The 57,671-nt window shown below is 41.2% G+C and carries 53 protein-coding genes, 1 tRNA gene, 6 pseudogenes and 1 riboswitch (2 of these 61 cut by a window edge); of the genes and pseudogenes, 21 read left to right on the forward strand and 39 right to left on the reverse strand.

All coding sequences use genetic code 11. The annotated features are described in order from the left end of the window. The 5 genes and pseudogenes from dacB (NSQ09_RS15725) to NSQ09_RS15740 form a co-directional block, all read right to left on the reverse strand. Positions 1-1,249, reverse strand: partial view of a D-alanyl-D-alanine carboxypeptidase/D-alanyl-D-alanine endopeptidase gene (dacB, locus tag NSQ09_RS15725; RefSeq protein ID WP_024573330.1) — the 5' portion only. The gene continues 227 nt to the left of window position 1, outside the view; the window shows 1,249 of its 1,476 coding nt (coding positions 1-1,249); the start codon lies at positions 1,247-1,249; its stop codon lies off the left edge, out of view. Positions 1,250-1,282: 33 nt separating this feature from the next. Next, a pseudogene (gene galM, locus NSQ09_RS23100) lies at positions 1,283-2,179 on the reverse strand (aldose 1-epimerase); the annotation flags it as partial. Beyond that, positions 2,180-3,004: pseudogene (gene dacB, locus NSQ09_RS23105) on the reverse strand (D-alanyl-D-alanine carboxypeptidase/D-alanyl-D-alanine endopeptidase); the annotation flags it as partial. It lies immediately after the preceding pseudogene. A gap of 33 nt (positions 3,005-3,037) precedes the next feature. Further along, positions 3,038-4,015 carry an aldose 1-epimerase gene (gene galM / locus NSQ09_RS15735; protein WP_144453445.1) on the reverse strand — a complete coding sequence of 326 codons (978 nt, stop codon included), beginning with the start codon at positions 4,013-4,015 and terminating at the stop codon, positions 3,038-3,040. A gap of 133 nt (positions 4,016-4,148) precedes the next feature. After that, on the reverse strand, positions 4,149-5,540 hold the full coding sequence (locus tag NSQ09_RS15740) for an MATE family efflux transporter (protein WP_341031951.1): 1,392 nt from the start codon (positions 5,538-5,540) through the stop codon (positions 4,149-4,151). A gap of 285 nt (positions 5,541-5,825) precedes the next feature. On the opposite strand from NSQ09_RS15740, the gene iseA reads away from it, so the two are divergent. Continuing rightward, on the forward strand, positions 5,826-6,371 hold the full coding sequence (iseA, locus tag NSQ09_RS15745) for a DL-endopeptidase inhibitor IseA (RefSeq protein ID WP_015714038.1): 546 nt from the start codon (positions 5,826-5,828) through the stop codon (positions 6,369-6,371). 93 nt (positions 6,372-6,464) lie between these two features. Here the strand turns inward: iseA and NSQ09_RS15750 are convergent. From NSQ09_RS15750 to NSQ09_RS15760, 3 genes are all read right to left on the reverse strand, one after another. Continuing rightward, positions 6,465-6,537, reverse strand: a tRNA-Arg gene (locus NSQ09_RS15750). A gap of 52 nt (positions 6,538-6,589) precedes the next feature. Then, positions 6,590-7,135, reverse strand: coding sequence for a site-specific integrase (locus NSQ09_RS15755; protein WP_003231473.1), 546 nt, complete (start codon positions 7,133-7,135; stop codon positions 6,590-6,592). Positions 7,136-7,451: 316 nt separating this feature from the next. Further along, positions 7,452-7,682 carry an excisionase family DNA-binding protein gene (locus tag NSQ09_RS15760; RefSeq protein WP_017697328.1) on the reverse strand — a complete coding sequence of 77 codons (231 nt, stop codon included), beginning with the start codon at positions 7,680-7,682 and terminating at the stop codon, positions 7,452-7,454. A gap of 184 nt (positions 7,683-7,866) precedes the next feature. On the opposite strand from NSQ09_RS15760, the gene ggt reads away from it, so the two are divergent. Further along, positions 7,867-9,630: a gamma-glutamyltransferase gene (gene ggt, locus NSQ09_RS15765; protein WP_014476980.1), complete on the forward strand. Its 1,764-nt coding sequence runs from the start codon at positions 7,867-7,869 to the stop codon at positions 9,628-9,630. A 162-nt stretch (positions 9,631-9,792) separates the two neighbouring features. Here ggt and yofA read toward each other — a convergent pair whose 3' ends face one another. Continuing rightward, positions 9,793-10,650, reverse strand: a complete 858-nt coding sequence (gene yofA, locus NSQ09_RS15770; protein WP_017697327.1) for a LysR family transcriptional regulator YofA — start codon at positions 10,648-10,650, stop codon at positions 9,793-9,795. Positions 10,651-10,778: 128 nt separating this feature from the next. Here yofA and NSQ09_RS15775 point away from each other — a divergent pair, with 128 nt between their 5' ends. Further along, entirely contained in the window at positions 10,779-11,768 is a 990-nt protein-coding gene (locus tag NSQ09_RS15775; protein WP_017697326.1) for a zinc-binding dehydrogenase, read from the forward strand. Between the two features lie 55 nt (positions 11,769-11,823). Here the strand turns inward: NSQ09_RS15775 and gltD are convergent, their stop codons facing one another. Continuing rightward, positions 11,824-13,305 carry a glutamate synthase small subunit gene (gene gltD, locus NSQ09_RS15780; RefSeq protein ID WP_014479972.1) on the reverse strand — a complete coding sequence of 494 codons (1,482 nt, stop codon included), beginning with the start codon at positions 13,303-13,305 and terminating at the stop codon, positions 11,824-11,826. A gap of 16 nt (positions 13,306-13,321) precedes the next feature. Next, entirely contained in the window at positions 13,322-17,884 is a 4,563-nt protein-coding gene (gene gltB, locus NSQ09_RS15785) for a glutamate synthase large subunit (RefSeq protein WP_341031958.1), read from the reverse strand. A 146-nt stretch (positions 17,885-18,030) separates the two neighbouring features. On the opposite strand from gltB, the gene gltC reads away from it, so the two are divergent. Continuing rightward, a complete protein-coding gene (gltC, locus tag NSQ09_RS15790; protein ID WP_004399246.1) occupies positions 18,031-18,933 on the forward strand; it encodes a glutamate biosynthesis transcriptional regulator GltC in 903 nt (300 codons plus the stop codon). Positions 18,934-18,983: 50 nt separating this feature from the next. Here the strand turns inward: gltC and proB are convergent, their stop codons facing one another. The 4 genes from proB to NSQ09_RS15810 form a co-directional block, all read right to left on the reverse strand. After that, positions 18,984-20,099 carry a glutamate 5-kinase gene (gene proB, locus NSQ09_RS15795; protein WP_024571767.1) on the reverse strand — a complete coding sequence of 372 codons (1,116 nt, stop codon included), beginning with the start codon at positions 20,097-20,099 and terminating at the stop codon, positions 18,984-18,986. Beyond that, positions 20,096-20,989 carry a pyrroline-5-carboxylate reductase gene (gene proC / locus NSQ09_RS15800; RefSeq protein WP_010886524.1) on the reverse strand — a complete coding sequence of 298 codons (894 nt, stop codon included), beginning with the start codon at positions 20,987-20,989 and terminating at the stop codon, positions 20,096-20,098. Before proC ends, proB begins: the two co-directional genes overlap by 4 nt. Before the next feature lie 147 nt (positions 20,990-21,136). After that, positions 21,137-21,505, reverse strand: coding sequence for a replication termination protein (gene rtp, locus NSQ09_RS15805; RefSeq protein WP_003220337.1), 369 nt, complete (start codon positions 21,503-21,505; stop codon positions 21,137-21,139). A gap of 298 nt (positions 21,506-21,803) precedes the next feature. Beyond that, complete coding sequence (locus NSQ09_RS15810; protein WP_004399223.1) at positions 21,804-22,520, reverse strand: 3-ketoacyl-ACP reductase; 717 nt, start codon at positions 22,518-22,520, stop codon at positions 21,804-21,806. A 150-nt stretch (positions 22,521-22,670) separates the two neighbouring features. On the opposite strand from NSQ09_RS15810, the gene NSQ09_RS15815 reads away from it, so the two are divergent. From NSQ09_RS15815 to NSQ09_RS15825, 3 genes are all read left to right on the forward strand, one after another. Continuing rightward, the gene (locus NSQ09_RS15815; protein WP_041335426.1) at positions 22,671-22,979 is read left to right on the forward strand and encodes a DUF948 domain-containing protein; all 309 of its coding nucleotides are present in this window, start codon (positions 22,671-22,673) and stop codon (positions 22,977-22,979) included. 66 nt (positions 22,980-23,045) lie between these two features. Continuing rightward, positions 23,046-23,816 (forward strand): hypothetical protein, encoded by a 771-nt coding sequence (locus tag NSQ09_RS15820; protein WP_129137668.1) that lies wholly within the window; start codon positions 23,046-23,048, stop codon positions 23,814-23,816. 43 nt (positions 23,817-23,859) lie between these two features. Beyond that, a complete protein-coding gene (locus NSQ09_RS15825) occupies positions 23,860-24,393 on the forward strand; it encodes a GNAT family N-acetyltransferase (protein ID WP_041337984.1) in 534 nt (177 codons plus the stop codon). A gap of 141 nt (positions 24,394-24,534) precedes the next feature. On the opposite strand, the gene NSQ09_RS15830 is transcribed toward NSQ09_RS15825, so the two are convergent. The 7 genes from NSQ09_RS15830 to NSQ09_RS15860 form a co-directional block, all read right to left on the reverse strand. Continuing rightward, positions 24,535-25,527 carry an ABC transporter permease gene (locus NSQ09_RS15830; RefSeq protein ID WP_024571764.1) on the reverse strand — a complete coding sequence of 331 codons (993 nt, stop codon included), beginning with the start codon at positions 25,525-25,527 and terminating at the stop codon, positions 24,535-24,537. Continuing rightward, positions 25,521-26,267 carry an ABC transporter permease gene (locus tag NSQ09_RS15835; RefSeq protein WP_041335433.1) on the reverse strand — a complete coding sequence of 249 codons (747 nt, stop codon included), beginning with the start codon at positions 26,265-26,267 and terminating at the stop codon, positions 25,521-25,523. Before NSQ09_RS15835 ends, NSQ09_RS15830 begins: the two co-directional genes overlap by 7 nt. 9 nt (positions 26,268-26,276) lie before the next feature. After that, entirely contained in the window at positions 26,277-27,215 is a 939-nt protein-coding gene (locus NSQ09_RS15840; RefSeq protein ID WP_041335436.1) for an ABC transporter ATP-binding protein, read from the reverse strand. 15 nt (positions 27,216-27,230) lie between these two features. After that, entirely contained in the window at positions 27,231-27,782 is a 552-nt protein-coding gene (locus tag NSQ09_RS15845; protein ID WP_024571762.1) for a MarR family winged helix-turn-helix transcriptional regulator, read from the reverse strand. Positions 27,783-28,187: 405 nt separating this feature from the next. After that, positions 28,188-29,432, reverse strand: coding sequence for an MFS transporter (locus NSQ09_RS15850; RefSeq protein ID WP_041335442.1), 1,245 nt, complete (start codon positions 29,430-29,432; stop codon positions 28,188-28,190). A gap of 97 nt (positions 29,433-29,529) precedes the next feature. Beyond that, a complete protein-coding gene (locus NSQ09_RS15855; protein WP_144453458.1) occupies positions 29,530-30,993 on the reverse strand; it encodes an FGGY-family carbohydrate kinase in 1,464 nt (487 codons plus the stop codon). A gap of 17 nt (positions 30,994-31,010) precedes the next feature. Next, positions 31,011-32,045 (reverse strand): 2-hydroxyacid dehydrogenase, encoded by a 1,035-nt coding sequence (locus NSQ09_RS15860; RefSeq protein ID WP_041337988.1) that lies wholly within the window; start codon positions 32,043-32,045, stop codon positions 31,011-31,013. An 83-nt stretch (positions 32,046-32,128) separates the two neighbouring features. After that, positions 32,129-32,220: riboswitch (SAM riboswitch) on the reverse strand. A gap of 147 nt (positions 32,221-32,367) precedes the next feature. On the opposite strand from NSQ09_RS15860, the gene NSQ09_RS15865 reads away from it, so the two are divergent. Both NSQ09_RS15865 and NSQ09_RS15870 read left to right on the forward strand, forming a co-directional pair. Further along, positions 32,368-34,410 (forward strand): molybdopterin oxidoreductase family protein, encoded by a 2,043-nt coding sequence (locus NSQ09_RS15865; RefSeq protein WP_144453460.1) that lies wholly within the window; start codon positions 32,368-32,370, stop codon positions 34,408-34,410. Positions 34,411-34,474: 64 nt separating this feature from the next. Further along, the gene (locus NSQ09_RS15870) at positions 34,475-34,768 is read left to right on the forward strand and encodes a hypothetical protein (RefSeq protein ID WP_015251960.1); all 294 of its coding nucleotides are present in this window, start codon (positions 34,475-34,477) and stop codon (positions 34,766-34,768) included. Positions 34,769-35,140: 372 nt separating this feature from the next. Here NSQ09_RS15870 and NSQ09_RS15875 read toward each other — a convergent pair whose 3' ends face one another. Further along, a complete protein-coding gene (locus NSQ09_RS15875; RefSeq protein ID WP_015714052.1) occupies positions 35,141-35,545 on the reverse strand; it encodes a UPF0715 family protein in 405 nt (134 codons plus the stop codon). An 88-nt stretch (positions 35,546-35,633) separates the two neighbouring features. Continuing rightward, positions 35,634-35,751 (reverse strand): annotated as a pseudogene (locus tag NSQ09_RS15880) (hypothetical protein); the annotation flags it as partial. A gap of 68 nt (positions 35,752-35,819) precedes the next feature. Here NSQ09_RS15880 and NSQ09_RS15885 point away from each other — a divergent pair. Continuing rightward, complete coding sequence (locus tag NSQ09_RS15885) at positions 35,820-35,942, forward strand: hypothetical protein (protein WP_014477000.1); 123 nt, start codon at positions 35,820-35,822, stop codon at positions 35,940-35,942. Positions 35,943-35,984: 42 nt separating this feature from the next. Beyond that, positions 35,985-36,278, forward strand: coding sequence for a YozQ family protein (locus NSQ09_RS15890; protein WP_014477001.1), 294 nt, complete (start codon positions 35,985-35,987; stop codon positions 36,276-36,278). Positions 36,279-36,393: 115 nt separating this feature from the next. Here the strand turns inward: NSQ09_RS15890 and NSQ09_RS15895 are convergent, their stop codons facing one another. Next, entirely contained in the window at positions 36,394-38,079 is a 1,686-nt protein-coding gene (locus NSQ09_RS15895; RefSeq protein ID WP_017697457.1) for a methyl-accepting chemotaxis protein, read from the reverse strand. 324 nt (positions 38,080-38,403) lie between these two features. Between NSQ09_RS15895 and hpaB the strand changes: the two genes are divergently transcribed. Then, positions 38,404-39,855: a 4-hydroxyphenylacetate 3-monooxygenase, oxygenase component gene (gene hpaB, locus NSQ09_RS15900; RefSeq protein ID WP_017697456.1), complete on the forward strand. Its 1,452-nt coding sequence runs from the start codon at positions 38,404-38,406 to the stop codon at positions 39,853-39,855. A 36-nt stretch (positions 39,856-39,891) separates the two neighbouring features. Here hpaB and exlX read toward each other — a convergent pair whose 3' ends face one another. Together exlX and NSQ09_RS15910 are read right to left on the reverse strand one after the other, a co-directional pair. After that, a complete protein-coding gene (exlX, locus tag NSQ09_RS15905) occupies positions 39,892-40,590 on the reverse strand; it encodes an expansin ExlX (protein WP_017697455.1) in 699 nt (232 codons plus the stop codon). Between the two features lie 269 nt (positions 40,591-40,859). Continuing rightward, the gene (locus tag NSQ09_RS15910) at positions 40,860-41,537 is read right to left on the reverse strand and encodes a YoaK family protein (protein ID WP_004399503.1); all 678 of its coding nucleotides are present in this window, start codon (positions 41,535-41,537) and stop codon (positions 40,860-40,862) included. Positions 41,538-41,709: 172 nt separating this feature from the next. Between NSQ09_RS15910 and NSQ09_RS15915 the strand changes: the two genes are divergently transcribed. Together NSQ09_RS15915 and NSQ09_RS15920 are read left to right on the forward strand one after the other, a co-directional pair. Continuing rightward, positions 41,710-42,747 carry a polysaccharide lyase family 1 protein gene (locus NSQ09_RS15915; protein ID WP_144453462.1) on the forward strand — a complete coding sequence of 346 codons (1,038 nt, stop codon included), beginning with the start codon at positions 41,710-41,712 and terminating at the stop codon, positions 42,745-42,747. Positions 42,748-43,003: 256 nt separating this feature from the next. Next, positions 43,004-43,687, forward strand: a complete 684-nt coding sequence (locus NSQ09_RS15920; protein WP_144453464.1) for an SOS response-associated peptidase — start codon at positions 43,004-43,006, stop codon at positions 43,685-43,687. A 335-nt stretch (positions 43,688-44,022) separates the two neighbouring features. On the opposite strand, the gene NSQ09_RS15925 is transcribed toward NSQ09_RS15920, so the two are convergent. The 5 genes from NSQ09_RS15925 to NSQ09_RS15945 form a co-directional block, all read right to left on the reverse strand. Further along, positions 44,023-44,328, reverse strand: a complete 306-nt coding sequence (locus NSQ09_RS15925) for a hypothetical protein (protein ID WP_021481409.1) — start codon at positions 44,326-44,328, stop codon at positions 44,023-44,025. Between the two features lie 215 nt (positions 44,329-44,543). Next, the gene (oxdD, locus tag NSQ09_RS15930; RefSeq protein WP_257986660.1) at positions 44,544-45,725 is read right to left on the reverse strand and encodes an oxalate decarboxylase; all 1,182 of its coding nucleotides are present in this window, start codon (positions 45,723-45,725) and stop codon (positions 44,544-44,546) included. A gap of 122 nt (positions 45,726-45,847) precedes the next feature. Beyond that, complete coding sequence (locus NSQ09_RS15935) at positions 45,848-46,336, reverse strand: YdhH/YoaO family protein (protein WP_257986661.1); 489 nt, start codon at positions 46,334-46,336, stop codon at positions 45,848-45,850. 24 nt (positions 46,337-46,360) lie between these two features. After that, complete coding sequence (locus NSQ09_RS15940) at positions 46,361-46,516, reverse strand: hypothetical protein (protein WP_257986662.1); 156 nt, start codon at positions 46,514-46,516, stop codon at positions 46,361-46,363. Positions 46,517-46,555: 39 nt separating this feature from the next. After that, positions 46,556-47,311 carry an N-acetyltransferase gene (locus NSQ09_RS15945; protein ID WP_257986663.1) on the reverse strand — a complete coding sequence of 252 codons (756 nt, stop codon included), beginning with the start codon at positions 47,309-47,311 and terminating at the stop codon, positions 46,556-46,558. 307 nt (positions 47,312-47,618) lie between these two features. Between NSQ09_RS15945 and NSQ09_RS15950 the strand changes: the two genes are divergently transcribed. Beyond that, positions 47,619-47,975 (forward strand): hypothetical protein, encoded by a 357-nt coding sequence (locus NSQ09_RS15950; RefSeq protein ID WP_080265378.1) that lies wholly within the window; start codon positions 47,619-47,621, stop codon positions 47,973-47,975. Here NSQ09_RS15950 and NSQ09_RS15955 read toward each other — a convergent pair. Next, positions 47,934-48,044, reverse strand: a pseudogene (locus NSQ09_RS15955) (hypothetical protein); the annotation flags it as partial. The gene NSQ09_RS15950 and the pseudogene NSQ09_RS15955 overlap by 42 nt on opposite strands. A gap of 98 nt (positions 48,045-48,142) precedes the next feature. On the opposite strand from NSQ09_RS15955, the gene NSQ09_RS15960 reads away from it, so the two are divergent. Further along, on the forward strand, positions 48,143-49,390 hold the full coding sequence (locus NSQ09_RS15960; RefSeq protein ID WP_031600262.1) for an IS256-like element ISBsu2 family transposase: 1,248 nt from the start codon (positions 48,143-48,145) through the stop codon (positions 49,388-49,390). 25 nt (positions 49,391-49,415) lie between these two features. On the opposite strand, the pseudogene NSQ09_RS15965 reads toward NSQ09_RS15960, so the two are convergent. The 3 genes and pseudogenes from NSQ09_RS15965 to NSQ09_RS15975 all read right to left on the reverse strand — a co-directional run. Then, positions 49,416-49,548: pseudogene (locus NSQ09_RS15965) on the reverse strand (hypothetical protein); the annotation flags it as partial. Between the two features lie 102 nt (positions 49,549-49,650). Beyond that, positions 49,651-50,147 (reverse strand): annotated as a pseudogene (locus NSQ09_RS15970) (hypothetical protein). A 99-nt stretch (positions 50,148-50,246) separates the two neighbouring features. After that, on the reverse strand, positions 50,247-51,158 hold the full coding sequence (locus NSQ09_RS15975) for a VanW family protein (RefSeq protein WP_095843744.1): 912 nt from the start codon (positions 51,156-51,158) through the stop codon (positions 50,247-50,249). 346 nt (positions 51,159-51,504) lie between these two features. Here NSQ09_RS15975 and NSQ09_RS15980 point away from each other — a divergent pair, with 346 nt between their 5' ends. The 3 genes from NSQ09_RS15980 (at position 51,505) to NSQ09_RS15990 (ending at position 53,151) form a co-directional block, all read left to right on the forward strand. Then, complete coding sequence (locus NSQ09_RS15980) at positions 51,505-51,987, forward strand: DUF2975 domain-containing protein (protein ID WP_341031997.1); 483 nt, start codon at positions 51,505-51,507, stop codon at positions 51,985-51,987. 9 nt (positions 51,988-51,996) lie between these two features. Then, positions 51,997-52,251 (forward strand): helix-turn-helix domain-containing protein, encoded by a 255-nt coding sequence (locus tag NSQ09_RS15985; protein WP_033883967.1) that lies wholly within the window; start codon positions 51,997-51,999, stop codon positions 52,249-52,251. A 105-nt stretch (positions 52,252-52,356) separates the two neighbouring features. Then, positions 52,357-53,151 carry a DUF817 domain-containing protein gene (locus NSQ09_RS15990; RefSeq protein WP_017697447.1) on the forward strand — a complete coding sequence of 265 codons (795 nt, stop codon included), beginning with the start codon at positions 52,357-52,359 and terminating at the stop codon, positions 53,149-53,151. A 108-nt stretch (positions 53,152-53,259) separates the two neighbouring features. Here NSQ09_RS15990 and NSQ09_RS15995 read toward each other — a convergent pair whose 3' ends face one another. After that, entirely contained in the window at positions 53,260-54,132 is an 873-nt protein-coding gene (locus tag NSQ09_RS15995) for a LysR family transcriptional regulator (RefSeq protein WP_021481419.1), read from the reverse strand. Positions 54,133-54,232: 100 nt separating this feature from the next. On the opposite strand from NSQ09_RS15995, the gene NSQ09_RS16000 reads away from it, so the two are divergent. Further along, entirely contained in the window at positions 54,233-55,111 is an 879-nt protein-coding gene (locus tag NSQ09_RS16000) for a DMT family transporter (protein ID WP_017697445.1), read from the forward strand. A 173-nt stretch (positions 55,112-55,284) separates the two neighbouring features. Here NSQ09_RS16000 and NSQ09_RS16005 read toward each other — a convergent pair whose 3' ends face one another. Together NSQ09_RS16005 and NSQ09_RS16010 are read right to left on the reverse strand one after the other, a co-directional pair. After that, a complete protein-coding gene (locus tag NSQ09_RS16005; protein WP_129133988.1) occupies positions 55,285-55,716 on the reverse strand; it encodes a hypothetical protein in 432 nt (143 codons plus the stop codon). Positions 55,717-55,977: 261 nt separating this feature from the next. After that, on the reverse strand, positions 55,978-56,610 hold the full coding sequence (locus NSQ09_RS16010) for a type 1 glutamine amidotransferase family protein (RefSeq protein WP_129133989.1): 633 nt from the start codon (positions 56,608-56,610) through the stop codon (positions 55,978-55,980). A 262-nt stretch (positions 56,611-56,872) separates the two neighbouring features. On the opposite strand from NSQ09_RS16010, the gene bla reads away from it, so the two are divergent. Next, positions 56,873-57,671, forward strand: the 5' portion of a protein-coding gene (gene bla / locus NSQ09_RS16015) for a class A beta-lactamase (RefSeq protein WP_122895459.1). The gene runs 122 nt beyond the window's last position; the window shows 799 of its 921 coding nt (coding positions 1-799); its start codon is at positions 56,873-56,875; the stop codon falls past the right edge of the window.

Consider the following 57,671-nt stretch of genomic DNA (forward strand, 5'->3'; position numbering starts at 1 on the left):
CAGGATTCCCCGCAACAGGTAAAGAATTTAGATAAGCCGAGAACCAACTCTGATCCTGAATGTCATATAACAGCTGTGAAAGTTGATCTGAGGATACAGCATCAATATGTGAGATTCCTGATCCGTCCCTTAAGACGAGTGATTTAGAATCAACACCAAATTCCGGAAGCGTACTGTTTAACACTTCGAGCCCCTTTTCCCAGCTCCCTTCTCCTTTTTTCACTTTCCCCATCTCTTTTACGAGCACTTCGGCATGTCCGTTATTACTTAATTTCATGAACGGCACAAAAAGTTTCGATAAAGGCATTGAGCGATGAGAGAGCAGCACATCTGAAGAACTAGGTGCTTCACCCGTCTTGATGTCCCCTTTCACAGTAATTCCTTGTTTTTTTAGTGACTGCTTAAATAAATCTAAGGCATATCCGGCAGGCTCCCAGACAGAAATCCATTCCTTTGTTTTGTTTGCGTCAACCGGTACGCTCCCTTCAATTGTAATCGTGTTTGTTCCATGCTCTCTTTCGATTGTGAGGTCTTTCTCTGAACCGGCAGCAGTCGTTTCAGCATCGTTCTTTATCGTTATATAATCGGTTTTCGGAGAGACAGACACGGCAGGCTCTTCCCCTTCTTTTTGATTTGGGGTGACTTCAACAATCACAGTGCCTGCATCATAGTCTTCGTTTGGAGACGCTGTTAGAGCGGAGATTGGCGCGCCATAATATGTGTATTCATCGCTCCAAGGCATATCAGGTGATAATCGCATGTCATCATGCCACGTATCATCACCGATCAGATTGCCTTTAATTACTTTTACGCCGGAATGTTTCAATTTCTCAGCCATTTTGTCAAAATCAGATGGTAAAAGTGTCGGATCGCCTTTCCCTTTCAAATAAAGGTTACCATTCAGCTTTTTCCCTTTCAGTGTTCCATCCGTCCGGACCTCGGTTGTAAAAGAATAGTTCTCGCCAAGGACAGAAAGTGCCGCGGCCGCTGTCAAAAGCTTTAGAGAAGAGGCAGGCCTCATTCGGGTGTCTCCTGAATGTTCATATAGAACAGCACCTGTTTCCGCAGAGCGAACGGTGATGCCGGCCATTGCGCCTTCGAGGGCAGGATGATCAGCTAAAATCTTATCGATCTGCCCGGAAAGTGCATCTTGTTTTTCAGCGGCAAGCGCAGCCTGATGCATATAAGGCACCGAAGCAACGACGAAAAGCAGTAAAACAGCAACATAAAGCTTTATGCTTTTTTTCATTAATTTCCCCGCCTCTCTGCGCTTCATCATTGGCTATTGATGATTCAGTTCAATGGTGATACTGCTTTTAGCTGTTGTTTCTTCTCCCGGCTCCAGCACTTGTAAACCAGTGAGTGACGAAGGTAAATCAAGATTCACTGCGTTTGTCACCCATGTGTAAGGTTCAGGGCATAAATACCCTTGTTTTCCGTCAGCATTGTATACAACCCAATGTTTAAACTGTTCATCTGCCTTATAAATAATGCTGATATGTGCATGCTGATGATAAATGACTGCCTGGTTTTCTCCGCCCCTCTTCTGATAAGAAGATAAAAAGACATCATCCAGCTGCTTGTGGCGCAAACCCATTCCTTCATGCAAAGCTTCTTTATTCGGTACATCCATCAGTTTCCCGGTCGGCAGCAGGCGTTCATCCAACTCCCATTGCTGATCTGCTGTCAGGGAGAATAACGAGCTTTCTGCCGGAAACACAAATGTAGTATGATAACCAATTCCCCAAGGAAACGCTTCCTTTCCTTTGTTCATGACCGTCGCATGTTTAAATAGAGTATTCCCTTTTACCGTGTATGTCATCCGAACGACGGCATGGTGAGGAAATTGCTTATACACATGGGGGAGCTCAGAAAGATCAATTTCTGTTTCAACAATCACTTCTTCATCAGTTTTCTTCGCGGTCACTACGTTCCACTTTTCATGGTAAAGAAACCCATGAAGATGGTTGTGTTTATCCTTCTCGTTGATATCAAAATGATACGTTCTGCCCCGGAAACTGAATGTACCGTCACTTATGCGGTTAGGCGGGAACAGGATTGGAATGCCATACAATGTTGGTGTGTCGTGAAAACTTTCTGCTGTTTCCGGTTCACGCAAAAGCTGGACTTTTGTTGTTTTGTCCACGAGAGAAATGACGTTGCTCCCCCACTCAGGGACGGCAGGCTCCCAGACAGAAATCCATTCCTTTGTTTTGTTTGCGTCAACCGGTACGCTCCCTTCAATTGTAATCGTGTTTGTTCCATGCTCTCTTTCGATTGTGAGGTCTTTCTCTGAACCGGCAGCAGTCGTTTCAGCATCGTTCTTTATCGTTATATAATCGGTTTTCGGAGAGACAGACACGGCAGGCTCTTCCCCTTCTTTTTGATTTGGGGTGACTTCAACAATCACAGTGCCTGCATCATAGTCTTCGTTTGGAGACGCTGTTAGAGCGGAGATTGGCGCGCCATAATATGTGTATTCATCGCTCCAAGGCATATCAGGTGATAATCGCATGTCATCATGCCACGTATCATCACCGATCAGATTGCCTTTAATTACTTTTACGCCGGAATGTTTCAATTTCTCAGCCATTTTGTCAAAATCAGATGGTAAAAGTGTCGGATCGCCTTTCCCTTTCAAATAAAGGTTACCATTCAGCTTTTTCCCTTTCAGTGTTCCATCCGTCCGGACCTCGGTTGTAAAAGAATAGTTCTCGCCAAGGACAGAAAGTGCCGCGGCCGCTGTCAAAAGCTTTAGAGAAGAGGCAGGCCTCATTCGGGTGTCTCCTGAATGTTCATATAGAACAGCACCTGTTTCCGCAGAGCGAACGGTGATGCCGGCCATTGCGCCTTCGAGGGCAGGATGATCAGCTAAAATCTTATCGATCTGCCCGGAAAGTGCATCTTGTTTTTCAGCGGCAAGCGCAGCCTGATGCATATAAGGCACCGAAGCAACGACGAAAAGCAGTAAAACAGCAACATAAAGCTTTATGCTTTTTTTCATTAATTTCCCCGCCTCTCTGCGCTTCATCATTGGCTATTGATGATTCAGTTCAATGGTGATACTGCTTTTAGCTGTTGTTTCTTCTCCCGGCTCCAGCACTTGTAAACCAGTGAGTGACGAAGGTAAATCAAGATTCACTGCGTTTGTCACCCATGTGTAAGGTTCAGGGCATAAATACCCTTGTTTTCCGTCAGCATTGTATACAACCCAATGTTTAAACTGTTCATCTGCCTTATAAATAATGCTGATATGTGCATGCTGATGATAAATGACTGCCTGGTTTTCTCCGCCCCTCTTCTGATAAGAAGATAAAAAGACATCATCCAGCTGCTTGTGGCGCAAACCCATTCCTTCATGCAAAGCTTCTTTATTCGGTACATCCATCAGTTTCCCGGTCGGCAGCAGGCGTTCATCCAACTCCCATTGCTGATCTGCTGTCAGGGAGAATAACGAGCTTTCTGCCGGAAACACAAATGTAGTATGATAACCAATTCCCCAAGGAAACGCTTCCTTTCCTTTGTTCATGACCGTCGCATGTTTAAATAGAGTATTCCCTTTTACCGTGTATGTCATCCGAACGACGGCATGGTGAGGAAATTGCTTATACACATGGGGGAGCTCAGAAAGATCAATTTCTGTTTCAACAATCACTTCTTCATCAGTTTTCTTCGCGGTCACTACGTTCCACTTTTCATGGTAAAGAAACCCATGAAGATGGTTGTGTTTATCCTTCTCGTTGATATCAAAATGATACGTTCTGCCCCGGAAACTGAATGTACCGTCACTTATGCGGTTAGGCGGGAACAGGATTGGAATGCCATACAATGTTGGTGTGTCGTGAAAACTTTCTGCTGTTTCCGGTTCACGCAAAAGCTGGACTTTTGTTGTTTTGTCCACGAGAGAAATGACGTTGCTCCCCCACTCAGGGACAACAATCATTTCTAGATATTCGTTGCCCGCTTTGATGGCCGGCGTTCCCAAATACGTGATTTTCTCAATAAAGTTTGCCATGTTTACTCAACCTCTCCTTGATTCATTGCTAGTATAAGAATTCAATGTACTGTACCATATTTCCTCCATTTTATATTTTCCCCTATCAAATAAAAAAACACCGTTCAAACTTATGAACGGTGTGATTCGAAGGCTATTGGATGAGACGTGTGATTTGTTTCTTTTTCCAGACGAATTGATAATACCCATAAATCAACAGCAAGCTGACGGCAAACGCAGCTGGATAACCGACCCAGACGCCGAGTATTTCAAGCTTTGTATAGTGAGAAAGGACGAAAGCGACAGGCACCTCTACTCCCCAGATTGCAAAAATACTGATGACGGTCGGCCATAAAACCGTTCCGCTTGCCCGCATCGTTGCAGAAATAATTTGGGCATTTCCAAACAGCAAATAGCTCCACAATGTAATCATCAAAAGACGGTGCGCAATGTAAAGCGTCTCTTGCTCGGTTAAAAATAACGATAAAATCTGATGTGAAAAAACATAGATCAGAATGATCAGTACGCCGCCAATGATATAATTCAGCCAAATCCCCACGCGAATGACCTGCTTTAAGCGGTCAAACTCGTTCGCTCCGATCGATTGCGCAGCGAAAATAGAAACCGCAATACCAAGGCTGACGGCCGGCATCTGTACATAGCTGGCCACCTGGTTGACCACTCCGTATGCAGCTGTTGCATTAGAGCCGTAATGATTGACGAATGAAATAACCGCTATCTCTGATAATGAGACAAGAATCATATTGATGCTTGCTGGGACCCCAAGACGCAGCAGGAGAACCAGCAGTTCCTTATCCATTTTCAAATAACGACGCACTGTTTTATCAAATTGCAGCGGGTGTTTTCGCTTTCGTAAATACACCATTAACACGAGAAAAGTCGCAATCGTGGAAATGACAGTTGCATATGCCGAGCCGTATATGCCCAGTTTCGGAAAACCAAACATGCCAAGGATTAAAACAGGCAAAAGCGCGATGTTGATGACCGTGCTCACAATCAGCGTATAAAACGGTGTCTTGGAATCTCCTGTTCCGCGCAAAAAGGTAGTATATGCAAAATATAAAAACATAAACGGCATAGCATAAAATAAAATACGTGCATAGTTAGCGCTGACATGAATGACATTTTCAGGCGTGCCCATTAAACGAAGGATATCCAGGGTGAAAATACTGCCGATGACGGCTAACACAACGCCTAATAAAAATGTAAACGTGAGCGTCGTCCCGACAACAGCCTTTAGCCGTTCCTCATTTTTCGCTCCGTAAGCTTGTCCGATCAGAATCGAACTTCCTGAACCGATCCCAATCGTAAATGAGATTAAAAGAAAAAATAACGGGAAAAAGGATGATACAGCTGCCACTGCATCAACACCGAGCCATCTGCCTACAGCCATCATCCCGACTAGCTGGCCGACTGATTGCAGCACATTGCTCAGCAGAAGCGGCACTAAAAAGAGTGACATCGACCGCCAAACTGATGGTTTGCTTTTCTTTAGAGTTACAAGAGGTTCTTGTGATGTTTCCATATTAAAGGACTCCTTTATTTGAAATCGTTTTTAAACATGCCCTCATTTTTTGACAAAAACAGGATATGTAACATGTTATTATTCATCACTGCACATATGAAACCCTTCCCGATTCTTCTAATTTTACACATCTTTTTAGCTTATGAAGAATAAACTAGCAAGTAATGGCGTATTTTTTGTGAGTAAAAGAATAAAAAATAATTTATGCAAAAGTATTGTAATCTATCCGTAATTATTGTAACATTTGTAACATAAGAGAAAGAGATTTTGAAGGAGAGAGCGATAATGAAAAAATGTCTTCTATTTCTAACAACCATTGCACTTATTCTGTCATTAAGCACAAATGCATTTGCGAAAAATACATCAGGCGATTTATCACAAAAACAAGCATTACAGTTGGCATTATCCGCTAGAGAACATTTTTGGAACACCATGAGCGGCCACAATCCGAAGGTGAAAAAAGCAGTTTGCCCATCAGGCACATTCGAGTATCAAAATCTTCAATATGTATACATGTGCAGTGATCTAGGCACTAAAGCAAAAGCGGTGAATTACTTAACTCCTATTTTTACAAAAACAGCAATCGAAAAAGGCTTTAAAGATTATCATTTCACTGTTTCAAAAGGAAAGCTTGCTGTTCCAATCGGTGACGGAGACAATCTTTTGAATTGGAAAAAATCAACTGCTAAACTGATCTCTAAAAAAGGCGGCACAATCACATACGAATTTACCGTCCCTACATTAGACGGATCCCCTTCTGCAAAACGGAAAGTGACATTCGTGAAAGAAAATAAAAAATGGAAAGTCAATCAATTTGACGCAGTTATATAAGAAAAACGCCCGGTATAAGCGGGCGTTTTTTATTTGGTTTGCATAAAGAAAGACAACAGGCGAAAAGTGCCTGTTGTCTTTTTGTGAATATAACGCTCTAGGAGAGATTCGAACTCCCGACCTGCAGTTTAGGAAACTGCTGCACTATCCGCTGTGCTACTAGAGCTTTTGGTATTTATATAGTAGCTCTGATGATCAATATTTTCAAGCGATTTGTATTAAAGCCCTCCAAAAACCTTATACGCGGCTCTTGTCGTATCTTCATCAATACCGATATAGCGCATTGTAATTGATGGTGATGAATGATTCAGTATTCTCTGCAGCTCGGCGATGTCTTTCGTTCGCTGATAAAAATGATAGCCAAACGTTTTCCGGAGTGTATGCGTCCCTATCTCCTCAAGTCCGCACGCCGCAGCGGCCTCTCTTAAAATTCTGTAGGCCTGAATGCGGGAAATCGGCTTCCTGGTCCGCACTGATTTAAAAAGATATTCGTTTTCCTTCATGTCTTTCGTATACTCGTATATTTCCTGTTTCAGCGATTCTAAAATAAGAATCTTTCTTTTCTTTTTCGTTTTGCTTTCAGTCGCCCATAAATGATCTTTATTTTGAACGTCCTTCACTTGCAGCGGCAGAATATCAGAAATGCGGAGCGCGCTGTTGATGCCGAAAATAAACAGAAAATAATCCCGCTTGTTTTTGTTAAGCAAATACTGTTTGACTTCTTGGATTTTCTCTAGACTGCGAATCGGCTGTACAATATGCATCAAAAAACTCCTTAAAAACCGTTATGTAACGTTTTGAGGTCTATGTTATTATTATAGCTGAAAAACGTTGAATGTCAAAGTGCGGCGGCATTTATGTAACATAATATACATAGTGTTACATAAGCTTTTAAAAAAGCTTCTTCCAACCTTCACCCTATAAAATAAACTTTAAAGCCTATTATAAAGCTTTTAACCTCTTGGATACTTATCCCCCTATTAATCATCAAAAAACCTCTTAAAACGAAATCTGACGCTCCTGATTTTCTGGAGCTTCCGCAAAAAACATACAAAAAAAGACACAATTTCAAATTGTGTCCTAATCCTCATCTTTTACATCAATATCTTCCGGGATCGGTTCATTTAATATTTCCTGCACCAGTGCTTTGTAATTTTCCAGCTGTTCGAGATGCGTTTTGAACTGCGCCTTATAAATCAAAAATTGCTCCCCGTCATGAACGGCTCTGATTTTCCCTTCGAGCACCAAGCTTTTAATATAATCCTCTGAAAGATTTGTATATTCTGCTGTTTCTTCAATCGTTAAATACATATAGGAGTCCCTTCTTAATCCGTATGCTGATTCTAATATAGCACATGGCTCATATCAATATAATCAATTTTGCACAGAAAAACGGCTTTATGTACTATATAATATACCATTTGTCACTTGTGAAAACGCTGTAATTTTTTTACGCTAAGATTGTAACAATACAGCTTCATATAGGAGGGAGAACATGAAAAGAACGTGGAACGTCTGTTTAACAGCTCTGCTTAGTGTTCTGTTAGTCGCTGGAAGTGTCCCTTTTCACGCGGAAGCTAAAAAACCGCCCAAAAGCTACGATGAGTACAAACAAGTAGATGTTGGAAAAGACGGCATGGTTGCGACCGCACATCCTCTTGCTTCTGAAATCGGTGCTGATGTGCTGAAAAAAGGAGGAAATGCTATTGACGCAGCGGTTGCCATTCAATTTGCACTCAATGTAACAGAGCCGATGATGTCAGGTATTGGCGGCGGCGGTTTTATGATGGTGTATGACGGAAAAACGAAGGATACAACGATAATCGACAGCCGTGAGCGTGCTCCAGCAGGCGCAACTCCTGATATGTTTCTGGACGAAAACGGCAAAGCAATTCCTTTCTCTGAACGTGTAACAAAAGGTACTGCCGTTGGTGTTCCAGGCACTCTGAAAGGGCTGGAAGAAGCCTTGGATAAATGGGGAACCCGTTCGATGAAGCAATTAATTACCCCTTCTATTAAACTCGCTGAAAAAGGCTTTCCGATTGATTCGGTGTTGGCAGAGGCCATTTCTGATTATCAGGAAAAGCTTTCACGGACTGCCGCAAAAGATGTATTTTTACCAAATGGCGAACCGCTTAAAGAAGGAGATACCCTTATTCAAAAGGATTTGGCTAAAACATTTAAGCTTATTCGCTCCAAAGGCACTGACGCTTTTTATAAAGGAAAATTCGCCAAGACGCTTTCTGACACTGTCCAGGATTTCGGCGGATCAATGACAGAAAAAGATTTAGAAAATTACGACATTACAATTGATGAACCGATTTGGGGAGACTATCAAGGCTATCAAATCGCTACTACTCCTCCTCCAAGCTCCGGCGGTATTTTCTTATTGCAAATGCTAAAAATCCTTGATGATTTTAACCTTTCACAATACGATGTCCGCTCATGGGAAAAATATCAGCTGCTTGCTGAAACGATGCATTTGTCATATGCCGACCGTGCGTCTTACGCAGGTGATCCCGAATTTGTAAATGTTCCTCTCAAAGGCCTGCTTCACCCCGATTATATCAAAGAACGCCAGCAATTAATCAACCTAGATCAAGTGAATAAAAAACCGAAAGCCGGTGACCCTTGGAAATACCAAGAAGGATCAGCAAACTATAAACAAGTTGAACAGCCGAAAGACAAAGTAGAAGGCCAAACAACCCACTTTACAGTTGCTGATCGATGGGGAAATGTTGTTTCTTACACAACAACAATCGAACAGCTATTCGGAACGGGTATTATGGTCCCTGATTACGGTGTTATTTTAAACAATGAATTAACGGATTTTGATGCGATACCAGGCGGAGCTAACGAAGTACAGCCAAACAAACGGCCTTTAAGCAGCATGACCCCGACGATTTTATTTAAGGATGACAAGCCTGTCCTCACTGTTGGATCTCCTGGCGGGGCTACAATTATTTCATCCGTTTTGCAAACCATTCTCTACCACATTGAATATGGTATGGAATTAAAAGCAGCTGTTGAAGAGCCGAGAATTTATACAAACAGCATGAGCTCTTACCGTTACGAAGACGGAGTTCCTAAAGATGTCCTCAGCAAGCTAAACGGTATGGGCCACAAATTTGGCACAAGTCCGGTGGATATTGGAAACGTGCAAAGCATATCGATCGACCATGAAAACGGCACCTTTAAAGGTGTAGCTGATTCAAGCAGAAACGGCGCGGCGATCGGCATTAATTTAAAACGTAAATAAATTAAAAAACTGTACTCGCTTCAAATGAGTACAGTTTTTTCATGCAGATCTTTAATAACAACGGGCATTGGTAATGCTCTGTATCCCTGATTGCAATCCAAAATGACAGAAGGATGACTGCTTCTTTGACAAAATCTTTATTCTGCTAATGCACGTCTATCTTCATCTTTTCATTTCGTTTATCTCATCAAGAAATGTCTGAAACGCACTCGTAATAAAAAAGTCTTTCCTGTATATAAAGACGATCTCTAAGTCTTGATATGCTGGTGGCAATTGATGAATCCATACATTTGTACGATGCTCGGAGCAGTCAACAGCGGACTTTGGGAGCAGCGCCGTACCCATCCCAGCGGAAACACCTTTTATAATAGCCTCCAATGTGCCAAACTCTATGATTTTTTGATTGTGTATGCCTGCTTCCTCTAGTAATCTTTTGACCCTGTCACGATGAGAACAGCCAGCCCCAAAAAAGAGCATCGGCTGCTGAAGCATGTCTTCTGCCGTCCCTTCTCGTGATGAAATCAAAACTAATTCATCATGGGAGACATGGAGTTGTCTAACTGCAGCGTGTTCAACCGGCCCATATACAAAAGCGCCATCAACTTTATGATCAAGAACCTGTTGAATCAAATGATGCGTATCAGCTGTGTTCACTGATAAATCCACTTCAGGAAAACGCCTGAGGAAGGATGCTGCATGCTCAGGCAGATGCGTTACCGTCGTCGTTTCCAGTGATCCGATCCGCAAAGGCCCTTTTGGTTGCCTGCTCATTCGGGTCGATTTTTCAGCTTGGTCTAACAGCGATAATACTTGATCTGCATATTGTAAAAGATTTTCTCCTGCAGCAGTCAGCTTCATTCCCCGATTCGTTCGATGAAAAAGCCTGATATTCAAATCTTCCTCAAGGTTATGCACTCTGGCTGTCACATTCGACTGAACATAATTCAGCATTTGGGCTGCTTTCGTTATGCTTCCTTCGCGAGCAACAGCCTGAAAAATTTTTAAATCTCCGCTTTCCACGCGCTCTCACCTGCTTGCTATGATGAAAAGTGATATTGGCTTTCATATTTGTTCATTTTACTCGAAGAAAACCGCTATGTAAAATAAGTAAAGATATGAAAATACAATTCAATGAGGAGGCAGACAGCATGAAAGCTGTAATTCACAACGGAAAAGCCGGTCTTCTGGGGTTATCAGTTCAGGACGTTCCATCAACAAAGCCTGGATACGGAGAGGTAAAGGTTAAATTAAAATCTGCAGGCCTGAATCATCGTGACTTGTTTCTTATGAAAAACAAATCTGAACAAGATCCTCACATGATACTGGGTTCTGACGGCGCGGGTATCATCGAAGAGATTGGTGAAGGCGTGAAAAATGTTACTGTTCAGACAGAAGTAGTCATTTTCCCGACATTGAACTGGGATTTGACAGAAAATGTTCCACCTGTACCTGAGATTCTGGGAGGTCCTTCGGACGGAACACTTGCTGAATATGTGATCATTCCTTCACAAAATGCAATCAAAAAACCTGCTTATTTATCTTGGGAAGAAGCGGGCGTTCTACCTTTATCCGCTTTAACCGCATATCGGGCTCTGTTTACAAAGGGGCAATTAAAAAAAGGCGAGCATCTATTGATACCCGGCATCGGCAGCGGTGTGGCAACCTACGCTTTATTGATGGCTAAAGCGATTGGGGCAACAGTAAGCGTGACCTCCCGCAGTGAGGAGAAAAGAAAAAGGGCGCTGCAATTAGGTGCTGATTACGCATTTGACAGCTACAACAATTGGGATGAGCAGTTGCAGGGAAAAAAGATAGATGTTGTTCTTGACAGCATAGGACCTGCCCTCTTTTCGGAATACTTCCGCCATGTAAAACCAAATGGCCGTATTGTCAGCTTTGGGGCAAGCTCAGGAAATAATCTCAGTTTTCCGGTGCGTTCTTTATTCTTTCCTCAGGTCAATGTTTTGGGAACCTCGATGGGAAGCGGTGAGGAATTTCAAGCTATGCTCGCTTTCATTGACAAACATAAGCTGCGGCCTGTAATTGACCGGATATATCCTTTAGAAAAAGCATGTGAAGCATATAAAAGAATGCAGGAAGGCAGACAGTTTGGAAACATCGGGATCGTAATGGAATAAAAAAAGAAACCGGCTGGCAGCCAGACCGGTTTCTCTTATATGATAATCCCCTTTTTTACGGAAGAACTGAACTCCCCATCAAATATCGATCCACTTCACGCGCCACTTCACGGCCTTCATTAATCGCCCATACGATTAAGCTTTGCCCTCTTCTTGCATCCCCTGCGGCGAATACACCATCGATATTTGTTTGATAATCCCCATATGCTGCACTGATTTTGTTATTTACTGAATCAACACCGAACTGTTTCAACAGCGGCTGTTCTGTGCCTTCAAAGCCGATAGCGATAAAGACAAGCTGAGCAGGCCATACTTTTTCAGTTCCAGGCAGCTCGCGGAACTCGTATTTTCCATGCTCATTTTTCACTTTTTCCATTTGGATGGTATGAAGCTCTTTCAGCTTTCCGTTTTTATCCGCAACCATTTTTGTCGTTTGAATGGAGTATTCTCTCGGATCTCTTCCGAATTTTGCTTCTGCTTCCTCGTATGCATATTCAAGCGTAAAGACGTGTGGCTGTTCAGGCCACATATTGTCATTCGTGCGGGCTGGCGGAAGTTTCGGGTGTTTGCCGAATTGGTGCACGCTTTTGGCTTTTTGACGCAGAGCGGTAGCCACACAGTCAGCTCCTGTATCTCCGCCTCCGATTACGATGACATCTTTCCCTTTGGCATCAATGAATTGCTTGTCTTTAAAATTAGAATCTAAATAGCTTTTTGTTGCAAGTGTGAGGTAGTCCATTGCGTAATGGACTCCTTTTGAGTCGCGTCCTTCAATTAAGAGGTCCCGCTGTTTTTGAGCGCCTGTGCATAAGATCACAGCATCAAATTGCTCCTTTAGCTCATCAGCTGTAATGTCAACACCGATTTCTGTGTTCGTGACAAAATCAATTCCCTCTTGCGTCAGCAATTTAATTCGGCGTTCTACAATGCCCTTCTCAAGCTTCATGTTTGGAATGCCGTATGTTAAAAGGCCGCCCGCTCTGTCTGAGCGCTCAAAAACAGTGACAGAATGCCCCGCTTGATTCAGCTGGTCAGCACTCGCCAGTCCGGCTGGGCCCGACCCGACGATGGCGACTTTTTTGCCTGTTCGTTTTTTTGGAATTCTAGGTTGAATCCAGCCATTCTCAAATCCTTTATCGATAATGGTCCGCTCGATGTTTTTAATTGATACGGCCGGGTCTGAAATCGCTAAAGTGCATGATCCTTCACAAGGAGCGGGACATACCCGCCCTGTGAATTCAGGAAAGTTGTTTGTTTTCAACAGGCGTTCCAATGCTTCCTTCCATCTGCCCCGGTAGACAAGATCATTCCATTCAGGAATTAAGTTGTAAATCGGACAGCCGGATGTAAATCCGTTAATGTCCGCACCGATCTGGCAAAACGGTGTACCGCAATCCATGCACCGCGCCCCCTGCCGTTTCGATGCTTCTTCTGAAAAAGGAGCAGAATATTCTTTCCAATCCTTTAAGCGAGTGAGAGGGTCCCGCTCCGCAGGTTTTTCTCGTTTGATCTCCATAAATCCAGTTGGTTTCCCCATGTTCCTCTCCCCTTCCTTACTGTACTACCGCTTGTTTTTGTCCCGATGCTGCTGTATTCTGCTTTGGCTTCGTGTTGGCCTCAAAAGCGAACATGATGGCTTCTTCATCTGATAAACCTGCAGCTTTTTGCTCTTCGATGCTTGCGAGCATTTGTTTATAGTTTTTCGGAATGACTTTGACGAATTTTTTCACACTGTCTTCCCATTGATCAAGCAAATCTTCTGCTTTTTGGCTGTTTGTATATGCAGTATGTCTTTCAAGCATTGCTTTGATTTGCTGGATTTCTTTCTCGTCCTCTAATGATTCAAATAAAATCATCTCAAGGTTGCATTTGCGTTTAAACGCTTTGACATCTTCGGCCAGTACATAAGCGATTCCGCCGGACATACCTGCCGCAAAGTTTTTGCCTACATCACCGAGAACGACAACGCTGCCGCCAGTCATGTATTCACAGCCGTGGTCGCCAATACCTTCTACAACTACGTTCACACCGCTGTTTCGAACGGCAAAGCGTTCACCAGCACGTCCGTTAATATATGCTTCTCCGCTTGTCGCACCGTAAAAAGCCACGTTGCCGATAATGACATTGTCATCCGAAGCAGAGTTGAATCCTTCTGGTGACTTGACGATGATTTTTCCGCCAGAAAGCCCTTTTCCGACGTAATCATTTGAGTCTCCGTCCAAATAAAGCGTCATCCCTTTAGGAACGAAAGCTCCAAAGCTTTGGCCGGCTGATCCGGTAAAGTGCAGCTTGATTGTATCTTCAGGAAGACCTTCTTCTCCGTAACGCTTTGAGATTTCACTGCCGGTTATCGTTCCGGCTACACGGTTTGTATTATTGATTTCAATCGAAATATCAGCTTCTTTTCCAGATTCGATGGCTTCTTGTACGGCCGGGAGAATCGCTGTAATATCAAGTGATTGATCAATTTTATGATTTTGCGGCGATTGGAATGTCCGCACCCCTTCAGGCTGATAAAGAAGGGTAGACAAATCAAGCTGGCTTGCTTTCCAGTGCTCCTTTGCCCGTTCACTTACATGAAGTACATCAGTGCGGCCGATCATTTCATCAAATGTCTTGAAGCCTAACGCAGCCATGTACTCACGAACCTCTTCAGCAATGAACAGCATATAGTTCACAATATGGTCAGGATCCCCCATGAACTTTTTGCGAAGCTCTGGGTTTTGTGTCGCTACACCGACAGGGCATGTATCCAAATGGCAGGCACGCATCATGACACAGCCGAGTACAACTAACGGAGCCGTTGCGAAACCAAATTCTTCGGCGCCGAGCAAGGCAGCCATCACAACGTCGCGGCCCGTCATGAGCTTTCCGTCTGTTTCTAATACAACACGGTCACGAAGTCCGTTCAGCATTAGTGTTTGATGTGCTTCTGCAAGGCCAAGCTCCCACGGAAGCCCTGTATGTTTAATACTGGTTTTCGGAGAAGCGCCTGTACCTCCGTCATAGCCGCTGATCACAATGACATCTGCAGTCGCTTTGGCAACACCTGCAGCGATTGTTCCTACACCTGCTTTTGACACCAGCTTTACGCTGATTCTTGCGTCACGGTTGGCATTTTTCAAATCGTGGATCAGCTGGGCTAAATCCTCAATCGAATAAATGTCATGGTGTGGCGGAGGTGAGATTAATCCGACACCTGGCGTTGACCCGCGGACATCGGCAACCCATGGATATACCTTGTTGCCAGGAAGCTGCCCGCCTTCACCCGGCTTAGCACCTTGAGCCATTTTAATCTGCAGCTCATCAGCATTGACGAGGTAATGGCTTTTGACACCAAACCGTCCGGATGCAATTTGTTTGATCGCACTTCTTCTATCATCGCCGTTCTCATCTGGAACAAAGCGTTTGGGATCTTCTCCGCCTTCACCGCTGTTGCTTTTTCCTCCAAGACGGTTCATTGCGATTGCTAAAGCTTCGTGCGCTTCCTTACTCAAGGACCCGAATGACATCGCACCCGTTTTAAAACGTTTGACAATCGATTCAGCGGATTCAACCTCCTCCAACTTCAAAGGCTTGCGGTTTCCGTCAAATGCGAACAAGTTCCGCAAAAATCCGATGCGTTCTTCATCAGCCGCTTTTGTATACTGTTTAAACAGATTGTAATCATTTCTGCGGCACGCCCATTGCAAAGTATGAATCGTTTTCGGATTAAACGCATGATGCTCTCCGCCATTTCTCCATTGGAAGTCACTTCCCGGTTCAAGCGTTTTGCTGTAATCATCCTGATACGCTTCCCGGTGGCGGCGCTGTGCCTCTTCTGCAATTGTTTGTAAATCGATGCCGCCTAGCTGTGATGCAGTACCTGTGAAATAGCGGTCGATCACATCGCGGCTGATTCCTACCGCCTCAAAGATTTGTGCGCCTCTGTAGCTTTGCACAGTTGAAATTCCCATCTTGGACATCACTTTTACGACGCCCTCAGTAATGCTTTTTCCATATTTGCTAACCGCTTCTTCATAGCTGATATCCAAACGGCCTTCATCAATTTCCTGCTTGTAGGTCGCATAAGCGAGATAAGGGTTAATCGCATCTGCGCCATAACCGATTAACGCTGCAAAGTGATGCACTTCACGCGCTTCTCCTGATTCCACAATAATGCTGACCTTCGTACGCAGCCCTTTGCGGATTAAGTGCTGGTGCAGTGCGCTTACTGCCAGAAGCGGCGGAATTGGTGTCAGTCGTTCGTTCATCTTTTTGTCTGATAAAATTAACAAACTTACGCCTTGGCTGATGGCTTTCTCTGCCTGTGTGAACATGTCCTTTAAACCGCGTTCAAGATCCTCTGAAAACAGCACATCAATTTTTTGGCTTTTTAAATCAGGATGAACAATCGTTTTCAATGCGTAAAACTGTTCATTGGATAAAACAGGTGTATACAGTTTAATCCGGCGAACATTTCGTTCACTCGGATGAAGTAGGTCGCCTTCCGCACCGAGCCAAGTCATCGTTGAAGTGACAAGCTGCTCACGAATCGCGTCGATTGGCGGGTTCGTTACTTGTGCAAACAGCTGTTTAAAGTAGTTAAACAGTGATTGCGCTCGGTCAGAAAGTACAGCAAGCGGAGCATCATTCCCCATTGAACCAAGGGGATCTTTGCCTTCTTTAATAACAGGAATTAGATATTTTTGGATATCTTCATATGTGTATCCGAATGCCTTCTGGCGAGTAAGAAGATCACTAAATTGTTCTTCTTCTCTTGACTCCGGATCAGGATTTACTTGTACAAGCTCTTCTTCAAGCCATTTTTGATACGGATACTCAGTTGCAATTTGTGTTTTGACTTCTTCATCGGAGATAATACGGCCTTCTTCCAGGTCGATTAAAAGCATTTTCCCAGGCTCAAGGCGGTTTTTATATAAAACGTTCTCCTGTTCAACTTCAATAACGCCTACTTCAGATGAGAAAATAATATAATCATCTTTTGTGACATAATAACGGGCCGGACGGAGACCATTCCGATCAAGGATCGCCCCGATTTGTTTACCGTCAGTAAATGAAATAGCTGTCGGTCCGTCCCAAGGCTCCATCAGGGAGCTATGGTACTCGTAGAACGCCCTTTTTTCCTTGGACATATGCGTATTTTCCGTCCAAGGCTCTGGAATGAGCATCATTGCCGTATGTGCCGGTTTGCGTCCAGCCATCACAAAAAACTCAAATGCGTTATCCAAAATGGAAGAGTCACTGCCATCAGCATTGAGAATCGGCAAAATCTTGTTTAAGTCCTCACCGAAGCTTTCAGAAACAAATTGCTGCTCACGTGCTCTCATCCAGTTGATATTTCCGCGAAGGGTGTTAATTTCACCATTGTGAACCAAATAGCGGTTAGGATGCGCTCTTTCCCATGTAGGGAATGTGTTGGTACTGAAGCGTGAATGAACGAGCGCAAAAGCAGAAACGAATGCTTCGTCTTGCAGATCAGAATAAAATGCATCAACCTGTTCAGGTGTTAAAAGGCCTTTGTAAACAATGGTCTGGCTTGAAAGACTGGCAAAATAAAAATCAAGACCTTCCGTTACTCCCCAATTTTCAGCCTGTTTACGAATGACATACAATTTTCGTTCAAAAGATAAATTGTCCTTTAGATCAGAACTTGCGCCGATAAATACCTGACGGACAAACGGACAGCTTTTTTGTGCCACTGTTCCGATTTTTCCGACATTTACAGGTACAGTTCTCCATCCAAGAACGACTTGGCCTTCTTGTTCAATCAGTGCATTGATTTGCTTTTCAATTTTTTTTCTTTCATCTTCTTTCTGTGAGAAAAAGACCATTCCTACCCCGTAACGTTCTTTTTCTGGCAGATTGATGTCTTTGCACTCTTTTCTAAAGAAAGCATCAGGGATTTGAACCAGTAAGCCGGCTCCGTCTCCTGTATCCGGATCACTGCCTTGCCCTCCTCTATGGTCTAGCTGGCAAAGCATCTTAAGTCCTTGTTTGACAATGTCGTGAGTCTGCTTGCCCTTTAAGTGTGCATATAGGCCGATTCCGCATGCATCATGTTCAAATTCAGGACGGTAGAGACCTTGAGCTTTTGGCATTTGATTGTACGTCATAATTCCTCTCCCCCGATCAATTTCCGATAATACCGGTCATAAAATCTAACAACTCTATAATCATTGTAGGTTTTCAAAACGATATAAACAATATATAATTTAGATCAAAAGAATCTCAAAATGAGATAGATGGATGTGAGACAAACATGGAGCTGCGCCAACTGCGTTATTTTATGGAGGTGGCTGAAAGAGAACACGTTTCAGAAGCCGCTGATCATTTGCATGTGGCCCAATCAGCAATCAGCAGACAAATTGCCAATCTTGAAGAAGAATTAAATGTGACCTTATTTGAGCGTGAAGGGAGAAATATCAAACTCACGCCAATCGGAAAAGAATTTTTGATTCATGTGAAAACGGCGATGAAAGCCATTGATTATGCGAAAGAGCAAATTGATGAGTATCTTGACCCGCATCGCGGAACGGTAAAGATCGGCTTTCCTACAAGCCTCGCCAGCCAGCTTTTGCCGACTGTCATTTCAGCGTTTAAAGAAGAATATCCGCACGTCGAATTTTTGCTGCGCCAAGGCTCCTATAAGTTTCTGATTGAAGCTGTCAGAAACCGCGATATTGATCTGGCCTTATTAGGGCCGGTGCCGACGAATTTCTCTGACATAACGGGAAAAATATTATTTACTGAAAAAATTTACGCGCTTGTTCCATTAAATCATCCGCTTGCTAAACAAAAAACGGTTCATTTAATCGATTTGCGCAACGACCAATTTGTATTGTTCCCGGAAGGATTTGTACTTAGAGAGATGGCAATTGATACTTGCAAACAAGCAGGCTTTGCTCCTCTCGTTTCCACGGAGGGTGAGGATTTGGATGCTATCAAAGGGTTAGTGTCCGCAGGAATGGGCGTTACCCTTCTGCCTGAAAGTACTTTTGCTGAAACAACACCTCGGTTTACTGTGAAAATTCCAATTGAGTTCCCTCAAGTAAAACGGACTGTCGGAATCATTAAACCGAAAAATAGAGAGCTTGCGCCTTCTGCGAATGATTTTTATGAGTTTGTCATTCAATTTTTCTCTAAGCTGGAGCAGTATCAATAAAAAAATGAACCCGAGCTTCTATATAGAAGCTTCGGGTTTTTTTCTGCAAATTAATTTACAGGTAAAGAAAAATCCACATGGCAAACAAATGCTTCTTGATCAATTAGAGCTCTGTTTGTCAATTCCTTTTTCTTTTCCGGTTCTTGAAGCTGTACAGAAGAGTAATTGACGATTCCAAGGCCGATTTCCGTCCCTTTTGAATCCATCAGCCGAACAACTGAACCGCTTTTGAATTTCCCTTTAATCTTCTGTACACCGTCCAGGTATAAACTCGATTGGCCGTTTGTTATTTTTCGTGAACAATCATCTGATAAAAACATTTCACCTTCCGGGCCGGAATTAAAAGCGATCCATTTCTCCTTTTGATTCAACGGAAGCGTTCCTTCTGCTTCAAAATAGGTGCCTTCCGCCTGTTCATGAACGGCGTGGTATAAAATATCGCCGGCATCTGCCTGACCTAGGAAACCTTTAATGCCAGACGCCATTACGATTTTAAACGCATCAAGCTTAGAACGCATGCCGCCGGTGCCAACGATGCTTCCAGTGTCACCTGCGCATGCTTCGATGTCAGGTGTTATTTCACTTACCCGCTGTATCCTTTTCGCTTCTGGATTTGTGCGCGGATTGCCGTCATATAATCCGTCTATATCTGATAAAATCACAAGCATATCTGCATCAATCAAACCTGCGACTTTTGCCGCGAGCGTATCATTGTCGCCAAACTTGAGCCGATTGACAGTAACTGTGTCATTCTCGTTTATGATCGGGATAATGCCGCGCTCGAGCAGTACATTCATTGTATTCCTGACATTGTTGTATCGATATTCATCAGAAAAATCGCTTCTCGTAATTAAAATTTGGGATGCGACATAGCCGTGTGCCAAGAACAGCTTTGAATAAGCCTCCATCAGCAATCCCTGACCGATTGAAGCTGATGCTTGTTTTTCTGGAAGCTTCTCGGGCCTTTGGATAAATCCGAGCTTCCGATATCCCGCCGCCACTGCGCCTGAGGAAACCAAAATCACTTCATAACCGGCGTCTTTGAGTTTGACGACCTGGTCGACCAGCGCTTCTAATTTTCGAATGCTGATTTCTCCATGAAGGCTTGTTAATGAACTGCTTCCAATCTTCACAACGACTCTTTTCATGCTTGTATCAGGCGTCACTTTATCACTCCTGATAGCGGCGCTGCAGTTTTTTCGATATCTTCGCTGATTTCCTTTGAACGCTTAGCCGCATGCTTTATCGCTTGAGAAATCGCTTCTCCGCCGCCGCTCTTTTTCAAGGCTTGCAGCCCCGCTGCTGTCGTTCCGTTCGGTGACGTGATATTATCTCTTAAGATCTCAGGATGTTCTCCTGTTTCCATGAGCATTTTTGCGGCACCTAAAAGTGTCTGTGCGCCGATGCTTCGAGATAACTGTTTATCGAGGCCCGCTTCCTCGCCTGTCTTTTCAATGAATTCCATTAAATAATAAAAATACGCGGGGCCGCTGCCTGCAATTCCGGTGAATATATCCATTTGATTTTCTTGGATTGTATAGACTTCGCCCATGCATCCGAGCAATGCTTCGGCCAGCTTCTTCAGGTCTTCCGACACATATTTGCCAAGGGCAATAGCTGTTGCAGAAGCGCCAATCATACTGGAAGTGTTGGGCATCACTCTGACAACCGGCTGTTCATTAAGCAATGATTGTTCAATAAAAGAGGTGGTTATGCCGGCAAGGACCGACAATATTAATTGATGGGGTTGAATACGTGATTTTAGTGATGACAGAGCGTTTTCGGCGTCTTTTGGCTTCATTGCCAAAATGAGTACATCCATGTCTTCAATACATAGCTGGTTTGGCAAGGCGCCTTTAATGCCATATTGAAGTTCAAGTTCAGTTAATCGCTCTGTATTGCTGCGGTTTGTAACGCAGATGTTTTGTTTCGGGATTTTGTTGGCACGAACGATACCTGATATCATTCCTTCCGCCATAGATCCTGCTCCTATAAAGGCTACTTTCTTTTGATCAAAGATCGGTAACATCTCCTTTGTTCGCTTTTTTGTTCGCATTTTCACACGTTTAAAATGTTACCACGTGAGGAAATGATGTCAAGTTTGAAGGTCATCATTGATTTGTATTGTTTCTTTTCGACAAATATGTATAATGAAAAGCAGAAAACACCCGGTTCATACTGCTGCGCCGGGTGTTTGTTTCTATTAAAAATTATCTGAGAGAGCTTTTTCAATCAGTTTTTTACAGCGATCCAGCTCTACCTTCAGCTGTTTTTTATATAGCTTGGCAGCTTCGTAATCTTTAAATTGATAGAGGACGACTTCCTGGAGCTTAGCCCCTTCTTTTTTTACTTTAATTTGTTTTAATATCCCGTCATCAAGAAGCTCATGCAAAGACCGGTATACTTCTGTATGATTTGGTTTAAAACCAATCTCTTTAAATTCAGACCGAAGTACTTCAAGCAGCTTTAACCCATAGAGTCTCTCTTGCTCTGTCATCGTTATCATATAAAGCTTCAAAAATGCGCGCTGTTTCACTAAAAAGCCTGTTGAACTCCTTTTTTCTTCTTTCATCATATGCACTCCTTCTTCTGTCACTGACAACACTATGTACTAAATATTCAATTTTCTTTTATTGTTTTCCTTCTTTATATTAAATACAGATAGTCCAGTCATTTCATGTTTACTGATTATAGGTGTAGCGGAGAAAATAAATTCCTACTGAACATTTGGTACATAGTTTTCTTAGTTCTATTATAGCCTGCATTCACTGCTATCTTCAATTTAAACGATTGTCAGGTTTACATACCGCATTTTACCGGTACGGATTTTATTCAAATAAAAAAACCTGTCTTTCGACAGGTTTTCATTTTTAAGGATTTGTTGACCATAATCCCGCTGTTTTGATGAAAATGCGTGGATCTAATTTCAATTGTGCCACCATGTACTCAGCAAGATCCTCAGGCTGCATAACTTTTTCAGGGTTACCGTCTGTTAAGTTCAATTCGATAGACATATCACTAGCGACAGTGCTCGGCGTTAACGCGCTGACTCTGATATTATGTTTTCTCACTTCTTGCATAAGAGACTCTGTTAACCCGAGAACGGCAAATTTAGAAGCGCTGTAAGCACTTGTTACAGCTGCTCCTCTTTGGCCCGCTGTAGATGAAATATTAATGATGTCTCCGGCTTTGCGTTCGATCATTTCCGGAAGCACCGCGCGCGTGACATGGTACACACCCATTAGGTTGACTTGAATAATATTTTCCCACTCATCGGCTGACAGATCTAAGAAACCGCCAAATTTGCTGATGCCGGCGTTATTAATGAGGATATCGATATCACCAAGCTGTTCCTTCACTTGAGCTACAGCTTGATTAACCTGATCGGCATCTTTTACATCTGCAGCAGCAAATGCAGCTTTTACACCAAGCGCTTTGACTTCTTCAGCCACTTTTTCTACATTAGCGGAAGTCCGGCCAATTAACCCGATATTCACGCCTTCTTTGGCAAGCGCCAGAGCAGTAGCGCGGCCAATTCCTCTGCCTCCGCCTGTGATTAGTGCAGTTTTATGTTGTAAACTTTGCAATTGAAGCACCCTTTCTTTGTTTACATATGTACGATATCACATTATAAGTACAATACATCCAATACGCAAATCAAACGAACTGTGTAAATATCATTTCTTCTGATTAAAAAAACGGATACAGGGTAATGACATAAGAAAAGGAGTGAACATATGATTATTGTTTATATCAGTCTTGCAGTATTAGCAGTTTCTATTATCTTCTTAGGAGTTACTGTGATTCAAAACAAGAAAAAAATGGACCCTGCACTAAAGGAGCTTTCCTCTGTTACGCAGGCTATGCAAAAACAAATCGAAGGATTAAAAACAGAAACAGAGCTGCTGACGCAAAAACAAAAGAAGATTCATCAGGATGTCCAAATGAAAAAATCCGCGTTTCAGCAGACCGCAGCTGAAGTGAAAGAAGTTCCTAAAGCCGTTAAAGAGGTGTGGCAGGCTGGCCATTTAAATAGCAGGTCATGATGAATGATATCCCGTTGTTTCGATCAGAATGGACAATGGGATATCATTTTTTGAGGAGGCTTTCGCATGATTGTAAACCACAGTTGCTTAAAGGAGTTCGCAGAAAAACTACATTCTATTCCCTCTTCACTTACAAAGTCGGATTTACTTATTTCTCCATTTTATCTCCATCAAGAAAATGAACTTGACATCTACTATTCACCTCATAATGAATATATCAATCGGACTGCTACGATTGTGATTGCCGGGATCACGCCGGGTTTTTCCCAGATGAAAACAGCGTACGAAACAGCAGTCGAAAGTCTGCGGCAAGGCCGCACTCTTGAGCAAATGGCGGTAGATACAAAAATAGCAGCGGGTTTCTCCGGGTCGATGAGACATAACCTTATCACCATGCTGGATTTATGCGGGCTGCCGCAAGCTTTCGGCATTCAAAGCGCTGCAAAGCTTTTTGGAGAATTACGGCATATGCTCCATACAACTTCCGTTATTAAATATCCTGTCTTTATCCAGCAAAAAAACTATACCGGATACAAACCGGCTATCACTCATTCTCCTATTCTAAGCACTTATGCTTTTGGGCACTTCCCTGCGGAGCTTAACCATGTGACGGGACCAGCTCTTCTCATTCCGTTAGGAAAAGCGGCCGAAACAGTATGTGAAACATTGATCAGACAGCACAGCCTCCAGAATTTGATTTGCCTTAACGGCTTTCCACATCCATCAGGCGCGAACGGCCATCGTTTGAAACAATTCAGTAAAAACAAAGAGCAACTAGAAACACAAATTCGTTCCTTTGCTGCATTGGTTGATTTCGCTATAGAAAAGAGGAAATAAAAGGGATATGATAAACAAAAACACAAACGTGGGGAGTGGTTGAATGTTTCCTATATTAGAAACGGATCGGCTTATACTTAGGCAAATCACAGATCAGGACGCGGAAGCCATTTTTGCTTGTTTCTCAAACGATGAGGTGACACGCTATTATGGGCTTGAAAACATGGAATCTATAGAACAGGCCATTTCAATGATTCAAACGTTTGCTGCCCTCTATCAAGAAAAACGCGGTATACGGTGGGGAATTGAAAGACGGGACACGAAAGAACTGATCGGAACAATTGGCTTTCACGCTCTGGCCCAAAAGCATAGGCGCGCGGAAATCGGTTATGAAATCATCCCCGAGCATTGGCGAAACGGATTTGCATCAGAAGTCATTTCAAAGGTCGTATCTTACGGATTTTCTGCCCTTGGACTGACGCGTATTGGCGCAGTTGTATTTACCGCTAATGAAGCATCAAATCTTCTGCTTCTAAAAATGGGGTTTCAAAAAGAAGGTGTTTTAAGACAGTACATGTATCAAAATGGTACTCCATATGATACAAATGTGTACTCTATTGTAAAACCAAGAGAATGACGGCATTCTCTTGGTCTGTGCGCACATCCCCTTTCCTTTAAAATGTCCGACTCATGACCTGCACCAGCTGTGACGTTTTGATTCTTGATCAATCCCTACAAGATTTTCATCTCTTAAAACAAAGCTAATAACTTTTTTCCCCTACTCATAAATCCCTTTATTGGTTCTTCTTCTTGTGATAAAATCCCCAAGGAAACAAAACGCAGCCGACCACATCAAAATATATATAACCTGAGTTTTGTATTCCCACATTGAATCCCCCATTTCTACCCCGTGAATGAAAGTCATATACGCTTTTTGCGGCAGTATCGCACAAAGAGCATTCAATATTGGATGATGTGGAGCAAAAGAAATAAAACAGCCTGACAATACACACGTGATCACACTGATACCACTCGTCATCAAACTGATGTTTCGATCCATCACAGAAGCCATAAAGATAGCGAATGCTGTTGCAAGCACTGTAAGAACACCCAGTAACCCAGCAAGAATATTTAAACGGAAACCAATTTCAGCATGAAAGAGTACATTTGTAATCAGGATGGCCAAGTAAGTGGGTATGTATAAACATAAAAAAGTAAAGATAAACTGAACCAACAAATATTTCCCCACATGCACGGGAGACACTAAAATCCTTTTGAAGGTTTTGAGCATCCGGTCTTCTGGATATAACGCAGCTAATGCCACACCTTGCATCAATACAAGCATCATGATAAAGCCTAATATATTCGTTCCCGTTCCCCGTTCCGTCCTTAATTCATCCTCTCCCCGGTAGCTACCTGGCATTTCTCCAGTCTCAAAAAATTGCTGAATCATTTTTTGATCCGCTTTACTTTTCAACGTGGTTACTTTGTAATCAAGTTGATTTTTTTCTACAATGGCTGCGTATTTCCCTAACATCAGATCAGAAAACTTCGGCTTCTGATGTACCGTTACCACTCTAAATGCAGAATCACTCGGCAAATGATGAACTTCGTCCAGTTCTGTAACAAAAGCGATTGTTTCTTTGAAAACCGGCTTCCCGGAAAACATAATCGCAACGCCAATCATCAGAGGGATAATGATTAATGCAATGATAATAATGGCTTTTTTGGTCAGGATTCGCTCCCACCTGTTTTGGAATAAACTCAGCATATATATCCCTCCGGCTTAAATACAACATGAGAAACGGCAATACAAATGATTGAAGCCAATATTAGTCCTGACATAACAGGCAGCAGCATACTGAAATCATGATCATAAATGAGACGAAATGAACATTCTGTTACCCATTTAATCGGAGAAAGAATCGATATCTGATTGACGGTATCTCCAAATCTATGAATTCCGAAAAATACGCCGCCAAAGAAAACAAAAAAAGCTATCGGAATTTGCATAATCCCATTCGCCTGTTCTTCATTCTTGAACAAACTGCAGAACATTGTGCCAAAACAGCAACCGAAAAATAAAAATACATACAATAAAAGCATAAAATACGTAAGATATTGTCCTCCAAAGTTCAAATGAAAAATCGTTTGGGCTATCAACACATTCATGCTGTACATAATGACACTGAATATAAAGGTTGATAGTAATTTAGAAAGATAAATACTAGTTGTCGAAACAGGCGCATACACAATACGAAGGTTCGCCTTCTTCACCTTTTCCTCCATAAACGTATTAGAGGTCGTCATAGCAATCAGAGCTACAGTGAAAATCATCATATTCACTCCGTAATAATCATAAGAACTGACCCCGCCTGCTCCAAAGCTGCTTTTCGTAACATAGCCCATGACCATAATGAGAACGAAAGGAAAGGCCGTATTGGCTATTACAAGAACCGGATTCCTTAAAATATTCATAAAATCAAATGTTATCAATTTTAACAAACTCATTTTGCTCTCCTAATCTCTTAAATTTCTTCCCGTCAGCTCTAAAAATACCGTTTCTAACGATGCCTCTTTTTTGTTCATGTTTAGGATGCTGCAGCCTTGGGCACTCAATTCTAATATGATTTCACTCAAATGATCTTGGTTCTTTTGAACGGTAACATTTAGTTGATGGTCAGAGAAATCCACTCCTGTCACTCCTATGATTTCTCTAATCGAGTTTTTATTTAATCGCTGAACATGCGCCAGTTGAAAAGCGTATGTTATTTCTTTATTGACTTCTCTGTACAGCTCTTCTTTTGTTCCATTGGCAATAATTCTTCCTTCATTCATGATCATAATACGATCTGAAATCGCCTCGACTTCTTCCATATAGTGTGTAGAGTAAATGATGCTTGCGCCTTTTGTTTTCAGCTCTTTTATCGATTCCAAAATGTGATGCCGGGATTGCGGATCGATTCCTACCGTGGGCTCATCCATGATAATCAGTTTCGGCTGATGGGCAATGGCGCACGCAATGTTTAATCTTCTTTTCATCCCGCCTGAAAACGTCTTTGGCTTGTCATCTTTCCGGTCATATAGCTGTACGAGCTCCAAAGCCTCTTTGACTCGGGTTTTCAGTTCTTCTCCTTTAAGAGAATAAAGACTGGCAAAAAAACGAACATTTTTCTCAGCGGAAATCTCCTCATAAATCGCGATATCTTGAGGCACAATCCCGATGCCTTTCTTCATTTCCTTTGACCCTTTTTTCACACTATGGCCCAATATCGAAACATTTCCGGAACTGGCCGACAATACTCCTGATAAAATATGAATGGTTGTGCTTTTCCCTGCACCATTTGGACCTAGTAAGCCAAGCACTTCCCCCTCTCTCACTTCGAACGAAATCCCATCTACTGCCGTTTTGTTTTCATACTGCATTTTCAAGTTTTCTACTGTTGCTACGTTGTTCATAGTTGGTTCTCCTTTTTACTTTCTCCGTTTTGCGAATTCCTGCAATAAATTTGTTTTCAAATTGTCTCGGTTTTGTTCAATGTCAAAATCAGCAGCGTCTTCTTCAAAACCATCCTGTTCTTCTCCGTCAAAACTGTACAGTTTCTTCAATAAAATCCACAATGTTTCCAGCTCTTCCGTCGAAAAGCCTTTAAATAGATCGGCCATAAAATACACCGCTTTTTCACCGCATTCCTCCATGACACGCTTTCCTGAATCAGTAATCTTCACATTAACTGCACGCTTGTCGCGTTTACTTGGTACAGTGATGACATAACCTCTTTTTTCAATACCGCTGACAAGTCTGTTGATGTTTTGTTTTGAAGTGCCTAATTTTTTTGCAATGTTGTTGAATGTCGTTTCCTCTTCCGGTAAATGCAGTATGGCAACCATCGTCATAAATTGCCTCGACGTTAAGCTTTCATAATAATCGTCTCCGCGTGATTGGATTTTGTTTAAAGTGGAAAAAAATGTAGCGTAAGACTGTTGCATTAAAAATAAATCTTTCAGTTCCTTAGAATAATCCACGATGTTCCCTCCTTGAATGGACAACTTATTGTCTATACATCTTAACATTTCTCATTACATTGTCAATATGTTGTCTATTTTTCTTTAGACTCCCTCGATAATTTATAGAATAGTTATATACTGATCGATTCAGAAAGAGGTAATGTTGATGGCTCGTCATCGAGAATTCAATGAAGAATAAAGCATTGGAGACCGTTATGAATTTGTTTTGAGAGAACATTCGGGCGAGCTAAGACGTGAAATTAACGTGGAACAAACGGCTCAGACTTATATTCTGTTTCTTATCGGCTGACTGTTATGGTGAAATCCCGTCCAGATCAATCATTTTTGCGTCATTCCGTATCGGAAATCCTTACATTGCTGAACAAATGATAAAAAGCGCCCCGGAAAATGGGCGCTTTCTAATTAAGATGCATATTGAGGAGATGATTCCTCCTTAACTGCTTTTTCCTCAGGTATATGAATACATTTCGTCAAGACCGCACTTGCAAGGTAAAGGACCGCAAAGATCCAGACGACGCCTTGCGCGCCGACGAGACCGATGAACAGCCAAGCGAGTGCAGGGCCGACAAACGCTGATAAACCTGCAGCCAAATTCAATACAGACATGGCTGCCCCTTTATCTTTTCCTGCCACCGTCGGCACAATTGCACCAATCGGCACATAGCCTGCCAGCAAACCGCCCCAAATAAAGCCGATCACGCTGACAACCGCTAAGCTTCCGCCGGAGAAAACAGGTGCGTAGTATAATAAGAGGGTGAAAATGCCGCAGCCGACTCCGCCGAACCAAATAACAGTATTTTTCCAGCCGAATTTATCGCCGACAATACCAAAGATAAGGTTAAACACAATGTTCCCCAGAAAAATCGTTCCCCAAATTTGCAGCCACACATTGGTTGAGATTCCATGCTGGGCCATGTGCATCGGCAAAAAGACTGGAAAACCATATGTACCAATGCTGTTGATGATTCTGATGATTCCGCCTGTAAGCACGCGCGGATTTGTAAATAAAATCGTAACCCCTTTTAAAAGCTCCTCGGCTGTTTCTGATCTTTTTCTTTTCTTCTTTTCAAAACGGTCTTTATTGATAAACAATGCAAAGAATGCACCGAGACATACCCAGAAAATAGAGCTCCAAAGCGTATTCAAATAACCGAACGCTTTGATCGCGTAGCTTGAGTACCAAGCGCCGAACACAAACATGCCGAGGCAATATGCAATCCAAAACCAGCCGACAGCAGTGCTCAGTTTGCTTTGCGGTGTTCTGTAAATGACCCATGTCAAGAAAGAATAAGCAAAAAGCGGGTAACCTAACCCTTTTACGAAGTAAGTCACATACATCACTGGCAGGTTCAGCTGTTCAAATCCAAATACGATAAAAGCAGCTGTACCGATCACATAAAACAACAGCCCCATAAACATCGTTCGTTTTGCGCCAAATGCTTCGAGACATACACCCGAAAACCAGGAAGCTATGGCAAGCGCAATTCCGTATATACTAAAAATAGAAGCGGACTGCTGAACGGTGAGCCCGTTTTCGATCAAAAAAGGACTGAGCCAGCCTTGTTCAAGGCCATCTCCCATCATAAACAAAACAACCCCTAAAAATCCCCAGGCAAGCCGTTTCGGTATTCCTATTTTATCCAACATATCTGTCTCCTCCTTAGATGCTCATATTAGTAAATTACCGTATTACCTTATTAAAGTTGAAAATTAAATGATTCCTCAAAACAGCAAAAGTGCCGCCTTAAATCAATACTTTGCTTTCTAAACCTGAAAAAAAGCGCTGTGTTTGCTTCCATTTCTCATATAAAGCCAATTCTGTCTGACAGTCCTTCGGTTCGATCACCCGGACATTTGCTGACATCTTCTCCGTTAATTGAAAGGTTTCATTGCAAATGACCGCAGCTCCAACCACAGATGCCTGATGATATCCCTCTTGGACATAAACCTTTTTTTGAAGAAGATCCGCGATATATTGAGTGAGCGCTTTGCTTTGGAATCCCCCTCCGCACACCCAAACATAGTCACGTTCAAACGGAGTAACCTCTGTTAAAATGTCAAAGTTCCATTTGATTGAAAATGCGATTTCTTCTAGCGCTGCACGTACAAAATGTGCCCTCTTTAAATGTGCTGACAGCGGGGCATCAAAAAGAAAACCGCCTCTCGTTAATGCATTCTTTTCAGCCGATAAATAAGAGCCGAGAGCCGCTACACATGCATGGTCTTCTTTTGCAAGTGCAGAAATCTCCTCCTCCATTACTTCGTACGTTTCATTCGGATAAAAAATCTGTTTTAATTTTTGATAATTCAAGCCGGTAATTCCCGGATTCGTTTCCACAAGCCAATGCCCTTGATCTGCATGACAGTTCAGCCAGGCTTTATGTTTTGTGTCGCCATGATCCTCAGTAATTTTGGTTATTGGCGTTGTTGTCCCTGATACAATGACAATGTCCTCAAGTCCAGCTCCGGTGCTTTTGACAGCCAGCTGTGTATCCCCGCCCCCTGCTATAACCTTAGCATTTATTGAAAGGCCTAATTCGGATGCATATTCATTTGCTATCGTTCCAATTGCTGTTCCCGCTCTTACAAGAGGCGGAAGGATAGATGGAGAAAAGCCGAATATGTCGCACATCTCTTCTGACCAAGTGTTTTGCTTCACATCAAACAGCAGGGTTTCTGTTGCCTGTGATGGTTCATATGTTAATCTTCCGCTCAGTTGGTACGTCACCCAATCACTGATGCTTGTAAAGCTTGCAGTCTTTTCCCATAAAGAGGGCTGGCGCTGTTTTAATCCATAAAGCTTGAGCGCAGAAAAAAGTGCAGTTGGCAGGCGGCCTGTGCTGCTGTATATCTCTTCCCGATCGGGAATGCCCGCCTCCCACTCTCGGCCGCGATTATCGATGTTCGGCAGCCCGAGAAAAGGATTGCCGTTTTGATCAATCAAAACAATCCCCTGTCTTTGGCTCGTCGATGTCAAACCAATGATGTCAATATCACACGAACGGGATAGCGCACGTTTTGCCAAATTCATCACCTGCTTCCACAGCACCTGAGGAGAAAAATAACGGCTGTCCGGGTAAAGCGTCTCTGTGGAATACTCGATGTCCTCCCGTTCAACTGTTAGAACACTGCCAGTTACACTCACGACCGCTACCCTCGCATTGCCTGTGCCGATATCAAAAACGAGATAGCCTTTTTGTTTTTTCATTCTCTTAGCCTCCTTTCTTATACCCCTGTTTTCAGTTCGTCCTTGTTATACATTGTCGGAATATTAAGAGTTTTTCCACCCTTCCACTTTTTGAGGGCTTTATTCAGTATCGTCACGTGATGATCCTCCACTTCAAATGTTGCTCCAGCGAGATGCGGTGTTGCCAGAACATTAGGCAATGAAATCAATTCATAATCTGATTCCTCTGGAGGTTCATGATAAAAAACGTCTAATATCGCACCTCTGATTTTATGTTCTTTTAATACAGATAAAAGATCTTCACGGTTTACAACAACTGCTCTTGAAGTATTGACGAAAATTGCACTCTGTTTCATCAGATCAAAATGCTTCCGATCAATAAGTCCAAGTGTTTCCTCAGTACGAGGCAGATGTACAGAAACGATATCACTGTCTGAAAACACCGTTTTAAGAGATACTTTTTCATACAGCGGATGATCGTCTTGAATGTATGGATCGTAATACTTTATTTTACAGTCAAACGCAGTCAGCAGTTTTGCAATCCTTTGGCCAACCGCCCCGAACCCAATCATGCCAACCGTTTTTCCTGTTAATTCATTTCCTTTAAATTTGACATAAGCCTGCAGGTAATCACTGTTCCACTTTCCATCCTTCAGCCATTGATTCGAGGCGCTGGTATGGCGCAGAAAGGAAATCACATTTCCAATAAACATTTCAGCAACGGCTTGTGCATTCCGCCCTGGTGTATAAAAAACAGGTATGCCTCTTTTTGAGGCAGCTGCCACATCCACATTAGAGGGCATTCCCCTGCAAACACCGACAAATGAAAGTTCGGGAACAGAAGCAAATACGCTGTCTGTTACCTGATCAAGTTCAGTAATCAAGCCTGTCGCATTTGTTGCTTTTAGCAGCTGAATGAGTTCATCTTCCCGATATGCCCTACCTTGTTCCTTCCAAGATTGATAAGTAACTGAGCCAAATAAGTTTTCAAGCTCTTTTCGTCCTTCTTCGTTGTACGGTGCTGTAACCAAAACCGTCATGGTGCAAAACATCCTTTTCATTGTATTTTTCATAAAAAAAATCTCTTTCCGAAGATGGAAAGAGATTCATATATAGGCGCGCTCTGTTACAGGCAGACGCCGGTATAAACCTTGCTTTCCTATCTTTCAAGCTGACGCTTGCTGGAATTGGCACAATAATGTTGCCGAGGTTTCATAGGGCCAGTCCCTCCACCTCTCTGGATAGAAAATGTTGAGTATGTAATTTTCAGAATAAAGAATACATTTATCATAAAGAAGTCTCAGATTGATGTCAATCTCTTTTTTCAGAATTGACGTTATCATCCGAAATGTTATAATTCTTACAAAATATCTAACTAGAGAGAGGAACTGGGCCATGAAATCTTTTGCCACACAACAAAACGGCATTTTCAAATCCGTTTGCTCGCTGGACTGCCCGGATCAGTGCGGATTGTTAATACATAAAAAAGACGGGAAAATCGTAAAAGTGCAAGGAGACCCTGATCATCCTGTCACAGCCGGAAACATATGCAACAAAGTCCGGAATATGACGGAGCGCATATATGATGAAAAGCGGCTGACTACACCGCTCAAACGAACAGGTGCTAAAGGCCAAGCGATATTTGAACCGATTTCTTGGGAAGAGGCAATCGATACGATCACCTCCCGCTGGAAAGAGCTGATTGATGAAGAGGGAGCTGAAAGCATACTTCCTTACAGCTTTTACGGAAACATGGGGAAATTGACAGCTGAAGGAATGGACCGCCGCTTTTTTTACCGCATGGGGTCAAGCCAGCTTGAACGGACGATTTGCAGCAAAGCGGGATCTGAAGGCTATAAATATACAATGGGCATAAGCGCGGGAATCGATCCTGAGGAAACCATTCATACAAAACTATTTATTTTTTGGGGAATCAACGCGGTCAGCACAAATATGCACCAAATTACGATCGCCCAAAAAGCGCGAAAACAAGGTGCCAAAATTGTCGTGATCGATGTGCATAAAAATCAAACAGGACGTCTCGCAGATTGGTTTATTCCAATAAAGCCGGGAACCGACAGTGCACTTGCTCTTGGCATCATGCACATTTTATTTAAAGAAAATATGCATGATGAAGCATTTCTGTCCGAGTACACGGTTGGCTATGAAGACCTCCGTGAACACGTGAAACAATATGATCCTAAAAAGGTATCGACGATCACCGGTGTCAGTACCGAAGATATTTACCGACTGGCAAAAATGTACGGGGAAACCTCCCCTTCTTTTATCAGAATCGGAAACGGACCCCAGCATCACGATAACGGCGGGATGATTGTAAGGACGATTGCCTGTCTTCCGGCGATCACCGGCCAATGGCTGCACACAGGGGGCGGCGCAATTAAGCATAACAGCGGAATTTTAGAATATAACACAAATGCCTTGCAGCGGCCTGACTTATTAAAAGGGCGCACCCCGAGGTCGTTTAATATGAATCAGCTTGGCAAGGTGCTTTTGGAAACAGACCCGCCTATTCGCTCTCTATTTATTTACGGAACGAACCCTGCCGTCGTCGCACCCGAAGCAAACAAAGTCAGACAGGGCTTGCTGCGGGAAGACTTGTTTACTGTGGTTCATGATTTGTTTTTAACGGAAACGGCTGCATATGCGGACATTGTACTGCCTGCAACATCCGCTTTTGAAAATACTGATTTTTACACCTCCTACTGGCACCATTACATTCAGCTTCAGCAGCCGGTGATTGAGAGATATGGGGAAAGCAAGTCTAACACTGAGGTTTTCCGATTACTGGCTGAAGCCATGGGATTCACAGACCAGGAGCTTAAAGATTCAGATGAAGTATTAATCCGCCAGGCGCTTGACCATCCAGATAATCCGCATTTGGCAGAGATTGATTACGATGCACTTGCTAAGCATTCATTTATGAAAGCAAAACGCGAAAAGCCGCTGTTTCCGGGCGAACTTCCAACGCCAAGCGGAAAAATAGAATTATATTCAGAAAAAATGAAACAAGACGGCTTCCCTGCTTTACCGACATATACACCTCTTGTAACAGATAATGAACATCCGTTTATGTATGTTCCGGGGCCAAACCATAATTTCTTAAACTCAACATTTTCCAATAATGAAAAACATATCAAGCTTGAAAAGACGCCAAAGCTCTTTATCAACACAAAAGATGCTGAAGAACACGGAATCGTTGATGGGGCACCTGTACGAATTTGGAACAGCCGGGGAGAATGCCAGCTGACCGCTGCAGTTGGAGAACAAGTGCTGCCAGGTGTCGTTGTCAGCCAAGGATTATGGGCGGATGAACAAGGAAAAAAACAGCTTGTAAACGCGCTAACCCCAGACCGATTGTCCGATATGGGCGGCGGCGCCACCTTTTTTTCAGGCCGTGTACAGATTGAAAAGGTTTGAAATAATGAAACCCGGAGTATGCCAAGCCCGTATAACATAACATTGACATAATGGAGGCATACACATGGACGTTTTTTTAGGAATTGGTATTGCTTTGGCAGGATATTTTATCGGTGAAGGCTTAAAGCAGATGAACCATACAAAAGGTAGTGAACAAAATGATATCTTGCTTATAAAAGAACGGGATATTTACTTTTACATCGGACTTTTTTTAGGAATAACAACGACTGAAGCAAAACAGTTAGCTGGAGACATGGCAGACCTGCCTTACATTGAAATAAACGGAAAAAAATATGTACAGAAACATATGTTAAAAGATTGGACATTCACATTAGTTGAAAAACATCAGGGTGAATAAAACAAATCTGAGGAGAGCGAGATTCATTGTCACGCTCTCCTCTCTTAGCTTTATGGATTGACCGCCACCAAAACTTTGTTCTATAAGCGCTGATAAAACGATAAACCACTATCTATGTTCTTTCCTCAAACGGCTCGAGATGCCCGTTCCACAACAATAGTTTTTATATTCCTTTGATGACGTGATGTTCTTGATGAACGTATGTATCGTAAAACACTTAGAAAACCTATTCGGTTCGAATGTGTGCTCTCATTATGCCCCCATACTGCGCCTTTATCCGCGGAGGATTTTTTAAAAAAATATGAAACCTAAAGCTTTTAGATCCTGAATTTTTATTGAACCTCCATATTTCTCCGATTGGTAAAAATTAGCCTATACACCGGAAGCTGTACGTTTATAAAGGATCAGAGAATCCCATAACCAGTAAATCACTGCAGCCGCAATACTTAACATATAATAAAAGTACGATTGCAATGTCCATGCTATTGACGCAGGTTCATTGATAACAAAAAACAGGAAAGCTGCGATAAAAGCAACCACACTGTAAATCAATAGGTACATGACATTGAATGTTCTCGCTTTTTTCTGCAACTTCATTTGGAGCGGAACAGCAAAAAGGCCATACACCACAAAACCGTATAATAAAGCAATTGCTGCCGTAAACAATGCAATTATCATATCGCCATACATAACGAAAGAATAAAACCCTAAAAACAAACCAAATGTAAGGCTGGATAGCCCTAATGTCATTAAATAATATGATGCGATTTTTTTCATTTTTTCACCCCCCTTGTTTGATTTATTCACAGTGCTGTTAGTATAAATTCACAACCTTTGTATTTCTTTTATCGAGATGTCTTCCCCAACGGGCTATACGCAATGCGCTAATAAAAGGTTTCAAAAATGACGTTCTTTTATTAGATAATACGCTGGCATGAAAACGCCTCTCCTGATTGGCGAAAGCGCGAATGAAAAAAGTGAATGAATACCTGATCAACAGACAAAATAAGAAGAGTTGATATTCAACACTTTTCGTAAAGGAGTGAAACCAATGAGTAAAAAGGGAATTCAAAATTCAAGTATTGAACAAATGAGAAATGACCATGAGACTGAAACAGCTTTTAAAGCAGATGATCCTAAAAAACATGGTTCTGATCCTAAAAGAACGAAATAAGTTCTTACCCCACTAAAATATCAATAATCTGGAGGAAGTAAAGTGACTCAAAAAAACGGTGCAGACAGACCTGATGATTATAAAAGATTTTCTTCATTAGACAAGGAATATGATTTTCAGCAATCTATAAGCAGCAATACTGAGACAGAAAGTGTAAACACTGAAACACAAACTCATAACAAAGAAAACAAAAATGACACAACAGATGTTGCCGGGAAATACTTTGAGCCCTCAGATTATAAAGGAAGCACGCAATTAGAAAAAGGATTGGCTGAAACTCATGAACAGGTCAGCGATGACTATTTTGAAGGGACAATCGATCAAAATTTGGACTAGCCATACAAACGGAACTAACTTAAAAGAAGTCAGTTAACTCTGTTTTTAGAAACAACCACAGTAAAAGTAGCCAACCCCCACCGAATAAGATGGGGGTTGCACGTAAGTAGCCTGTTTAATATTTAAAACGATTAATGACGGTTTGAAGTTCTTCTGCCAACTGAGATAGAGATTCTGCGGCATAGGAGATTTCCCCCATTGAATGAAGCTGTTCCTGTGATGAATTTGCAACCGCTTCTGTATTTGCAGACGTTTCTTTTGTTCCAGCGGCCAATGTATGAACTGTGTGCTGAATCACTTCAACGCCTGATGTAAGCTGTTGAGTTGCCGCTGCGACTTCTTGTATTTGAGAAGTGACCTGTTCCACAAGGTTCAGTATTTCATTGAAATTTCCTGTTGCCTCATGAGAAAGAACAATACCTGAGCTCACATTTTCTTGAACAACCTTAATATTATTTACCGTTTCTATCGATTCATTTTGGATGGTCGCTACCACCGATTGGATGTGGTTTGCAGATTTATTTGTTTCATCCGCCAACTTCCGAACTTCTTCTGCCACCACAGCAAATCCTTTTCCTTGCTCTCCGGCTCTGGCCGCCTCGATCGCTGCATTTAGTGCCAACAAATTTGTCTGCTCTGAAATCGTCGTGATAAGCGAAGAGATATCGCTGATTTCTGCTGTGCTCGCTACCAATGTTTGCAATCCATTGCCGGCTGAATCTACAGATTTATCAATGAATTTCATCTGGTCTAACATCTTGTTGACGGACTTAGAGCCTATTTCAGCCTTGTCTCTCATCGAAGAAGAAAGATCCGCTATGTTCCCTGTATTTGAAGCAACAGATGATATACTGTCTAATAATTCAGTAATGGATTCCGCACTCTTTTCTGTCATCGAGCTTTGCTTCACATTGCTTTCGGCAGCCATTTGCATGGCTCGTGAAATATGTTCAGATGTTGATTTCGATTCTTCCGCGCTTGCCGATAATTCTTCGGAGGAAGCGGCGACTTGTTCAGATGAGCTGCTGATCTGCTTCACAATTTGAGTTAATGAATGAGTAAAAGAATTAAACGATTGGGCAAGCTGGCCAAATTCATCTTTATTTTTCACAATGACTTTTTTGGTTAAATCAGCGTCGCCATGAGCAATTTCCTCCAGCTGCTTATTTATGCTTCTTAGTGGCACCATAATGGACTTTAACAGCATTATGCTTAGAACAATGCCTAATATTACTGATATCCCTGTGACAATGATAATGAGCGATTGACTCATTTTCCCATTGCCCTGTATTTCATCCTTTAGATCCTCCACCTCTTGATCCAGGTGATCAGACAGCTTATTGACAGCCGGATCTACGCCTTCTTTTCTTATTGTTCTTTCTTCTCCAAAATGGATGGTTTCTGCTTTTTTAGGATTTGAAGAGTAGGCTGTTACTACTTGCTGATTCAAAGCTCTATACTGAGTAAAACTTGTCTTAATGTCTTCAATATTGGATTGATACTTCTCTTCATCAATCAAGTCATTAACCCGGTCAAGGCTCTTTAAGACATCGTCTGCTTTTTCCTTCATACCCTCGTCGTATTCTTTGTCTCCGGTAATCAAGAAGCCTCTTTCATCATTTGATAACCCGGTCAATTCATATTGGATGTGTTTTATCTCTTTTTGGAATTCCATTTTGTCTTTAAGTTCTTCATTCTTTTTCACAGTAGAAGAAATCATAAATACTGAGGAGCCTCCAATTCCAATAATTGAAACAACTAATATTGATATAATCCCCAGCAATTTTGTTTTCACTTTCATGTGTCGTTTTCCCTTTCCGCACAATGTAATGGCTGAAATAAAATATGTTCAAGCGCGTTTGAATCCAATTCGCTTACGCTCATGTCCATAATATCGACACGTGTTATCAAGTTTTATAGTGATATTCTTATATGAATAAGCAAATTCTTTACGTCTCTGAACTTACAGAAAAACCTTAAGTAAAATTTGCAGTCTTTTGCGGTATGTAAGTCACTCTTATTCGTTTTTCTAAAAAAGGCTTTTCCCACCTCAAATTGGCTGAACCGGCTGTTTTCTCGAAAATATAATACAATACGCAGCATAATATGAAGGAGCGAAACTTAAATGGGGATCATCAATGGTAAAGAATTCATTGACCGATTGAATAAACTAGAAAACGAAATATGGTATGATGGCGAAAAAATAAAGGGTAACATTTCTGAGCATCCTGCATTTAAAGGAATAATCAAAACAAAAAGCTCACTTTATGAATTGCAAACAAAGGATGAGTTAATACATGAAATGACTTATTGCCTTCCTGGAGATCATAATCGAATCGGCCTTTCCTATCTCCAGCCTAAAACCAAAAATGATTTAAAAAAAAGAAGGAACATGATTGAACATTGGGCTAGACATACTCACGGAATGATGGGGAGAAGTCCGGATTACATGAATACGGTTATGATGAGCTTTGCTTCGTCAGCGGAGCTTCTCAAAGAAAAAGAGAATTGCTTTCCTGAACATATACTAGATATGTATGAACAAGCTGCTAAGCATGACCTTTCCTTTACCCATACATTCATTACTCCGCAAGTGAACCGGTCACAGTCCTATTTTGGGCTAAGTGAAAAACCGATATCTGCTAAAGTCATTGATAGAACCGAAAAAGGTTTAATGATTCATGGAGCACGACTGCTTGCAACACAAGGCGGGTTGACCGATGAAATCTTGGTTTTTTCAGCGCCTAAATTTTTCTTTGAAACAGATGAAGCTTATGCTTTTTCAATCCCTTCTAATACAAAAGGCGTAAAATTCATCACAAGAGAATCATTTGTATTAAGCGACTCTTCCTTTAATCATCCCTTAAGCTCAAGGTATGAAGAAATGGATTCAATTGTGGTTTTTGATCATGTGTTAGTGCCGTGGAATCGTGTGTTTTTTTACGATAATGCGGAAGCAGCTAAAGATTTTATGACAAAAAGCTCTTTTCATGCCTTTACCTTTCACCAGGTTGTCATTAGGCAAATGATAAAAATTGAATTTCTATTAGGTGTTGCACAGCTTCTTGTCGACACCATTAATGTTTCCGAATATCAGCACATCCAAGAAAAGCTCTCAGAAATCATTGTGGGATTGGAAACAATCAAAGCGCTCATTGACAAATCGGAAAATGATGCTCAGTTAGATGAATTCGGCTATATGCGCCCCTGTTTAATTCCTCTTCAAGTCATCAGTACGATCATCCCTAAGCTATATCCTCGATTCACTGAAATCATACAATTAATTGGAGCTAGCGGAATGGTGACACTGCCTACCGAAAATGCATTTGACTCAGAGATACGGGAAGATCTTGACCAATATCTTCAAGCAACCAATACAAATGCTGAAGAACGTGTGAAAATTTTCCGTTTGGCATGGGATTTAACAATGAGTTCATTCGGAACTAGACAAACTCACTACGAAAGATATTTTTTCGGAGATCCTATTCGGATTTCAAGCAGGCTGTATACCAGTTATCCAAAGCAGGAGCAGTTGAACATGATTAAAACATTTTTACATGCAGATACAGAACAATGAAAAAACAGCGGGAAAAGATCCGCTGTTTCGTATTTTTTATTCAGGAAACTGAACATGGCCCGGTACTGTATAGGCATTGGACGTTCCGCTTTCAGGCAGCTTTGGAATGGTGTCTTTCACAACTTTTCCGCGGATGTCAGTCATTCTGACTTTGAGAGAGCCTGTCCCTAAATTCGTACTCACAAAATGGTTATAGTCCATTTTCTCCATGTTGATCCACTTACCATCCTTTTCATATTCCATTTTCATAACAGGATACTTGTGATTTCTGACTTGGATTGCTGCCCACCACCTGCTGCTGCCTTCTTTGATCCGGTACGTGAAATTGCCGGTGATTGGGGCTTTGACAACACGCCATTTAATATTGATTTTTCCGTCTTTCATATTGCCGATTTTACGGAAGGCATTAGGTGACAGATCAAGAGCTCCCCGAGCGCCTTCGGGATAAAGATCAGTAACATATACGGTTGTTTTCCCTTTTGGCCCTTCAACTTCCAAATAAGAGCCGGCAAGTGCCGCTTTTACTCCTCCGTAATTGAGATCCGCCGGATTTATTGCAGTAATCTCCATATCGGAAGGAATGGGATCCAGCAGGAAAGCTCCTCCTGAATAACCTGACCCTGTATACGTTGCATAACCTTCATGCAGGTCGTCATATGCTGCCGAAGCTTGCGGGGATAAACAGAAGATCGTCAACAAAACCATACCAACAAATGCACTCATGATCTTTTTCATATTTGGTCCTCCTCAAACCAGACTTCAAATGAGAATCATTATCATTATAAGACTCAATCCATCTGGTTTGAAAGAGGAAATAGATTCATAGATGATTTTAAGGCAAATTCACTATCATTCATATATCAAATGTAGGTACTTATGATAAAGCCAATACAAATGAACGAATGTGCACTTCAGCCGAATGTCTTATTTTCCCCTCTCAAAATTCGCATTTCAATAACGAAATGAAACAGGCTGTTGGCCTGATAACAGCTATACAGGAAAAGCTATTTTTCCCCGCTCAGTTTCAACTTAGCTGTCATCATGATGCCAAATATCAGCACAATCGGAACCCAAATAATGAAGTGATAAAAATCAGGCTCAGCCAGAGCAACAATAATAGCCCCCACACAATATAAAATAATAGCCAGTGCTCTTAACACAGTATCTCTTAAGAAAGTCTTCTTTTGCTTCTTAAAAAACAAACGGCCGGATATATCCTCTAAAAGAGAAGCCAAAGTGCCGGTCAACACAGTTGAAGAAATACCTGCGATCCCCAGTTTTTTTGCTGCTGTAGTTTGAATCCCCATAGAAATGCTCATGAGTATAATTAGAATGTGCACAGGAACAAATGCCCGGTAAAAAGAAAGACAAGCAAAGACAAACAAGATGAATGCTTCAAGTGCGAGGGCTTTTGTCACAGCGGAAGGCCAAAGGGTATTTTCCGCCTTTCCGACCATCAATGTAGCAATGATCACGCCGCATATAAATCCGATTAGCGCAGTCAAGGAATTAAAAACAGTGACCTGAATGGATTTGCCGATAGCTAACCCCAATAATACAATGTTTCCAGTCATATTAGCTGTGAACACATGTCCCAGGCTTAAATACCCGATTACATCCACAATTCCAGCTGTTAAACATAAAAGTGATAGCAAGGTGTTTCGATAAGCTGCTGCAGTCAACGGTGTATCAATCCTTTCTTCTATTTCAATTGTTAGTATGTCTTTTGGCGCAATCTCTATTTTTTAAGTAACCCAACATTAATTAGGAAGATAGAACCTATCATTCCTTTCCATTAACTGTAATAATAATCCCCGCAAGGAAATGATTAAAATTGAAAGGAAGCATATTGTGATGAAACGACTTTGTTTATGGTTCACCGTCTTTAGCTTGTTTTTGGTTCTCTTGCCTGGAAAAGCATTAGGTGCAGCCGATTTTCCGAATACCTCAACAAATGGCCTTTTAGGTTTTGCCGGAAATGCCAAAAATGAAAAAGGCATCTCTAAAACGGGCACAACGGGTGGAAAAAACGGGCAGATTGTTTACATTCAAAGCGTAAATGATTTAAAAACCCATCTAGGAGGATCCACTCCGAAAATTTTAGTGCTTCAAAATGATCTTTCCGCATCTGCGAAAACAACAGTTACCATTGGCTCAAATAAAACACTCGTGGGCTCTTACGCGAAAAAAACGCTGGAAAATATTTATTTAACAACTTCATCAGCTTCTGGAAATGTCATTTTTCAAAATTTAACGTTTGAACACAGTCCGCAGATTAACGGAAATAATGATATCCAGCTTTATTTAGATTCCGGTATGAACTATTGGATTGATCACGTCACATTCTCAGGTCATAGCTATAATGCAAGCGGAAGCGATTTGGACAAACTCGTGTATATCGGAAAATCCGCAGATTATATCACGATCAGCAACTCAAAATTTGCGAATCATAAATACGGTTTGATTTTAGGATACCCGGATGATTCTCAGCATCAATATGACGGCTACCCCCACATGACAATCGCCAATAATTATTTTGAGAACTTGTATGTTAGAGGCCCAGGTCTGATGAGATACGGTTACTTTCATGTTAAAAACAATTACAGCAATAATTTTAACCAGGCGATTACAATTGCTACAAAAGCAAAAATATATTCCGAATATAATTACTTTGGGAAAGGCAGTGAAAAAGGCGGCATCCTTGACGACAAGGGCACTGGTTATTTCAAAGACATAGGCAGCTATCCATCACTCAACAAGCAAACCTCTCCGCTGACTTCTTGGAACCCCGGGTCAAACTATAGCTATCGTGTCCAAACGCCGGAATATACAAAAGAATTTGTCACGAAATATGCCGGATCACAAAGTACAACTCTGGTATTTGGCTACTGATATAAAAGAGGCCCTGCGTTAAAAACGCTGTGCCTCATTTTATACTTATAGGCTATTTTTAAGCGATCCTTGTAACTCCTTCAAGATCCAGCGTCGGTCAAACTAAAAAGCATATGTTTTTTTCTACATAACTTCTTAAATGGCTTTCTTATTATACCAGTTTATCGCAAGTCAAAAGAAATCATTGTTCTGGACCTGTATTAAATGAACGTTCGTCCCACACACTATTCAAAAACCCCTAAAAAGGATGATGGATATGTGCGGCAGGTTTACTTTGTTCTCTGCATTTGATAATATTATTGACCAGTTTGACATCGATCAATTTTTTCCTAAAGGTGAATACCAGCCAAGCTATAATGTCGCACCATCACAAAACATCCTTGCAATCATCAATGATGGATCAAATAATCGCTTAGGCAAGCTTAGATGGGGACTTATTCCACCTTGGGCAAAAGATGAAAAGATCGGTTATAAAATGATCAATGCTCGAGCCGAAACAATTACCGAGAAAACGGCCTTTCGAAGACCGCTTGTCAGCAAACGCTGCATCATACCAGCAGACAGTTTTTATGAATGGAAACGGCTTGATTCCAAAACCAAAATCCCAATGCGGATCAAATTGAAATCATCTGCTCTTTTTGCGTTTGCTGGCTTATATGAAAAGTGGAGCACACATCAAGGATACCCTCTTTATACCTGCACCATCATAACAACTGAGCCTAATGAGTTCATGAAAGATATACACGACCGAATGCCGGTTATATTGGCCCATGATCATGAAAAGGAGTGGCTTAACCCCCAAAATACAAGCCCTGATTATCTGCAAAGTTTGCTGCTGCCTTATGATGCTGATGACATGGAAGCATACCAGGTTTCATCATTAGTAAATTCACCTAAAAATAATTCAGCTGAGCTTCTTGATGCAGAAAATCATATGTAGTGATTGAAATTCTCTAGCAAGAACTTGTCAAATAGCTTTGTCCTTAGGTGCCAATCCTTTTAGTAATTATGAATATTTAGTACATAGATCAATTAGTTATTTTTTGTATCAGTTTGAAATAATTTTATTATGTAAACTTAAATAAGCAATGTTATCCCTTTCATATAAAATAGTTTACATTTTTATAAAATCGCTTCACTTTTCTATTTTGTCAGCAAAAAAACTGAACCACATTAAACTTATGAAACCTGCCGCACCTGTGATTGTAAATATGATATAAGCCCATAGAGGTAAATCCATACACTTTCCCTCCTAAGAATTAAATGAAATTTCTTTCATCTTACATGGAGGTCTTCTTTCTTTTGTTTATCCAGTGTACTACTTAATAATATGTTGATGAATGCAGCTGGGAAATATATAAATCCCACTCCAAGAATGCCTAGTATCGTACTTAAACTTACTATGTAATTCTTTGTCATCGTTTGACTGTCAATCAATATTAGAAGTGAAATCAATCCAGCTAAAACACCTATAAACCAAGCATCGCCAACAGCATAAGAATCATCCAGCATCCCTAACCATCGCCCCAATATAGAGCTCCCAATGGCAGTCAAACTGGATAAAAATATGAGTGCTTTCATTTCTTGTCCTCCTTTAAAGCCAATCAAACTGGTAGAAATCGGCCATTGAATTCCCATTATCGAATGGTTATCATTTCCACATTAACATTTTAAAGCTCATTACAATACGATTCAAGCAGAAAAACCCTACATAACGTATATATAGGGATTTGATAAAACACAGGCCAACACCCAGCTCTAGTTACTTTAAGACCACTGTGTGATCGGTTCAGTCTTTACGTACCGGGATATTTCACAACAGGCACTTTCTTCTTGCGCAGAGAATCAAGCATGACTGATCCAGCATTCAAGTTGCTTTGCACTAATTCTTTAGGCGTCAATGCCATCCACTGATTGAGTGACACATCTGCATAGCGGTCACTTTTGAACATTTCTAAAAACCATAATGTTTCTGTACCAGTGTTTTGTATATAGTGTCCGGCATTAGAAGGCACGTATCCAACGTCGCCTGCTCTATAATCAAATGTGCGGGCAGTCCCATTTCCGATAAATACCGTCATTCGTCCCTGTCCTGTTAGATAATATTTCCACTCATCGCTATTGGGATGCCAATGAAGCTCTCTCATCGCGCCAGGCTCAATCTGAACAAGTGCAGCGGCTATCGTTTTTGAAATTGGGAAGTTAGAAGAATCCACAATTCGTACACTCCCCCCTGGCATTTGAATTGGGGGTTGATTTAACAGCTCGTGTTTAAAGGTCATGGGGACTTTTCCATATGGTGACTGAATGTCTTCACTGGCGACTGATCCCGGCACATTCCCTTGGTAGATATAGACTTGCTCAGACGGAAGAGAGTTGAAAGCATTCTCCGGGACACCGAAATTTGCAGAGAGAACATCTTTTGGTGTGTGTGCAAGCCAATCTGAAATGGTTAACGTTGAAAATTCAGAAAAGTTCCCATCATCGAAAACGAGCAGAAACTCGCAGTGTTCCAATCCCTGTATGGAATGCGGAATACCTGCCGGGAAGTACCAAAGGTCGCCGGGACCAACATCAGCAATGAAATTTCGTCCGTCTTGGTCAACAGCGGTGATACGGGCCCGTCCCAAAAGCATATAAGCCCACTCCGCTTGCTTATGCCAATGAAGCTCGCGGACACCTCCCGCAGTTAAGCTCATGTTTACCCCTGCAATCGCAGTCGAAATCGGAAGCTGTCTGACGGTGATTTCTCTTGACCAGCCGCCATGATCTAATTTCATAGGAGCGTCTGAGAATGAAAATCTCAAATTAGGAATCATACCTTCATCTGTAACAGGCGGAACAAGTATATTCGGATTCTGCATATCCCGCATCATATTTCGCGGGCCTGCATCGATAGCTCCAGCTCCATCACTTCGAATAGGCTGCGGCACGTTTCTGTCTTCATGATTGATTGGTTGTTGTTGTTCCAACAGCATGCACCTCGTTTTAGAAATGAACAAGATTTTATTCCAGCCTATGCAGAGTCTTAGATTGCTGTGCCTAGGAATCCGCAAATAAAAAAGTGACCACCAATGTGATCACAAATACAGCGAATAAGCTATTTTTTATACCATGGCTTCTTATGTAATTTGATTTCTTCTGTCTGTTTTTTCTGGCCTGTCTTCCACTCCACTTTTACTAATACATCATGTCCTATCACTTCATCTTCAGGCATATAATCAAAGGTGGCAATATGGTTCTCCATGCGTCCCCCACCCGGCATTTTATCACCTGTGTACTCTGATAAGTCGTACTCATCTACGTTATCATCTTGATACTTTTCGCCATCAACATACAGAGTAATTCTTTCAACAACAGTCCTCTTTTCGTCCTTCTTACTCCCCTGCCAATACAGATTTAGAAAATAATTAGGTCCAATTGAAGTTTTGTCTGATTTTTCAAGGTTAGACATCCACAGTCCGCTTTTCCCGCTGCCCTCATATTTCACTTTGTTTCCTGATACCATTACAAATAATGCGATGACGCAGATGATCAAGAATCCAGCAATGATCAATAGCCATTTCTTAATATTGTTCTTTTTTCTCATGTTTTTCCACACTTTCCTAACTCTTTAGTAGGGAAATATGATCAAAATGTTACTGAAAAGAAAATAAAAAAGAGCTAATGATCTATCAGATGGCTGTCTAAACTTTTGACTTAAATTAAAGTGCTCTCTAAAGACAAGATTAAAACGTATAACAGCTCTTAAATGCATTTTTTGTTTCATTGAGTCAAGAACCTTAAAATGGCTTTTTATTATTAAAAATCAAGCTAGTGTATTAAGTAACTTTTCAAATTTATTTATACTCATGATCTCGTGAGTCACAAATCTCCCATCAAAAAAAACGCTAAAAGTTGTCCAAATAGCTGGTGACTTTTGTGCCTCTTCTTTCGATGATAACTGAATTGACTGAAATTGAACCCCTTTCTTTTCAGTCAATTCCCGCAAATCATTTATCATGCCCACTGCAAACGGACACTGAGCTGTATAGTATATCGTAATCCGCTTTTCATTGATAGAATCACTTTTCACCTGGCTCTTAAATGCAGGAGAATCTGCAAGGCCATTCCAAGTCAAAGCCATTAATTGAAAATAAGGGGCAGCTTCATCTTGTAGAGTAAACCCCATATGCTCAAAGAAATGCTTATCACTTAAATAGGGCAGTTTTTTCTTGCCTGCGATATGGATAATGCCATCCATGCCGCACGCTTTCGCATCTGCTATACATTTGTCCAACAATCGTTTCGCATGACCGTTATTTTTATATCTGCCAGACACCCACAGACAATTAATGTACATAAAATTAGGCGCATTGATAGGCACCCATGCCTCATTCGCAGGTAGGTATTCAATAAAGACTTTTGCCCGTTCATGTAAGCGATAGAACACCAATCCTTCATCCATTCGAGCTTTGAGCCATCTCTTCTTTTCATTAACTGCATGCTCATATTGTTTCGTGCCTAATGCACAGCAAATATGATTGTCTTCAATATTGTCCTTTGTGATTTCAATGTAGCACATCTCCTCTTTCCCCCCTTTAACATAATTACATGGAATTCAACTTCACACTTTACATGCCTAATAGAATAAATACCCGTTCCAACTTAAATACTTTTTCTTTTCCATTTTGCCAATTAACTGTAAAACCCTTCTTTTATTCAGATATTATCTTGATTCCTATATCACCCATTTCAAATCCAAAGTGTGTTCATCTTTGAGGATTAGATGCACTGCTTATGCTATAAATACAGTACACGAAGTTTTTTATTTGAAGTAATATTTGTTACGGGACAGCAATAGTAAATAAGTGATAAAAGGGGAATTAAACTTGGTGGAAAAATGTTATTCTTGTTTAATTTGCGGATACAAAGGATTAATTCAAAATCCTTTGTATAAAGGCGAGTATCAAAAAACGTTTGACATTTGTCCATGTTGCGGTTTTGAATTTGGCTACAGTGAGGATCATGATGTGAGGTTAGGTTTTATTGTAACTCCTGATCATTTAATTGAGGCTGCATTTCAATTGTATCGCAAACAATGGATTGAGAGCGGGATGGTAATTGCTCATCCGGAAGATATTCCAGAAGAATTGAAAAATGGCAATTGCTTAAAATTTGAAGTTTTGTTGAAACAATTGAAAAAACTAAATCTTGACATAGAAAATTTTGAAATTAGCGGTTTTTAATGCTGAAACAGGTTGCACTTGTTTAGGTTTCACTGTCATTATCAGTAAAATGTTAAGTTGAAATGCGCAGTGGGAGTGTAATATTAACTGTGTAAGTAAGGAATGCGTACGGTTCCTTACTCACACAGTTTTTTATTTGATAGAATAATAAGTATAAAGCTAAAGGAGTGGTTTCAGTGGGGAAATTGAAAAGAGATCCGAACTCCGTAGAATTAGCTAACAAGATTATCGAACAGTATCAGCCTAAATCAGTAGAAGATATGCAAGAAGCATTAAAAGACATATTTGGTCCCATGTTTGAGTCAATGCTAAAAGGTGAAATGAATCACCATTTGGGCTATGAATCCAATGACAAGGGAGAAAAAGAAACAAGAAATAGAAGAAATGGATATGGCAAAAAGATCGTGAAAACAACGGCAGGAGAAGTTGAAATTGCAGTCCCCCGTGATCGTGATGGTTCATTTGAACCGCAGTTGATTCCAAAGCGTAAAAGAGATGTATCCTCTATAGAGGATAAGGTCATTTCGATGTATGCCAGAGGAATGTCACAACGAGACATTTCTTCCACGATAGAAGACATCTATGGCTTTTCTGTATCTCATGAAATGGTATCCGACATTACGGATACTGTACTTCCTAATTTAGAAGAGTGGCAAAATCGTCCCTTAAGTAACTGTTACCCTTTTGTGTTTGTCGATTGTCTTTACACAACCATTCGTAATGACTATGAAACGAAGAAGTATGCCGTTTACACAATACTAGGATATACCATAGAAGGTAAAAAGGACATTCTAGGTTTGTGGTTGAATGAAACGGAAAGTAAACATAAATGGATGCAAATTTTTGATGAAATCAAATCTCGTGGTGTAGAAGATATCTTCTTTCTCTCAATGGATGGCGTTAGTGGTCTGGAAGAAGGAGCACGTGCGATTTTTCCTGATGTGACCGTACAGAGATGTATTGTTCATTTAATTCGAAATTCGATTAAGTATATACCAAGTAAAGACTACAAGCCTTTTACTGCTGCCTTAAAGAAAGTGTATGGAGCTCCAAGCCTTAAGGCTTGTCACAGTGCATTTGAATCTTTTGAAAAGCAGTGGTCTACGTACCCTGGAGCTGTAGACGTATGGAAACGAAACTTTTCTCATGTGGAACAACTTTTCGATTATGGTGGTAATATTCGTAAAATCATGTACACTACAAATGCCGTTGAAAGTATCCACTCTAGCTTTCGAAAAGTCACGAAAAAAGGAGCATTCCCCCATGAGAATGCCCTATTAAAAATATTGTTTTTACGAACAAAAGAATTAGAAAAGAAATGGGATGGTGGACGCATCCAGCAATGGGCTATGGTCATGAATCAACTATTAGTTCATGACCACCTAAAGGAACGTGTGAAGAAATATCTAGAATAACTTACACACTTTTCTTGACAAGCCCTGCGCAGTCAGTCACAAAGTCTATTCGTATTCAATAAAGACTTTGTGATCATCGACAAACATTTCACTCCCATCGGATAAAGTATCCAAAAGGCCTCCTCTGGTTCTTCTCTATAGTCATTAATCACAGTCACTTTGACATTTGACTCAGCTATGATTGGTTTTCCAACAATTTTTCGTTTTTTCCTCAGGCAAAGTAAGAGATCGAATCATCAAAGCCATTCCATCTTTACTGTCTAATTAATGCCATCTTCAGTGAATTTAAAGGTCTGTTTTAAATTGAGTCCTTCTTGCCCCTTCTGTGTCCAAATTATAACAACCTCTAATTCAGAGGCCTTATCTGCCAGCATAAAATGATTGAACTTCAGCGGTGAGCCATCATTAAACTTTCAGCTAACATTTTAGAATCTTCTTTTGTTTTGTCACAATTTTCATCGAGGCATCCAAAAAGTGAAAATCTTGTGATTGAATCAGGATCATTTCTATACAATTGCACATCCACTGTAGCTACTTTTTCCCCTATATTTTTGACTTCCAAGGAATATACTTGATATTCTCCTTTTTGAGGTCTCGCAAATTCCTTTACATTTTTTGCTTCACTTACTTTTACTGACCACTGTTCTGTTTTTTGTGTAATAGGCAACACCGTAAAAGTCAGGGCATGCGCTTTTGATTGGCAAAACGCAAATCCAACTGCTGTAAAAACAATTACAGAAAATAATACCCTTTTCACTTCATTTATCCCTCCTTCCTTTCACTGGCAGCTCCTTAAAGAATTGATTTTGAGCAATCTACAAGCTCTCTTAACCAAAACCTACCTGAGGTTTTGTCTTTACTGCTCAGCATTTATTTCTTTCGATATCCGAGATGGAGCTTTGGGGATTTTTCTCAATTTGCTGTTAATCACATCAGAAGAGTATAGCGTAATAATCATACTTCCCCCATACCTTTTTGCCCGAATTAAGATTGGTTGGTTATATTGGTTTTGAAAGCGAAAGTCAGGACCTCCCCAGCTTACCGTCGCATCCCGTCCGGGCGGTACATATGGTACACTTCTAGTATGAGAATAGCGCTGAACGATCTGCAGTCCTGCACGATCAACTGCATTAAATAGAGTTGAGGACACCTGACAAATTCCTCCTCCTACACCTTCAGACAACTCCCCTTTTACAATAATGGGTGCACTTTTATATCCTTTGTTCCGAGTTCTCATTCCCAGAACTTGGTTAAACGAAAACGTCTCATTAGGGAAAACAACGTGATTGTCGATTGCTTTTGCAGAAAGAGAAATATTGTGTGAACGGCTTTTATTGCTTGAGTTAAAATACGTCACGTACTGACCAAGCTGCTGCGTACTGATGTGAGCTAGCAGCTCGCTGTCAACTTTCGGATAAATGTTCATTTCCGGCACTTCTATCTTGGAGGGACCTTGCCCATAAAAATACGCATAAAACTTTTCCATAAACGCCTGTTGATACAGTTTGTAGCCAACCCTGCCCGGGACGATGCTTCCATGATCGTTAAGGACAGCATTTATCGGCTCACGGTACACTTTCTGATCAAGCTGTTTGATGAATTTACTGTATTTTTCATAGTCAACCATTGGAGTGCCGGGAAGAGGCATTGTAAAGTCTTCACGGTTAACAGTGGCAATCGTCCGTCCTTGCTGTGTGACCGTTAAACTGTCCTGCGGCTCACTCGGCTGAGCCAATAAAAAAAGACCAGTGATCAAAATTTGTATCATAAGTCGGTTTACCTCCCGATCATTAGTATGAACAGCCGCTTATCCTTTGATGTATTTCTTCCCATCGTTTGTTTGAATCTTTAGACGTTGATAAAAACCTTCATAAAAGAGCTTAGATTTATGTTCACACCGATCCCTGAGCTCACTGAGGCACACGGTTCATTCAGTCGGCAAGTTTGAAGTAGTTCAGCATCTCCCAGTGATGAGGGATGCTTTTTTGTCTTGTCAAAAATGAAAAGGGTCTCCTATAACAACAAAAAATCAATCCATTTCAATATTTTTTTATTGAGAAACGATAAATTTTTTGTTACATTCAATTATACAACAAATAAATGAGGTGCTTGTTATGAATCGAATGTCGACAATTTTTTTAAAGATAGCTTTGGTTCTTATTGGAATTCCAATTCTTGCTTTATGCATTTTTTTAGTGCCTAAGATAGCCAACTATTCAGCAGAATTACTTCCAAATATCGCTTATATAAAATATCTCGTTTTCATCTATTTGTATGTAACGGCGATACCTTTTTACTTTGCTCTTTATCAAGCGTTCAAACTTTTAAGCTATATTGACAAAAACAAAGCTTTCTCGGGTTTGTCTGTAAGAGCTTTGAAGAATATAAAATATTGCGCAGTCACTATCAGTATCTTTTACGCAGCAGGCATGCCTGTCTTTTATCTGATGGCCGAGATAGACGACGCCCCGGGTATCATTGTGATCGGATTGGTTATTATTTTTGCTTCAATGGTGATTGCGGTCTTTGCTGCTGTTCTTCAAAAACTGTTAAAAGAAGCGATTGATATAAAATCAGAAAATGACTTAACGGTCTGAGGTGATGACATGGCGATTATTATCAACATTGATGTGATGCTTGCTAAGAGGAAAATGAGCGTAACAGAGCTTTCAGAGAGAGTTGGCATCACCATGGCTAATCTTTCGATATTAAAAAACGGAAAAGCAAAGGCTATTCGATTATCAACTTTAGAAGCGATTTGCAAGGCTTTAGAATGTCAGCCCGGGGATATATTGGAATACCGAAGTGATGAAGACACAGGATTCGCAAAGAAAAAATATGAAGGATCAACAGAAAAATAAAGAGATTGGCGGTGAGCTTATGTACATAAACTTATATCCATCTAGCTGCTATACTAAGCGTCCCTTTCATACACGAAGAACACAACTATGGAGGAGGCATACATCATGAGAGCCATAAAACAAATCGTCCATTTTGGCTGGGAACAAGCCCTTTCATGTTTGTTTCCTGCCGTTATTTTTGCCTCTTTGGCTATTACGCAAATCATCCCACTGCCCTTCTTGCCGCGATATGACTGGCTGCTCATTATCTGCGTTCTCATGCAATTGTGGATGGTGCGTTCCGGTCTTGAAACACGGGATGAATTAAAAGTGATCACATTATTCCACCTCATTGGGCTTGCTCTGGAACTTTTTAAAGTCCATATGGGCTCCTGGTCTTATCCAGAAGAAGGATACTCCAAAATATTTGGAGTACCTTTGTATAGCGGTTTTATGTACGCAAGTGTAGCCAGTTATTTGTGCCAGGCATGGAGAAGGCTTAAGGTTGAACTGGTTAAGTGGCCGCCTTTTTTTGCAGTTGTTCCGCTTGCCGCAGCGATTTATTTGAATTTTTTCACCCACCATTTTTCTATAGACATTCGATGGTGGTTATCTGGGCTTGTCATCATTGTCTTTTGGCAAACATGGGTTACATACGAGGTGAATGGAGCTCGTTACCGTATGCCGCTCGCACTTTCTTTTGTACTCATCGGATTTTTTATATGGATAGCGGAAAATATCGCTACGTTTTTTGGAGCTTGGAAATATCCAAACCAAATCGATACATGGAGTCTCGTACACTTTGGAAAGGTAAGTTCATGGCTCTTGCTAGTGATTGTTAGCTTTCTTATAGTAGCATCATTAAAACAAGTTAAGGAGCAGAATCCCACAAAGGCAGAGATTGGTGAATCTTTTTCTTAGCATTCAAGTCCCAAATAGAGTGAAAAGCAACGTTCAAATGGTTGCTTTTTTCTACTCTGCCGCTGAGTATTCATCTTCTTCAAATTTCATCGCACCACGATAACTGATTCAGATTACAACTGCTTTCAACACCTTGACAAACTCATGCGCCGCCGGCGTTATCTCTTCAAATGAATGTACGATGACGCCAATATCGCGTGTGACCCTAGGAAAGATGTCCTTTTTAATCAATTGATGCGGGACGGATGAAAGTGTAAAGTTTGAAATGATGCCGATACCCAAGTTATTTTTGACCATATTAATCAAGGTTTCAGCATTTTGCACAGTTAAGTTTTCCTTTAATTCAATGTTGTATTGCGAAAATGCGTTTGACATCGCGATTTCATGACCGCCTTTACAAAAAATTAGGTCATCTTGATATGTTTCAAGGTCGACATGCTTTTCAAGTTTTAATTCGTCACGCTGCGGCGGGATGACGGCCACCATATAGTCGTTACACAATAGCTGATTTTCAAACGGTTCAAATGGAGATGCTGCGATCCCGATATCAACCGTCCGATCCTCAACCCATCCTTTTATTTGGTCAGAGGTTCCTTCGATCAATTCTATGCGGATCAGCGGGTAGTTTGATCTGAATGCCGCAATCGCCTGTGGCATAATATTTGTTGAAACTGCAGGAAATGAACCAATTTTCACCTTCCCGTTTAACAGCTTGTTTTCCCGGTTGGCTACTTGATATATTTTGCTTTCAATTCCCTTCATTTGCCTCGCCAGCAGCAATATTTCTTTTCCGATGTCAGTCAGCATTAAACCATGATGTTTATCCCTGATCAATAATTTGAGCTGCAGTGAGCTCTCCAGGTTTTTTATCGCTTTACTTACCGCCGGCTGAGAGATGAACAATTCTTTTGCCGCTTCTGTAATATTCAATTTCTCCCCGACTTTTACAAATATGTGAAGATGGTTCATGTTCATAACTATTTGGTTATACCCCCAATAATAAAAATGTATTTCAGTTATACATAAATGTAACATATGATAGAAACCAGCACGATATATAAACAAGAAAGGCGGCTTCATTATGGTAAAAGTTATGCTGGGAATCATATCTGTCACACTTATTTGGGGTTATACTTGGGTTGCGATGAAAGTAGGAATTCATGACATCCCCCCGCTTTTATTTTCGGGTTTGCGCCTGTTCATCGGAGCGGTTCCTTTATTTCTCATTCTCTTCATCCAAAGAAAAAAGCTTTCAATTAAAAAAGAACATCTCAAAAGCTATATCATCATGAGCCTCTTGATGGGGGTGGGCTATATGGGGATCTTGACGTATGGAATGCAGTTTGTCGATTCAGGGAAAACCTCTGTTTTGGTATATACAATGCCTATATTTGTTACGGTGATCAGCCATTTTACATTAAACGAGAAAATGAATATGTATAAAACGATGGGACTGGTCTGCGGCCTCTTCGGACTGTTATTTATATTTGGAAAGGAAATGCTCAATATCGATAAAAGCGCTTTATTTGGGGAGCTGTGCGTCCTTGCGGCAGCGCTTAGCTGGGGAATCGCGAATGTGTTCAGCAAGCTACAATTCAAGCATATCAATATTATTCACATGAATGCCTGGCACCTTATGATGGGAGCCGTCATGTTATTGGTGTTTTCCTTTATATTTGAGCCAGTCCCTTCAGCCGAGTGGACATATCAAGCGGTGTGGTCATTGCTGTTTAATGGCTTGCTTTCCACCGGCTTTACCTTTGTCGTATGGTTTTGGGTGCTCAATCAAATCGAAGCGTCAAAAGCATCCATGGCATTAATGTTTGTTCCCGTATTAGCCCTATTCTTTGGATGGCTGCAATTGCACGAACAGATCACCATCAACATTATCCTCGGCGCACTGCTGATATGCTGCGGGATTTTTATGAATACATTTACATTTTCACGACGGAAAGTGTGAATGATATACATTTCCCCTGTCATTTGGGCTTCATGTGACAGGAGACGACTATTATGAGAAAGTCTTCTAGAATCCTGACGACAGCCTAGTAAACAATGAAAAAAGCTAGTGTCTGCATGTGAGACATTAGCTTGGCTGGCGTTTAGGCCGGTGAGAATCCAGATTCTTTTTTATTACCATTCTGGCTGATCAAACTGAAAACCGTATAGACCTTTCACTTTAACATCTCCACAATCTGGATCTTTTGTCAAAATCAAATAATGAGTCTTGTAAGGCATCGTCTCAACTCGATCAGTTGCACTCAAATCAAAATGATCCCCCGAGAAGTTTTTTTCACTAACGGTTATTTCATATCCTGACAAAGTCATTCGCATGATTCTTGCGCTAATTGTACATCCTTCAGTATCGAAAATGGTGAATCTGTACCCAAAGTGAGATGTCCAATGGTTTGAATTTAAGTCATCAGACTTCATAAACCATTTTTCATTCTCTGTCATTGTAAAACTCACTTTCTCCTCATCTTTCACGATAACGGCCGAAGCTTCCCCTACATGGATAGTCAAAGCCAAAAGAAATGTAAAAGCTAATATCAACATCTTTTTCAAAAGAGTTCCTCCCGATATCTTTTACTTCAATATATTGGAAGGGTCTTTTCTGATCAAGACAGTCTTCTCCAAATGAATCTTTAGCACCATGAAATGAGCCTTAATAAGAACAGTTTTAACCCAAATCAAATTCTATTCGAAATAGGCTTACCAATCTATATTCTTTTGAAAAGTTTCTGCATTTCTTTATATAGCTCCTAGACACATATAAAAATGCTCCCATAAGTTCAGGAGCACTAAAAAAAACTGCTAAAGTGTTTTCTATCGATTTATTGTATTCATTAGCTCAAAGAAGTATTCAGGCTTATAAGTCTTATTCAGCTTATACCATGAACGCAATGTATCTGGTGCAAATACATCTAATTTTTTTAATACTTCCACCGCAAATTCCAGAGGAGCAATTCCTGATGCAGTAACCAAATTTTCATCAGATACTGCAGGTTCCTTTTCATATAGTGTTTCTCCTTTGTAATTAGGGCAGACCATTTTCATATACTCTAGGTCATTGCTTGTGTGCTTTCTCGAATTTAAGTATCCTTTATTCGCGAGGCCCAAGGTTGCACCACAAATCGCAGCAATAGTCGTGCCAAGCTTTAAAGCGTCACCAACTTTTTTCAAGATCGGCTGATGAATATCTTCTCCCCAAGTGTTTCCTCCGGGTAAAATGATAAGATCTTGACTCTCAAGAGTACACTCATCAAGAGAAATATCTGGTTTTATGCTTAATCCTCCCAACGTAGTTATCATTTCTTTATTAGCCCCTACTGTAACTACTTTTAAAGATGCTGCATCCTGTTTAAAATATCTCCCTGAGTTTAGTTCAGCAATTAAATATCCATATTCCCAGTCTGACATTGTGTGAAATACGTAGAGATAAACTTTTCTCGTTTGCATCCAATAACACTCCAATCACAATTGATAAAGCCTTCTAATAGATGACCTCGCTGACAGCCATTTTCAGCTTTTTTGTTGTTTCATATGTAATCGCCTATTCTTATACAATACCATGTAGGTGGGCAATTGCCCTTGTTCTCCCAACTTATTAAAAATATAAGATAAATTGATTCTATGTTTACTAGCTCAAAGGGGTTTGTTACACTAACTGTCATGGGAAACATTTCAAGGTAATACAAAATCATTTGAATGGGGAGGCCTGATGAAGTTGAAAAATTTAGCGTCAATAAAATTCGGAATATGTGTTGGACTTTTATGTTTAAGCATTACTGGTTTCACACCTTTTTACGGCTCAACACATGCCGAAGCAAAATCCATAGAAGACACAAACATGGCAAGCTGTATAACGAATAAAAAATTTGTTCAACTTGAGAAAAAATTTGATGCCAGGCTTGGTGTTTATGCAATTGATACAGGTTCAAACAAGACAATCGCCTATCGGCCGAATGAGCGATTTGCTTACGCATCAACCTATAAAGTTCTAGCCGCAGCTGCTGTCCTGAAGAAAAACTCAATTGAAAAACTTAATGAAGTCATCCACTACAGCAAGGACGATCTTGTTACATATTCTCCTATCACAGAGAAACACCTAGATACAGGCATGAGCCTAAAAGAAATCTCGGAAGCGGCTATCCGTTACAGCGATAATACCGCTGGGAACATCTTGCTGCAACAGCTTGGCGGCCCTAAAGGTTTTGAAAAGTCACTGAAACAGATTGGGGATCATGTAACGAAAGCTAAACGATTCGAGACGGATCTAAACTCTGCGATTCCTGGTGATATTCGTGACACCAGCACCGCAAAAGCACTGGCAACCGATCTTAAAGCTTTCACTTTAGATAACACTCTCACGACTGACAAACGCACGATCTTAACCGATTGGATGCGAGGCAATGCTACTGGTGACGAACTGATTCGGGCAGGCGCTCCAATAGGATGGGAAGTCGGCGATAAATCTGGAGCCGGAAGCTACGGGACACGTAACGACATTGCTATCGTTT

It is taken from the genome of Bacillus sp. FSL W8-1202 (assembly GCF_038006165.1).
In the GTDB taxonomy this organism is placed as follows: Bacteria; Bacillota; Bacilli; order Bacillales; family Bacillaceae; genus Bacillus; species Bacillus subtilis.

Bases quoted from the DNA above. Each gene is read 5' to 3' on its own strand.
- NSQ09_RS15755 (WP_003231473.1), bottom strand. From the start codon at position 7,135: ATGCATATTGTACAGCCGATTCGCAGTCTAGAGAAAATCCAAGAAGTC.
- NSQ09_RS15990 (WP_017697447.1), top strand. From the start codon at position 52,357: ATGAGAGCCATAAAACAAATCGTCCATTTTGGCTGGGAACAAGCCCTT.
- galM (WP_144453445.1), bottom strand. From the start codon at position 4,015: ATGGCAAACTTTATTGAGAAAATCACGTATTTGGGAACGCCGGCCATC.
- exlX (WP_017697455.1), bottom strand. From the start codon at position 40,590: ATGAAAAAGATCATGAGTGCATTTGTTGGTATGGTTTTGTTGACGATC.
- NSQ09_RS15980 (WP_341031997.1), top strand. From the start codon at position 51,505: ATGAATCGAATGTCGACAATTTTTTTAAAGATAGCTTTGGTTCTTATT.
- NSQ09_RS15860 (WP_041337988.1), bottom strand. From the start codon at position 32,045: ATGAAAAATACAATGAAAAGGATGTTTTGCACCATGACGGTTTTGGTT.
- NSQ09_RS15915 (WP_144453462.1), top strand. From the start codon at position 41,710: ATGAAACGACTTTGTTTATGGTTCACCGTCTTTAGCTTGTTTTTGGTT.
- NSQ09_RS15945 (WP_257986663.1), bottom strand. From the start codon at position 47,311: ATGTGCTACATTGAAATCACAAAGGACAATATTGAAGACAATCATATT.
- NSQ09_RS15985 (WP_033883967.1), top strand. From the start codon at position 51,997: ATGGCGATTATTATCAACATTGATGTGATGCTTGCTAAGAGGAAAATG.
- NSQ09_RS15940 (WP_257986662.1), bottom strand. From the start codon at position 46,516: ATGAAACAAAAAATGCATTTAAGAGCTGTTATACGTTTTAATCTTGTC.
- NSQ09_RS15975 (WP_095843744.1), bottom strand. From the start codon at position 51,158: ATGATACAAATTTTGATCACTGGTCTTTTTTTATTGGCTCAGCCGAGT.
- NSQ09_RS15885 (WP_014477000.1), top strand. From the start codon at position 35,820: ATGAGTAAAAAGGGAATTCAAAATTCAAGTATTGAACAAATGAGAAAT.
- NSQ09_RS15760 (WP_017697328.1), bottom strand. From the start codon at position 7,682: ATGTATTTAACGATTGAAGAAACAGCAGAATATACAAATCTTTCAGAG.
- rtp (WP_003220337.1), bottom strand. From the start codon at position 21,505: ATGAAAGAAGAAAAAAGGAGTTCAACAGGCTTTTTAGTGAAACAGCGC.
- hpaB (WP_017697456.1), top strand. From the start codon at position 38,404: ATGGGGATCATCAATGGTAAAGAATTCATTGACCGATTGAATAAACTA.
- NSQ09_RS15920 (WP_144453464.1), top strand. From the start codon at position 43,004: ATGTGCGGCAGGTTTACTTTGTTCTCTGCATTTGATAATATTATTGAC.
- iseA (WP_015714038.1), top strand. From the start codon at position 5,826: ATGAAAAAATGTCTTCTATTTCTAACAACCATTGCACTTATTCTGTCA.
- gltC (WP_004399246.1), top strand. From the start codon at position 18,031: ATGGAGCTGCGCCAACTGCGTTATTTTATGGAGGTGGCTGAAAGAGAA.
- NSQ09_RS15830 (WP_024571764.1), bottom strand. From the start codon at position 25,527: ATGCTGAGTTTATTCCAAAACAGGTGGGAGCGAATCCTGACCAAAAAA.
- NSQ09_RS15775 (WP_017697326.1), top strand. From the start codon at position 10,779: ATGAAAGCTGTAATTCACAACGGAAAAGCCGGTCTTCTGGGGTTATCA.
- NSQ09_RS16010 (WP_129133989.1), bottom strand. From the start codon at position 56,610: ATGCAAACGAGAAAAGTTTATCTCTACGTATTTCACACAATGTCAGAC.
- gltD (WP_014479972.1), bottom strand. From the start codon at position 13,305: ATGGGGAAACCAACTGGATTTATGGAGATCAAACGAGAAAAACCTGCG.
- NSQ09_RS15875 (WP_015714052.1), bottom strand. From the start codon at position 35,545: ATGAAAAAAATCGCATCATATTATTTAATGACATTAGGGCTATCCAGC.
- NSQ09_RS15835 (WP_041335433.1), bottom strand. From the start codon at position 26,267: ATGAGTTTGTTAAAATTGATAACATTTGATTTTATGAATATTTTAAGG.
- NSQ09_RS15855 (WP_144453458.1), bottom strand. From the start codon at position 30,993: ATGAAAAAACAAAAAGGCTATCTCGTTTTTGATATCGGCACAGGCAAT.
- NSQ09_RS15895 (WP_017697457.1), bottom strand. From the start codon at position 38,079: ATGAAAGTGAAAACAAAATTGCTGGGGATTATATCAATATTAGTTGTT.
- NSQ09_RS15870 (WP_015251960.1), top strand. From the start codon at position 34,475: ATGGACGTTTTTTTAGGAATTGGTATTGCTTTGGCAGGATATTTTATC.
- NSQ09_RS15825 (WP_041337984.1), top strand. From the start codon at position 23,860: ATGTTTCCTATATTAGAAACGGATCGGCTTATACTTAGGCAAATCACA.
- NSQ09_RS15815 (WP_041335426.1), top strand. From the start codon at position 22,671: ATGATTATTGTTTATATCAGTCTTGCAGTATTAGCAGTTTCTATTATC.
- NSQ09_RS15740 (WP_341031951.1), bottom strand. From the start codon at position 5,540: ATGGAAACATCACAAGAACCTCTTGTAACTCTAAAGAAAAGCAAACCA.
- ggt (WP_014476980.1), top strand. From the start codon at position 7,867: ATGAAAAGAACGTGGAACGTCTGTTTAACAGCTCTGCTTAGTGTTCTG.
- NSQ09_RS15820 (WP_129137668.1), top strand. From the start codon at position 23,046: ATGATTGTAAACCACAGTTGCTTAAAGGAGTTCGCAGAAAAACTACAT.
- NSQ09_RS15935 (WP_257986661.1), bottom strand. From the start codon at position 46,336: ATGAGAAAAAAGAACAATATTAAGAAATGGCTATTGATCATTGCTGGA.
- NSQ09_RS15865 (WP_144453460.1), top strand. From the start codon at position 32,368: ATGAAATCTTTTGCCACACAACAAAACGGCATTTTCAAATCCGTTTGC.
- NSQ09_RS15850 (WP_041335442.1), bottom strand. From the start codon at position 29,432: ATGTTGGATAAAATAGGAATACCGAAACGGCTTGCCTGGGGATTTTTA.
- NSQ09_RS15925 (WP_021481409.1), bottom strand. From the start codon at position 44,328: ATGAAAGCACTCATATTTTTATCCAGTTTGACTGCCATTGGGAGCTCT.
- proC (WP_010886524.1), bottom strand. From the start codon at position 20,989: ATGCGAACAAAAAAGCGAACAAAGGAGATGTTACCGATCTTTGATCAA.
- oxdD (WP_257986660.1), bottom strand. From the start codon at position 45,725: ATGCTGTTGGAACAACAACAACCAATCAATCATGAAGACAGAAACGTG.
- gltB (WP_341031958.1), bottom strand. From the start codon at position 17,884: ATGACGTACAATCAAATGCCAAAAGCTCAAGGTCTCTACCGTCCTGAA.
- NSQ09_RS16000 (WP_017697445.1), top strand. From the start codon at position 54,233: ATGGTAAAAGTTATGCTGGGAATCATATCTGTCACACTTATTTGGGGT.
- NSQ09_RS15840 (WP_041335436.1), bottom strand. From the start codon at position 27,215: ATGAACAACGTAGCAACAGTAGAAAACTTGAAAATGCAGTATGAAAAC.